The organism is Streptomyces sp. NBC_01077, from assembly GCF_045162855.1.
Lineage (GTDB): Bacteria > Actinomycetota > Actinomycetes > Streptomycetales > Streptomycetaceae > Streptomyces.
In genome coordinates, this window is sequence record NZ_CP108669.1 from 4,497,501 (window position 1) to 4,553,324 (window position 55,824).

Sequence of the window (55,824 nt, forward strand, 5' to 3'; positions counted from 1 at the left end):
GCGAGCTGCGGCGGATGATCCAGTACAAGGAGAAGAGCGTCCAGGCGCGGGCGGCGGGGCAGAGCGTGCGGCTGTCACTGCTGACGTATCCCGTGCTGATGGCGGCGGACATCCTGGCGTACGGGACCGACGAGGTGCCGGTGGGTGCGGACCAGACGCAGCACGTGGAGCTCACCCGGGATCTGGCCTTGCGGTTCAACCAGCGGTACGGCCACACGTTCACCGTGCCGCGGGCTACGCGGCCGGACGTGGCGGCGCGGGTCATGGACCTTCAGGACCCCACCTCGAAGATGGGGAAGTCGCACGCGAACGGGGCCGGGATCGTCTATCTGCTCGACGACGCGGAGACCGTGCGGCGGAAGATCATGCGGGCCGTGACCGACAGCGGGCGGGACGTGGAGTACGACCGGGACGCCAGGCCGGGGGTCGCGAATCTGCTCGATCTGATGGCGGCCGCGACGGGTGGGAACCCCGAGGCGCTGGCCGGTGTATATGAATCGTACGGATCGTTGAAGAAGGACACGGCGGACGCGGTCGTCGAGCTGCTGAGGCCCCTGCGGGAGCGGCATGCCGAGCTCGCGGCGGATCCCGGCTATGTGGATCAGGTGCTACGGGACGGGGCCCGGCGGGCCCGGGAGACGGCGCGGCCCTTGGTGGACCGGGCCTATCAGGCGGTCGGGCTGTTGCCCGCCGGGTGACGGAACGCGTTGCGGTAGTCGCGTGGGCTGGTGGCGAGGTGCGAGGCGAAGTGCTGGCGCATCGTGACCTCGCTGCCGAAGCCCGCGCGGCGGGCCACCTCGGGGAGGGGGTGGTCGGTGAGTTCGAGGAGTTTCTGGGCGGCGGCGACGCGCTGGGTGATGAGCCAGTGCAGGGGGGTGGTTCCGGTGGTGGCCTGGAAGTGGCGGGCGAAGGAGCGGGGGGACATGCCGGCACGGGCGGCCAGGGTCGCGACGGTGTGGGGCTCGTCGAGGTGGGCGAGGGCGTGGGTGCGGACGTCGGCCAGGGCGTCGGCGTCGCGGTCGGCACGGGGGGTGGGGTGTTCGATGAACTGGGCCTGGGTGCCGGTGCGGAAGGGTGCGGTGACCATCGCTCGGGCGATGGCGGCGGCTGCCTCGGCTCCGTGGGCGGTGCGGACGAGGTGGAGGCAGAGGTCGATACCGGCGGCGGTGCCTGCGGAGGTCCAGACGCCGGTGTCCTCGACGAAGAGGGCGTCGGGTTCGACCTGGATCGCGGGGTGGCGGGCGGCCAGGGTCCTGGCCAGGTGCCAGTGGGTGACGGCGCGCCGGCCGTCGAGGAGTCCGGCGCGGGCGAGTACGAAGGCGCCGGCGCAGAGCGAGGCGACCGGGGTGCCCGCGGTGTGGGCGCGGCGGAGGGCGTCGAGTACCTGGGCCGGGATTGCGGCGTCGGGGTCCTCGATGCCGGGGACGAGGACCAGATCGGCGGGGGTGAGGTCGTCGAGCCAGGTGAGCGGGCGGTCGGGGGTGAGGGTGAGACCGCCGCGCAGGGGGACGGGGGTGTCCGGGTCGGCGGCTGCCCTGCGGAGTTCGAAGGGTGGGACGCCGCGGAGGGTGCGGTCGCTGCCCCAGACCTCGGTGATGACGGAGACGTCGAAGGCGCGGATGCCCGGGAAGGCGAGGAGGGCGATGCGCTGGGGGCGGGGCGCGGGTGTCTGCGGCATGGGCGGCATGGCTGGCAGTAAACCATCGATCGCTGTCATTCGACCCTCTGGGAGAGGGGCGCGGCCGGCGGCAGGATCGTGGGCATGGAGATCACCGAGAACGCAGCGCTGGTTGTCATCGACGTACAGAAGGGCTTCGTGGATGGGTTCTGGGGAGAGCGGAACAACCCGGCCGCCGAGGAGAACATCGCGGCTCTGATCGACCTGTGGCAGGAGACGGGGCGGCCGGTCGTCTTCGTGCGGCACGACTCGCCGGAGGGCTCCCGTTCGCCGCTGCGGGTGGGGTACGAGGGGAACGAGTTCAAGGACTTCGTCGAGCAGCGGCGCGGGAAGGGCAGCGGTCCTGAGCTGCTGGTGACGAAGACGGTGAACTCGGCCTTCTACGGAGAGCCGTCGCTGGACGGGTGGCTGTCCGGGCAGGAGATCGCGCAGATCGTGATCGTCGGGATCCAGACGAACATGTGCAACGAGACGACGGCCCGGATGGGCGGGAACCTCGGGTATGAGGTGGTGTTCCCGCTGGACGCGATGCACACGTTCGATCTGGAGGGGCCGTTCGGCTGGTCCCGGAGCGCGGATGAGCTGACGGAGGCGACGGCCGTGTCCCTGCACGGGGGCCGGTTCGCGAAGGTCGTGACGACGGAGGAGGTCGTGAAGGGGGCGGCCGTCGGGGTCCGGTGACCCCTGGGTCAGCTGTTGCCGGAGGCGAGTTCGCGGCTGCGGTCGCGGGCGGCTTCGAGGGCGGCGATGAGGGCGGCGCGGACGCCGTGGTTCTCCAGCTCGCGGATGGCGCTGATGGTGGTGCCGGCCGGGGAGGTGACGGCCTCGCGGAGCTTGACCGGGTGTTCGCCGCTGTCGCGGAGCATCACGGCGGCGCCGATGGCGGCCTGGACGATGAGGTCGTGGGCCTGGGCGCGGGGCAGGCCGAGGAGGATGCCGGCGTCGGTCATGGCCTCGACGAGGAAGTAGAAGTACGCCGGGCCGGAGCCGGAGAGGGCGGTGGCGGCGTCCTGCTGGGACTCGGGGACGCGGAGGGTCTTGCCGACGCCGCCGAAGATCTCCTCGGTGTGGGCGAGGTGCTCGGGGGTGGCGTGGCTGCCGGCCGAGATGACGGACATGCCTTCGTCGACCAGGACGGGGGTGTTGGGCATGACGCGGACGACGGGGGTGCCGGTGGCGAGGCGTTCCTCGATGAAGGAGGTGGGGATACCGGCGGCGGCACTGATGACCAGGCGGTCGGCGGCGACGTGCGGGGCCAGCTCGTCGAGGAGCCGGCCCATGTCCTGGGGCTTGACGGCCAGGATGAGGGTGTCGGCGCGCTTGGCGGCCTCGGCGTTGGTGACGGTCTCGACGCCGTAGCGGGTGCGGAGCTCCTCGGCGCGTTCGGCGCGGCGGGCGGTGACCAGGAGGTTCGCGGGGCGCCAGCCGGCGCGGATCATGCCACTGAGGAGCGCTTCACCGATCTTGCCGGTGCCGAGGACTGCGACGGTCTGGGTCATGGCTCTGTTCACCTCGCCGGAGGGGGGTACGTGTCGTCATCCTCGCACCGGCGGGCCGGGTGGTGTGCGGGTGTCCGAGGGGCGGTCACGCGGTGCGGCGGCGGAGGGTGGCCGCGCCGAGGCCGAGGACGAGGAGCGCGCAGCCCGCGACGACGAGGGCGTCGCGGACGAAGTCGCCGGTGATCTCGGGGTGGCGGAGGACCTGGTTCATGCCGTCTACGGCGTACGACATGGGCAGGACGTCGGAGATCGCTTCGAGTGCGGGGGCCATCCGTTCGCGCGGGGTGAAGAGTCCGCAGAGCAGCAGCTGGGGGAAGATCACGGCCGGCATGAACTGGACGGCCTGGAACTCGGAGGCGGCGAAGGCGGAGACGAAGAGGCCGAGGGCGGTGCCGAGGAGAGCGTCGAGGAGGGCGACCAGGAGGAGGAGCCAGGGGGAGCCGATGACGTCGAGGCCCAGGAACCAGACGGCGAGGCCGGTGGCCAGGGCGGACTGGACGACGGCGAGGAGTCCGAAGGCGAGGGCGTAGCCGGCGATGAGGTCGGCCTTGCCGAGGGGCATGGCGAGGAGGCGTTCCAGGGTGCCGGAGGTGCGTTCGCGGAGGGTCGCGATGGAGGTCACCAGGAACATCGTGATGAGCGGGAAGATGCCGAGGAGCGAGGCGCCGATGTTGTCGAAGGTGCCCGGGCTTCCGTCGAAGACGTACCTCAGCAGGAAGAGCATGACGCAGGGCACGAGGAGCATCAGGGCGATCGAGCGCGGGTCGTGGCGCAGCTGACGCAGGACGCGGGCGGCGGTGGCGAGGGTGCGTGCGGGGCTCATGACCGGGGCTCCTCGTGGGCGGCTCGGGCGGCGGCGGCGTCGACCAGGCGGAGGAAGGCCTCTTCGACGGTGGCGGTGTCGTTGCGGCGGCGGAGGGCCTCGGGGGTGTCGTCGGCGAGGATCTCGCCCTCGCGCATGAGGAGGAGCCGGTGGCAGCGTTCGGCCTCGTCCATCACGTGCGAGGAGACGAGGAGGGTCGTGCCGCGGTCGGCGGCGATCTGGTGGAAGAGGTTCCACAGGTCGCGGCGGAGGACGGGGTCGAGGCCGACGGTGGGTTCGTCGAGGACGAGGAGTTCCGGGGTGCCGAGGAGGGCGACGGCGAGGGAGACCCGGCTGCGCTGTCCGCCGGAGAGCCGGCCGGCGAGCGAGTCGGCGTGCGAGGCGAGGTCGACGTCGTCGATGGCCCGGTCGACGGTGGCGCGGCGTTCCTGACGGTGGGCGCGGCCGAGGAGCAGAACGGCGGCGAAGTAGTCGAGGTTCTGGCGGACGGTGAGGTCGTCGTAGACGGAGGGGGCCTGGGTGACGTACCCGATGCGGGAGCGGAGGGTGGGGTCGCCGGCGGGGTGGCCGAGGACCTGGAGGGTGCCCGCGACCTTGGCCTGGGTGCCCACGATCGCCCGCATCAGGGTGGATTTGCCGCAGCCCGAGGGGCCGAGGAGGCCGGTGATGCGGCCGGCCTGGACCGTGAAGTCGAGGCCGCGCAGGACGGTGCGGTCGCCGCGGACGGTGGTGAGTCCGTGCGCGGCGACCGCTGCGGCGGCCGCGTGGGCCGTGGCCGTCTCGCCGGTGGCGCTGTCGGTGTCGGACCTGGCTGTGGCCGGGACGGCGGCCTCACCCGTCGGGTAATTCATCATGTGATGAATAGTCCTCCCGGCGGTATCGGCCGTCAAGCATCGTGCGGGCCCGGGGCGCTCAGTGGCGGTGGGCTCCGATCGGCGGATGAACCAGGTCGCTCCGCGGACGGGCTCCTCGGCGCGCAGCTCCCGGGCGATCGACCGGGCCGTGTGGATGCCCGTGGGGCGCGCCGTGACGCAGGCGATCCGCAGCTCGCCGCCGGCGTCCGGGGTGGCGGCGGCGGCGCCCGCGGCGCCGGGACGCAGATCTTGGGGTGGGAGACCGAGCCGAGGACGAGAACGCGGTGGGTGGGGCGGCCGGGGCGGTGCTGCGGTGTCGTCTTCATGCACGGGGGGATGACAGCGCCCCCGCGAGAGGGGACCTCGCGGGGGCGGGTTGTTCGCCGCTTACTTGCGCTTGGGCTTCTTGCGGGCGGATGGGTTGCCCGTACGGGTGCCGCGTCGCTTCTCGTACTGGGCGCGGGCCGTGTCGTACTCGGCGCGGCGGAGCTTCTCGCCGGGGGCCTCCACGAAGCAGCGGGCGCAGTAGGCGAGGAGTGAGCCGATGAAGCCGATCGCCTTCAGGCTGCGCAGGGACTCCTCGCGGGCCGGGTCCGCCGGCCTGCGGACGAAGCCCTCCCAGGTCTTACGGAAGGCGATGGCGCTGCAGACCGCGAACATGAGGACGACCAGCATGTTGACGATGCCGCCGACGTCCGCGATCTCCAGGCCCTCGTACGCGAAGCGCAGCACGAAGCAGGCCGCGACGGCGGCGGCGAGCGAGCCGACGGCCAGGCCGATGCGGCGCAGCGTGTAGTTGCCGCTGTGGTCGACCCACGTCGTACCGAAGAAACGAATCTCCTCGGGCTGAGGCCCGGCAGGCGTACCGGTGGGAGTCCCGCCGGTACTGCCGCCGGTCGTGCTGGGGGTCTGCTCGTCGTCGCTCACGAGGTCGATTATCCCCGGGGCGACGGAGGAGGGCCTCAGGCGCAGCGCGGTGCGACGAAGCCGTCGCTGCCCGTGCGCACGTACGCGTCGGAGATGTACTCGCCCGGCGCTATGTTGTCCCAGATCCTGGTGGTGCCGTACGGGCCGCTGATCCACTCGCCGTTCTTCTGGCAGGCGATCGCGACCGTGGCACCGAGCGGCAGCGCCCGGACGATCGGGTACTGGGTGCTCGGGCCCGAGCGCACGTTGACGCGGTGGCCCGGCGCGACCGCGTAGCGGGTCGCGGTGGCGGCCGTCGTCAGCGCGGCCGTCGTCGCCTCGGTCCCCGTCGCCGTTGTCCTGTTCTCGTCCGTACCCATGGTGTCCTCCCCCTTGGCGCAAAAGCGCTCCGCCCAGTTTCACTCTCCGCGACGCGCAGGCTAGCAAGCCCCACCGACATCGCGGGGGCCATGGACTAGGCTCCGTCGGGTCGCGCACGTGCGCGCGAGGTGACGGGCAACCACACGGGGGTGGGCGATGCCGCCGTTGCGCAATACCGGTGCCGACCGGGAAGCGGAGGGGCCCGAGTACGCGGGCGACTACCGTCTCCAGGCATGTCTGGGCGCCGGCGGCATGGGCGTCGTGCACCTCGCCGCCTCCGCCTCGGGCCTGCGGCTCGCCGTCAAGGTCGTGCACGCACGGTACGCGGAAGACCCCGAGTTCAGGGCACGTTTCCGCCAGGAGGTCGCGGCCGCCCGCCGGGTCAGCGGGGCCTTCACCGCGCCGGTCGTCGACGCCGACCCCGATGCCGTACGCCCCTGGATGGCCACCCTCTACGTCCCCGGGCCCACGCTCGCCGACCAGGTCAGACGGAACGGCCCGCTGGCACCGGCCGAACTGCGCCGGCTCACCGCCGGGCTCGCCGAGGCGCTGCGCGACATCCACCGCGCCGGTGTCGTCCACCGTGACCTCAAGCCCAGCAACGTCCTGCTCACCGACACCGGCCCCAAGGTCATCGACTTCGGCATCTCCCGGCCCGTCGACAGCGATCTGCACACGGAGACCGGCAAGCTCATCGGCTCGCCGCCGTTCATGGCGCCCGAGCAGTTCCAGCGGCCGCGCGAGGTCGGGCCCGCCGCGGACGTCTTCGCGCTCGGCTCGGTCCTCGTCCACGCGGCGACCGGGCACGGCCCGTTCGACTCCGACAGCCCGTACATCGTGGCGTACCAGGTCGTCCACGACGAGCCCGATCTGACGGGTGTGCCGGCCGAGCTGGCGCCGCTCGTCGCGCGCTGCCTCGCCAAGGAACCGACCGAGCGGCCGACGCCGGCCCAGATCATGTCCGCGCTGCTGCCTCCCTCGTACGCGGCGGAGGCGTTCATACCGGCGCAGCGGCGCCGGCCCGCCCTGCCGAACGGCGAAGAACGTTCCTACGGCAAGCCCGGCCCCGCGCCCGCGTGGGACGCGGACACGCCGGTACGGGCCACTCCGCCGGCCCCGCCCCGCCGGGGCCCGCGCCTGGGCCGGGTGCGGCTCCGGCCGCGCCTGACGATCGCCGTCGCCGCCGCGCTCGCACTCACCGGGGCCGGTCTGTACGCGGCCATGAGCCCGCCTGCGCGCGGCGGGTCCGAGTCCCCCGCCCGCCCGGACGAAGTGGCCACCGCCTTCGCCGGCTGGCACACCACGCTCCAGATGCACGGCCCCACCGCCGCGCCCGCGTGCACCCACGGCGGGGGCGCGCTGTACTGCGCGGCCCGGGGCGTCGGTCTCGCCCGGCTCGACCCCGTGACCGGGTCGGTCGTCTGGTCGCACACCGCGCCCGTCAAGGCGGAGTCCCCCGTCGCGCCCTTCGTCCTCGCGGACGGGCTGGTCGGCGCGGCCGCCCCGGCGGACCCGTTGCGGGCGTACGCGGGAACCGACGGCTCCCCCGGCTGGACCACCGGCGCGAAGCTCCCCGAGCTGTACGCGCCGGCCGGCTCGGCCGTCGTCCTGTCCGACGGGCGGGGTGGGGTCCGGGCCGTCGACAGCCGCGGCGGGAAGGAACTCTGGCGGCACGGCCTGGCCGGTTTCGAGGTGCCGCGCCCGGGGCCGTACGACGCACCCTCCGGTCTCCTCACCGTCTCGGAGACCTCGGCCGACGGGACGCACACGCGCGTGGGCGAGATCCACCCCCGGACCGGCGAGCAGGCCTGGCAGCGGAACATGAAGGGCGACCTCGACCCGCTGGGCCGCACCGGCGACGGCTCGCTGCTCCTCGCCTCCCGCTACCAGGACTCGCTCTTCGACCACCTGGTCCTGCTCGACCCGGACAGCGGCGCCGCCCGCCGGCTGCCCCTGCCCCACCGGATCGACATCCGGGGCGCCGCCGTGCGCGGCACGGTCGTCCACATCCTCGACGCCAACGGGCACCTCACCGCCTTCGACACCGCGGCGCCCAAGGGGCGGGTGCTGTGGGAGCTGGAGACGGGTGCGGGGAACGTGTCCACGCCGGTCGTGGGTCCCGGCGACCGGCTCTACTTCTCCGTCCAGGACGGGCGGCTGCTCGCCGTCGACACGGTACGCGGGGCGCTGATCGGCCAGACCCGGCCGCGGCTGCTCAACGGCCGGCTCGAGTACGCGCCGCTGGTGCCGGCGCCACTGGTCGCCGGGGACCGGGTGTTCGGGACGGCCCCGGACGGATCGGTCTTCGCCGTGGACGCGCGCGACCCGGCGTCCTGGTGAGATCCGGGTCCACGCGGGCGCGTGGACCCGGCCCGTACACACGGAGGAGGGGGAGCAGGCTCGATGCCTGCTCCCCCTCCTCTTCGAGCACTGTGTGCGCCGGTGTCAGCCCAGCTTCGACACGTCCCGGACCGCGCCCTTGTCGGCGCTCGTCGCCATCGCCGCGTACGCGCGCAGGGCTGCCGACACCTTGCGCTGCCGGTTCTTCGGCTCGTACACGCCGTTCAGCGCCTCCCGGCGGGCGGCCAGGGTGTCCTCGTCGACGAGGAGTTCGATCGAGCGGTTCGGGATGTCGATGCGGATCCGGTCACCGTCCTCGACGAGGGCGATCGTGCCGCCCGAGGCCGCCTCCGGCGACGCGTGGCCGATGGACAGGCCGGACGTACCGCCCGAGAAGCGTCCGTCGGTGACCAGCGCGCAGGTCTTGCCCAGGCCCCGGCCCTTGAGGAAGGAGGTCGGGTAGAGCATCTCCTGCATGCCGGGGCCGCCGCGCGGGCCCTCGTAGCGGATGACCACGACGTCGCCGTGCGTGACCTGCTTGTTCAGGATCTTCTCGACGGCCTCGTCCTGCGACTCGCAGACCACGGCCGGGCCTTCGAAGGTCCAGATCGACTCGTCGACGCCGGCCGTCTTCACGACGCAGCCGTCGGCGGCGAGGTTGCCGTGCAGAACGGCGAGGCCGCCGTCCTTCGAGTACGCGTGGGCCGCGTCGCGGATGCAGCCGCCTGCCGCGTCCACGTCGAGCGCCTCCCAGCGCTCGGACTGCGAGAAGGCGGTCGCCGAGCGGACACAGCCGGGGGCCGCGTGCCACATCTCGACGGCCTCGTCGGTCGGGGAGCCGCCGCGCACGTCCCAGGCGTCCAGCCACTCCTTGATGGAGCGGGAGTGGACGGAGTGGACGTCCTCGTTGAGGAGACCGGCACGGTAGAGCTCGCCGAGGATGGCCGGGATGCCGCCGGCCCGGTGCACGTCCTCCATGTAGTACGTGCGGTCCTTGGCGACGTTCGGGGCGACCTTGGCCAGGCAGGGCACGCGGCGCGAGACCTCGTCCATGTCGGGCAGGCCGTAGTCGAGCTCGGCCTCCTGGGCGGCGGCGAGCAGGTGCAGGATCGTGTTGGTCGAGCCGCCCATGGCGATGTCGAGGGCCATGGCGTTCTCGAAGGCCGCGCGGGTCGCGATCGAGCGCGGCAGGACGGAGTCGTCGTCCTCGTCGTAGTAGCGCCGGGTGATGTCGACGACCGTGCGGGCGGCGTTCTCGTACAGCGCCTTGCGGGCGGTGTGGGTGGCGAGGACCGAGCCGTTGCCGGGGAGGGAGAGGCCGATGGCCTCGGTCAGGCAGTTCATCGAGTTGGCGGTGAACATGCCGGAACAGGACCCGCAGGTCGGGCAGGCGTTCTCCTCGATCCGGAGCATGTCCTCGTCCGAGATCTGCGGGTTCACGGCGTCGGACATCGCGTCGACCAGGTCGAGCGTGCGGACCGTGCCGTCGACCAGGGTCGCGCGGCCGGACTCCATCGGACCGCCCGAGACGAAGACCGTCGGGATGTTGAGGCGCAGGGCGGCCATCAGCATGCCGGGAGTGATCTTGTCGCAGTTGGAGATGCAGATCAGGGCGTCGGCGCAGTGCGCCTCGACCATGTACTCCACACTGTCCGCGATCAGGTCGCGGGAGGGCAGCGAGTACAGCATGCCGCCGTGGCCCATCGCGATGCCGTCGTCGACGGCGATCGTGTTGAACTCGCGCGGGATGGCCCCGGCGGCCGTGATGGCCTCGGAGACGATCCGGCCGACCGGCTGCAGGTGGGTGTGGCCCGGGACGAACTCCGTGAAGGAGTTGGCGACCGCGATGATCGGCTTCCGGCCGATGTCCGCGCCGGGTACACCGGAGGCGCGCATAAGGGCGCGTGCGCCCGCCATGTTGCGGCCGTGGGTGACTGTGCGGGACCTCAGCTCGGGCATCGTCGCTCGCTCCTCGTGACGGGGGTGCTTGTTGTCGAGCGTACGCCGACGGACCAAGATCTGGACAGCGCGTCCGCATGCCGGACCGGCTGTTCAGCTTTCGGGCAGGCTCGGGGCGATCCGGGGGCGGGCGGGCTCAGGCCTCGGTCAGGTACCGCTGGAGGGTCGGGGCCACCATGGCCACGATCTCCTCCGGGTCCACCGAGGCCATCGGCTCGACCTGGATCACGTACCGCAGGATCGCGATCCCGATCATGTGCGAGGCGGCCAGCTCCGCGCGGAACTTCGGGTCCGGTACGTCGAGCTCGTCCGCGATCCGCTCCAGGAGCCGCCGCAGCACGAAGGTCCTGAGCACCTTGGCCGCCGCCTCGTGGGTCAGCGCGGAGCGGACGATCGCGAGGAGCGGGGCGCGGCTGACCGGGTTCTCCCAGACGCCGATGAAGAAACGGGCGAGCCGTTCCCCGATGGTCTCGCGCGGGCCGCCGACGATCGCCGGGACGACGGTCGCGGGCTCGAAGGAGACCTCGATCGCCGCCGCGAAGACCTCGTCCTTCGTACCGAAGTAGTGGTGGACGAGGGCCGCGTCGACGCCGGCCGCCTTGGCGATGCCGCGTACCGAGGTCTTGTCGTAGCCCCGCTCAGCGAACTGGGCGCGGGCCGCCTCCAGGATGCGTTCCCGCGCGCCCGGCCCGCTCTCCTCCTCGGTACGGGACGGGCGGCCGCGCCTGCGTGGGGCCGGTTCGGTCACGGCCGCGGCACCCGGGACGGGCGGGGGGCCGCGGAGGCGAGGTGGAGCCGGGTGAACGCCAGGGCCTCCGCGAGGTCGGCCTCGCGTTCGGCGGCTGACATCGCGCGGCGGGTGTTGACCTCGATGACGACATGGCCGTCGAAGCCGGTGAGCGCGAGGCGCTCCAGAAGCTCGGCGCAGGGCTGCGTGCCGCGGCCCGGGACCAGGTGCTCGTCCTTGGCGGACCCCTTGCCGTCGGCGAGGTGGACGTGGCCGAGCCGGTCGCCCATGCGGTCGATCATCGCGAGGGCATCGGTGCGGGCGGTGGCGGTGTGCGAGAGGTCGACGGTGAAGTGCCGGTAGTCGTCCTTGGTGACGTCCCACTCGGGGGCGTACGCGAGCATCTCGCGGTCCTTGTACCGCCACGGGTACATGTTCTCGACGGCGAACCGGACGTCGGTCTCGTCCGCCATCCGCCAGATGCCGGTGACGAAGTCCTTGGCGTACTGGCGCTGCCAGCGGAACGGCGGGTGCACGACGACCGTCGACGCGCCGAGCCGCTCGGCCGCCGCCTGGGCGCGCTGGAGCTTGACCCACGGGTCGGTGGACCAGACGCGCTGGGTGATGAGGAGGCAGGGGGCGTGCACGGCCAGGATCGGGACCTGGTGGTAGTCGGAGAGCCGGCGCAGTGCCTCGACGTCCTGGCTGACCGGGTCGGTCCACACCATGACCTCGACACCGTCGTAACCGAGGCGCGCGGCGATCTCGAAGGCCGTCGCCGTCGACTCCGGATAGACCGAGGCCGTCGACAGGGCGACCTTCGCATCCGGGATGCGCACCACTGGTTCTGCCACGGAGACAGGGTACGGGGCCCGCCGGGGGGCCGGGGGGTGGTTCCGGTCACGCCGGACGGGTGGGACCCCGGCCGCGCGTCGGGGCCGGGCCGCCGTCACGCGCTCACGGACCCGAACCGCTCCTGGCGCGCGTCGGGGCACGCGCGCGGGCCCGGACCGCTCCACGCGCGCGTGGCCCGGACCGCTTCCACGCGCGCGTGGCCCCGGCCCTCTCCCCGTGTACGGGTCCCCTACTCCTCCGGCAGGTGGTCCAGGCGGCGCAGGATGACGCCCTCGCGCAGGGCCCAGGGGCAGATCTCCAGTTCCTCCACGCCCAGCAGGTCCATCGCGCCCTCCGCGACCAGCGCGCCCGCGAGGAGCTGTCCGGCGCGGCCCTCCGAGACGCCCGGCAGTGCCGCGCGCTCGGGAGTGGTCATGCCGGCGAGCCGCGGGACCCACTCCTCCAGGGACTTGCGGGACAGGATCCGCTCGACGTAGAGGCCCTCTCCCGAGCCGGGGGCGCCTGCGATCCTCGCCAGCTGCTTGAAGGTCTTGGACGTGGCCACGACGTGGTCGGGGCGGCCGAAGCGGCTGAACTCGCCGACCGTACGGGCGATCTGCGCGCGTACGTGGCGGCGCAGCGCCTTCACGTCGGCGGAGTCGGCCGGGTCGCCCGGCAGCCAGCCGGCGGTCAGCCGGCCCGCGCCGAGCGGCAGGGAGACCGCCGTGTCGGGGTCCTCGTCGATGCCGTACGCGACTTCGAGGGAGCCGCCCCCGATGTCGAGGAGGAGCAGCTTGCCCGCGGACCAGCCGAACCAGCGGCGGGCGGCGAGGAAGGTGAGCCGGGCCTCCTCCTCGCCGGTGAGGACCTGGAGGTCGACCCCGGTCTCGTCCTTCACGCGCGCGAGGACGGCGTCCGCGTTGCTGGCCTCGCGGACCGCGGAGGTCGCGAAGGGGAGCACCTCCTCGCAGCCCTTGTCCTCGGCGGCGAGCAGCGCGTCCCGGACGGTCGCGATCAGCCGCTCGACGCCGAAGGGCGCGATCGCGCCCCGTTCGTCGAGAAGCTCGGCGAGCCGGAGCTCCGCCTTGTGGGAGTGGGCGGGCAGCGGCCGGGCACCGGGGTGGGCGTCCACCACCAGGAAGTGCACTGTGTTCGAACCGACGTCGAGGACTCCGAGTCTCATGGACGGAACGCTACTGCGCCCGCCCGCATACGCTTGGACTTGTGCCAAAGACGAAAAAGGCGAAGCCGGGCAAAGACAGTGCAGTCAAGAGCGCCAAGAAGCGGGGCAAGAGCGTGGAGCCGGACGAGAAGGGCCTCGACTTCGCGCGCGCGTGGGTCGAGTTTCCCGACCCGGCCGACGAGGAGCAGGTCTTCCGCTGCGACCTGACCTGGCTGACCTCGCGCTGGACGTGCGTCTTCGGCAGCGGTTGCCAGGGCATCCAGGCGGGCCGGGCCGACGACGGCTGCTGCACGCTGGGCGCGCACTTCTCCGACGAGGAGGACGAGAAGCGGGTCGCGTCGCACGTGGCACGCCTCACGCCGGAGCTGTGGCAGTTCCACGACGTCGGTACGGACTCGGGCTGGACCCAGCTCGACGAGGACGGCGACCGGCAGACCCGCCGCTGGGAGGGTTCCTGCATCTTCCAGAACCGTCCCGGGTTCGCGGGCGGCGCGGGCTGCTCGCTGCACATCCTGGCCCTGAAGGAGGGCAAGGAGCCGCTGGAGACCAAGCCGGACGTCTGCTGGCAGCTGCCGGTGCGGCGCACGTACGACTGGATCGAGCGGCCGGACGACACGAAGGTCCTCCAGGTGTCGATCGGTGAGTACGACCGCCGGGGCTGGGGTCCGGGCGGTCACGACCTGCACTGGTGGTGCACGTCGGCCACGTCGGCGCACGGGGCCGGGGAGCCGGTCTACGTGACGTACCGGCCCGAGCTCACCGAGATGATGGGCACGGAGGCCTACGACGTCCTGGCCGGACTGTGCCGGGCGCGGCTCTCCTCGCAGCTGCCGCTGGTGGCCCCGCACCCGGCGGACCCGAAGGTCTAGGGGGTGCCCGGAAAGTAGCGCCGTCTGCCCGCGGGCCAGGCGGGACTTTCCGGACACGACCTAGAGCCTGTCCGACCCCGAACCGCCGGACAGGCCCTGGCGCGGGGCTCGTCCTCAGGAGGACGACGGCGGGGGCGGTTCCTCCGTCGTCGGCGGCGGCGTGGTCGGCTCCGCCGTGCCCGGGTCCGTCGTGGTCGGAGGCGGCTCCTCCGTGGTCGGGGGAGGTGTGGTCGGCTCCGTGGTCGGCGGGCTCGTCGGCGGGTCGGTCGGCTCGGTCGTCGGGGGGGGTTCCTCCGTCGTCGGCGGCGGCGTGGTCGGCTCCGTCGTGGGCGGGCTCGTCGGCGGAGTCGTGGGCTCGGTCGTCGTCGGCGGGGGTGTCACCGGATCGACGACGGGCGGCGGCGTGGTCTGTCCCCGCCCGGCGATCCTGATCACCGCGCCCGAGGGGTTCACCCCGATCCGGGCGCTCCACGCGCCCCGCGGTTCGCGGCCGTGGTCGACGCGGACGGTGACGGTGACCTTCTCGCCCGGGCGGAGCGTGCCGGAGGCCCGGCTCACGTACAGCCAGGGCGCGTCCGTCCACAGCGACCAGTCGACGGGGGAGCCGCCGGAGGCGGTGAGCGTGAGCAGGGTCAGATCGCCGTGGCCGCGCGCGGCGACCGTGATCCAGCCGGCGGCGGGCTCGCCCGGTGCGGTGGGGGCGGTGGGACCGCCGGGGCTGAGCACCTCGACGGACACGTCGGGGGCGCGGCTGCCCCGGGTGAAGCGGGGCTCGGGGGTGGTGTGGGCGTTGCCCGCGTTCTCGTACCGGTCGTACGGGCGTCCGTCGGAGCCCGTCGGTTCGTCCGCCTCGCGCGCGCTGATCCTGGACCCGTCGCGGGCGCTCGTGTCGGCGACCGGAGTGCCCCGGTAGGAGGTCCACAGGGCGAGGACGGGCGCGGCGACCACGGCGGCGACGACGGTGGTCGTCACCGCGCGGGCCCGCAGCCGGTCGCGGCGGGCCACGTGGTCCTTCGGGTCCATCGGGAAACCGGTCGGCGAGAAGCGCGGGGCGCCGGCACGCGCGCGGGGCACGTGCAGCATCGCCATGTACGCGGCCGCCCTGGGCGCCTCGACGAGCGGCAGCCGGGCCTGCGGCAGGGATCCGGCGCCGGGCCACGGGCCGGTGGCGCCGACGCGCTCGGCGGCCCTTCGGCAGCGGGGGCAGTCGTCGACGTGCCGGACGAGCTCGGCGCGGAGGGTGGCCGAGAGCAGCACCTGGTGGTCGCCGGTGAGCCGGGCGACGGTGGGGCAGCTGCCGGTCTCGACGACGGCGAGGGCGGCGCGGGTGCGCTCGACCTCGCAGCCGGCGGTGGCGAGGAGCTCGCGGGCGGCGAGCGGATCGAGGGAGAGCACGGCGGCGACCTGACGGTGGCTGAGGCCGTGCCGTACGGCCAGCTCCAGGGCCTCGCGCTGCTCGGGTGTGGTGCCGGCGGCCTCGGGCCAGGCGAGCCGGGCGAGTTCGGCGCGGCGCCGCTCGGCGGTCTCCTCGGGGACCCGGGGCGGCTCGGGGGCGGTGACGGCGGGACGCCCCGTGTGGGCGCCCTGGCGCCGGCGGCGCTGCTCGCCGAGGCTGCGCAGACAGGCCCAGCGGGCGAGGGCGTACAGCCAGGCCGCACGGCCGTCCTCGTCCGAGGGGCAGCGGCCGTGGTGCCGCTCGGCGACGGCGAGGACGTCGCCGAGGACGGCGGTGGCCGTGTCGTGGTCGCAGAGCACGGAGAGGCAGTACGTGAAGAGGCCGTCGAGGGCGGCCTCGTAACGGGCGGGGGGCCGTCGGCCGAGCGTCCGCGGCCCCTGGTCCGTGGCGCGGTGCGCCCGGTGTGCGCCGGTGGTGCGTGCGGGGGATTCCAGCCTGCTGCTCGTCACCGGTCGACCGTAGGCAGCGCAGGGGGCGCTTTTCGTACCGGTCGCGTTCTTCTCATTCTTACGGGTGAAGGTATCGCTCGAAAGGGGACAGGAATCCAGCATTCCGGAGGCCCGGGGCGACTCGGCGCCCGCTGTCGGTGGGGGCCGCTACGGTGGGCGACATGGCTGCCCGTACGAAATCGACCAAGGACCGGCCGTCCTACCGCTGCACCGAGTGCGGCTGGCAGACGGCCAAGTGGCTCGGCCGCTGCCCCGAGTGCCAGGCCTGGGGGACCGTCGAGGAGTACGGCGCGCCCGCCGTCCGTACGACCGCGGCGGGCCGGGTCTCCACCGCCGCCGTCCCCATCGGGCAGGTCGACGGCCGGCAGGCGACCGCCCGCTCCACCGGCGTCGACGAGCTGGACAGGGTCCTCGGCGGGGGCCTGGTGCCCGGCGCCGTCGTCCTGCTCGCGGGCGAGCCGGGCGTCGGCAAGTCCACGCTCCTGCTCGACGTGGCGGCCAAGGCGGCCAGCGACGAGCACCGCACGCTGTACGTCACGGGTGAGGAGTCCGCGAGCCAGGTCCGGCTGCGCGCCGACCGGATCAACGCGCTCAGCGACCATCTGTACCTGGCGGCCGAGACCGACCTGTCGGCCGTCCTCGGGCACCTCGACGCCGTGAAGCCCTCGCTGCTGATCATGGACTCGGTGCAGACCGTCGCCTCTCCCGAGATCGACGGCGCGCCCGGCGGCATGGCCCAGGTCCGCGAGGTCGCCGGCGCGCTCATCCGGGCCTCCAAGGAGCGCGGCATGTCCACGCTCCTCGTCGGCCACGTCACCAAGGACGGGGCCATCGCGGGCCCCCGGCTCCTGGAGCACCTGGTCGACGTCGTCCTGAGCTTCGAGGGCGACCGGCACGCGCGCCTCCGGCTGGTCCGGGGGGTGAAGAACCGGTACGGGGCGACCGACGAGGTCGGCTGCTTCGAGCTGCACGACGAGGGCATCACGGGTCTGGCCGACCCCTCCGGGCTCTTCCTGACCCGGCGTGACGTGGCCGTGCCGGGCACCTGTCTGACCGTCACCCTGGAGGGCCGCCGCCCGCTCGTCGCCGAGGTCCAGTCGCTGACGGTGGACTCCCAGATCCCCTCCCCGCGCCGGACCGTCTCCGGTCTGGAGACCTCCCGTGTCTCGATGATGCTGGCGGTCCTGGAGCAGCGAGGGCGGATCAGCGCGCTGGGCAAGCGGGACATCTACAGCGCGACCGTGGGCGGCGTGCGGCTCACCGAGCCCGCAGCCGACCTGGCGATCGCGCTCGCCCTCGCCTCCGCCGCGAGCGACACCCCGCTGCCGAAGAACCTGGTGGCGATCGGCGAGGTCGGCCTCGCGGGCGAGGTCCGCCGGGTGACCGGCGTCCAGCGCCGGCTGGCCGAGGCGCACCGGCTGGGCTTCACGCACGCGCTGGTCCCCTCGGACCCGGGCAAGGTGCCGGCCGGCATGAAGGTGACGGAGGTCGCGGACATGGGCGACGCGCTGCGGGTGCTGCCGCGCAGCCGGCGCGCGAAGGCTCCGGAGGGGGCGGAGAAGTAGCGGGGGGGGGCTGAATCGGCGGGGGAGCTCGCCCCGCCCGGCGGAGGCGGCTCGACTGCCCCGGCGGAGATGGCTCGACCCGCTTCGCGGCTAGCGTCCGCAGCGTCCGCACACCCAGTGCGCCCCGCCGCGGAGGCAATTCGCCCCGCCGCGGGGTGGCTCGGACGGGCTGTGCGACCCGCCGCGGTGGGCCCGGACCGGTGAGCCTGGAGCGGTCGACGCCGAATGTTCACACCGTGAGGACGGTTCGCTCCGTACGCTTCGCAAAGACGCGGAGGGTTAGGTCCGTGTCGGGGCGGGGACCCCTTTCGGACCACCGTGATCGGTCGGGGGCGGAGGGCGGCGGGGTGGTGTCGCTAGACTTTGCCCTGGTCTCGCCCATCCGTACGAGCCGGAGGAGAGCAGTGGCAGCCAAGGACGGGGCAGCAGCTCCTGGAAAGTCCGGCGCGGGCTCCGGCAACGAAGCACTCATGCGCGCCGCCCTGAGCGCGGTCGCGCCGGGCACCGCGCTGCGTGACGGCCTGGAGCGGATCCTCCGCGGCAACACGGGCGGTCTCATCGTGCTCGGCCTGGACAAAACGGTCGATTCGATGTGCACCGGCGGTTTCGTGCTGGACGTCGAGTTCGCCGCCACGCGCCTGCGTGAGCTGTGCAAACTCGACGGCGCGCTCGTCCTCGACAAGGACATCACCAAGATTCACCGCGCGGGCGTGCAGCTCGTTCCGGACGCCTCCATCCCCACGGAGGAGACCGGCACCCGCCACCGCACGGCGGACCGGGTCTCCAAGCAGTGCAACTTCCCGGTCGTCTCCGTCTCCCAGTCGATGCGTCTGATCGCGCTGTACGTGGACGGTGAGCGCCGGGTCCTGGAGGAGTCGGGCACGATCCTGTCCCGCGCCAACCAGGCGCTCGCGACCCTGGAGCGGTACAAGCTCCGGCTCGACGAGGTGGCCGGCACGCTCTCCGCCCTGGAGATCGAGGACCTGGTCACCGTCCGGGACGTCACCGCCGTCGCCCAGCGTCTGGAGATGGTCCGCAGGATCGCCACCGAGATCGCCGAGTACGTGGTCGAGCTCGGCACGGACGGGCGGCTCCTCTCGCTCCAGCTGGACGAGTTGATCGCGGGCGTGGAGCCGGAGCGCGAGCTGGTGATCCGGGACTACGTGCCGGAGCCGACGGCCAAGCGTTCGCGGACGGTGGCGGAGGCGCTCACCGAGCTGGACGCGCTGACCCACACGGAGCTGCTCGAACTTCCGGTCGTGGCACGGGCGCTGGGCTACAGCGGTTCGCCCGAGACCCTCGACTCGGCCGTCTCGCCGCGCGGCTACCGGCTCCTCGCCAAGGTGCCGAGGCTGCCGGGCGCGATCATCGAGCGGCTCGTGGAGCACTTCGGCGGGCTGCAGAAGCTGCTCGCGGCCAGTGTGGACGACCTCCAGACCGTGGACGGCGTCGGCGAGGCCCGCGCCCGCAGCGTGCGCGAGGGCCTCTCCCGGCTGGCGGAGTCCTCGATCCTGGAGCGGTACGTCTAAGGGGCAGTACGGCTGAGGAGCAGTACGCCTGAGGAGCAGCACGTCTGAGGAGCCGTACGGATCGGTACGTCCGGGAAGCGGTTCGTCCAGGACGTACCGCCGCCGGTGCCCCGCCCCCGCCGGTCCCCCGCCGGCGGCTCTGCCCTTCGCCCGGCCGGTCAGTCCTTGGCGAGCGTGAACGAGGCCGGGAGCACCTTCGCGCCCGGCATCGTCGCCTCCACGAGGTAGGTGCCGGGGCCGGCCTGGCCTGCCGGGGCGGTGGCGCACTGCGGGGCGCTGCGCGCGCGGTCCCACGCCACGGTGTGGGTGACGGTGGCACCCGCGGGGACGCGCAGCAGGATCGGGTTTCCGGGGCGCGGGCAGTCGGCGGAGGACCAGATTTCGTCGTCCTGCTTGTCACTGATCGTCAGAACCGCGGTGCGGGGCCCGAAGTCGGCCTTGCAGGCGGCCTTCGAGGTGTTCTTGGCGACGAGGTGGAAGCGGGGCTTCTCCCCCGCCTCATAGCTCACCTTGGCGCTGCGGAGTGTCAACTGCAGCGCTCCGGCGGGGCAGTTCGGGAGCGGGGAATCGGCCGGAACCTGCTGTCCCGCACCGGTGCCCGCGCCTCCGTCGCCGCCCGCGCCGTCGGTGTCGCCGTTCTTGCCGCCGCCGTCGGTCCCGGCTGCCGTACCCGCGTCCGTACCGGCGCCGGTGCCCGATCCCGGGTCCGTACCGGAGCCGCCCGAGCCGCCGTCGCCGCCGGTGGTGGTGTCGCCGGAGTCGTCCGACTCGTCGCGCCCGCCCGGCTGTTGGGTGATCGCCGGGCCGGTGCCGGAGGGGCCGGGGGTGATGGAGGGAGGGGTAGGAGAGGAGCCGTTGGCCCCGCCGTTCGTCTTCTTCCCGCCCCCGTCACCGGAGGTGACGGCCCATACGGCGAGGAGTGCGAGGAGCGCCACCAGGCACGCCGCCACCGCCCTCCGTCGCCAGTAGATGGTGGAGGGAAGCGGCCCGACCGGATTGCGCAAAGATCCCACGACCCGAACCTTACGAGAGATCCGGCCCAACTCCCGCCCCACCCGCCGCCCGAGGCATCAAGTTTTGCCGATGATCACATCCGTTCGTTCCGGGAACTTTTCCCGGGTCCCGGCTCCGGAGCTCTCGCCACTCCATCCGAAACCGGCCGGAACCGGACCGAATCGCGGGAACCCCCACTTTCGTCGGGGGTCGTTCTGGCCGTTGGCCCGGGGCGACGACCTCCGGATTCCGGTTAGCGTCGTTCTCCATGAACACCCTCCTCGACCTCTCCGACCGGCTGTATCTCGATGTCGCCGATTTCGCCCACTCCACCCCCCACTGGTTCCAGTGGCTCGCCGAGGTCTGGACCGAGGCCGGACTGCTTCTCTTCGGCGTGCTGTTCCTGGCCGGCTGGTGGCGTTCCCGCGAGGGATCGAGCCGCGTGATGGCGCTCGCGCTGCTCGCCCCGCTCGCCACCGCCTTCGGGTACGTGGTGAGCGAGGCGGTGAAGTCGCTGTTCGACGAGGAACGCCCGTGCCGCGCGGTGGTCGGGGCGCCCGCCTCGCTCGTCACCTGCCCGCCGCACGGCGACTGGTCCTTCCCCAGCAACCACTCGGCCATCGCGGGAGCCGCCGCGATCGCGCTCGCCCTGTCCTGGCGCGGGATCGTCTGGCTGACCGTGCCGATGGCCCTGCTCATGGCCTTCTCCCGGGTCTTCGTCGGCGTGCACTACCCGCACGACGTGACCGTGGGTCTGCTCGTCGGCGGTCTGATCGCCTTCCTCGTCATGAAGGCGGCGGTCCGGCCGGTAGGCGCCCTGGTGGAGACGGCCCGGTCGAGCCGGAGCTCGGCCGTGGTGTGGTGCGCGGGGCGCGGGCCCCGCGCTCACGCCCCCGCGCGCGCCGAGGACCTCCCGCGCGCCCGCCACGGCGCGTACTGATCGCGTCGCGGACGTGCCAGGATCGGAGGTGCCATGACTTCCATCGACGCTCCCCTCACGCCTGACGCCCCCGAAGCCGCCGCATCGGCCGACCCCGCGGCCTTCGAGACCGCCGAAGCCCTCGCAGCCGCCGCGGTCCTCGAAGCCCCCGCTCTCCCGACGCCCCCCGCCGAGCTGCACGGGCCCGTCCTCGCCTGGTTCGACCGGCACGCCCGCGACCTGCCCTGGCGCCGCCCCGAGGCCGGCGCCTGGGGTGTCATGGTCAGCGAGTTCATGCTCCAGCAGACCCCCGTCGTCCGGGTGCTCCCGGTGTACGAGCAGTGGCTCGCGCGCTGGCCCCGTCCGGCCGATCTGGCCGCCGACGCCCCCGGCGAGGCGGTCCGCGCCTGGGGCAGGCTCGGCTACCCGCGCCGGGCCCTGCGGCTGCACGCGGCGGCCGTGGCCATAAAGGAACGGCACGGCGGCGACGTACCGAGCGACCACGGGCAGCTGCTCTCGCTGCCCGGCATCGGCGAGTACACGGCGGCCGCGGTGGCCTCCTTCGCGTACGGGCAGCGGCACGCCGTCCTGGACACCAATGTGCGCCGGGTCTTCGCCCGGGCGGCGACGGGCGTCCAGTACCCGCCGAACGCGACCACGGCCGCCGAGCGCCGGCTCGCCCGTGCGCTGCTGCCGACGGACGAGGCGACGGCCTCCCGCTGGGCCGCCGCCTCGATGGAGCTGGGCGCGCTCGTCTGCACGGCGAAGAACGAGGACTGCGGGCGCTGCCCCATCTCCGGGCAGTGCGCCTGGCGGCTCTCGGGGAAGCCCGCGCACGACGGCCCGCCGCGGCGCGGCCAGACGTACGCCGGGACCGACCGGCAGGTCCGGGGCCGGCTTCTCGCGGCGCTGCGGGAGTCGAACGACCCGGTGGCGCAAGCGGTACTGGACACGGTCTGGGACGAGCCGGTGCAGCGGGCCAGGGCCCTGGACGGTCTGGTCGCGGACGGTCTGGTCGAGCCGCTGGACGGCGGGTACTACCGGCTGCCCGTGGCCTGAGCCGGCCCCCGCCCGTCCCAAAAGCGCGATCGGCCTGCCCCGAGGCCCGGCGCGGCCCGCCCCGAGGCCGCCTGCGGCGGCCACCACAGAACCGCCTCCGCCCCGCTGTTACACAACCGATGGGTAGCCGTGCGTCCACCGACGGCTGCCCCGCACAACCCCGTGACAAGCGCTCCGTAGCGTCGTCCACGACACGAGGAAAAAGCTGGTCACGGGGTTCGGAGGCGGTTCGGATGAGGCATGGCGAGGTGCTCGATTTCGAGGAGTACGTGCGCACGCGGCAGGACGCACTGCTGCGCAGTGCACGTCGTCTCGTCGCCGACCCCGTCGACGCCCAGGACCTCCTCCAGACGGCCCTCGCCCGTACGTACGGCCGCTGGGACGGCATCGCCGACAAGTCCCTGGCCGACGCCTACCTCCGCCGGGTCATGATCAACACCCGGACCGAGTGGTGGCGCTCCCGCAAGCTCGAAGAGGTGCCCACCGAGCAGCTGCCGGACGCCTGTGTCGACGACCCGACCGAGCAGCACGCCGACCGGGCCCTCCTCATGGACATCCTGAAGGTGCTCGCGCCGAAGCAGCGCAGCGTCGTCGTCCTGCGGCACTGGGAACAGATGAGCACGGAGGAGACGGCGGCGGCGCTCGGCATGTCGACCGGTACGGTGAAGTCGACGCTCCACCGCGCGCTCGCCCGGCTCCGCCAGGAGCTGGAGAGCCGCGACCTTGACGCCCGAGCCCTGGGGCGGACCGGAGAGCGGACGACCGTACGAGGCGACGAGCGGGGGCGGGAGCGGTGCGCGGCCTAGACGGCGAAGCCGACGGCAGAAGACACGACGGCGACGGCGACATCGACAGCGGTGGCGGCCCCGGCGGCGACGACCGGTACGGAACCGGGCGGCGCCGCCGGCGCCGTACCGCCAAGGCGGCGAGCATCACGGCAGCGGCCGGGCTCGTCGCCGTCGGGCTGTCCATGGCCGCCTGCTCCACCGGTGGCACCGGCTCCCGTGACGAGGGCGCAGCGGGCACCCGCGAGGTGGCCTCGGCGGCGCCCACTCCCTCCCCCTCGGCCGGCGACGAGCAGCGGTACGCCTCCGAGCGGGTGGATCCGATCGAGCTGCTCAAGGCCGACCCGAAGATCGGCGAGCGCTTCAAGACCGATCTGAAGCCGTGTGTCGCGGACGCGTACCCGGTGGACGCCTCGTACGGGAATCTCACCGGCGCGCCCGCGCCCGACGTCGTGGTCAATGTGATGACCTGCGGCGATGCCGTCGGCATCGGCACGTACGTCTACCGGAAGCAGAGCGACCGGTACGAGAACGTGTTCATGGCCGAGGACGCCGCGGTGTACGCCACGATCGACCGGGGCGAGCTCGTCGTCACCAAGCAGGTGTACGCGAAGGGCGACCCGGTCGCGTACCCCTCGGGCGAGGACGTGATCACGTACCGCTGGTCGGGGAACAGGTTCACCCAGCACGACTGGGTGCACAACGACTACAGCCGGGCCGTCGGCGACGGTGGCATCGAGGAGCCGGCGCCGTCCGAGCCCGCCGCGAACTGAGCCGAACGTCCCCTCAGCCGTACGCCCCCGGAGCCGTACAGTCCCAGAGCCGTACACCCCCGCAGCCTTACCCGCCCGTAGCCGTACCTCCCACCAGCACAGCAGCAGCGCACAGATCCGAAGGGCACGCACGATGGCCGAAACCCATGTCCTGTTCGTCGAGGACGACGACGTCATCCGTGAGGCCACCCAGCTCGCCCTGGAGCGGGACGGTTTCCGGGTCACGGCCATGCCCGACGGGCTCTCCGGTCTGGACGCCTTCCGGGCGCAGCGGCCGGACATCGCCCTGCTCGACGTGATGCTGCCGGGCATGGACGGGGTCAGCCTCTGCCGCCGGATCCGCGACGAGTCGACCGTGCCGGTGATCATGCTGTCGGCGCGCGCCGACTCGATCGACGTCGTCCTCGGCCTGGAGGCCGGGGCCGACGACTACGTCACCAAGCCCTTCGACGGCTCCGTGCTCATGGCCCGTATCCGGGCCGTGCTGCGCCGCTTCGGGCACGCGGGCGGCCCCGGCGCCGGTGAGCGCGGGGAGGAGGGGCCGGACGGCGGCGGGCTCCTCGCCTTCGGCGATCTGGAGGTCGACACCGACGGCATGGAGGTCCGCAAGGGCGGGACGCAGGTCGCGCTGACGCCGACCGAGATGCGGCTGCTCCTGGAGTTCTCGTCCGCGCCGGGCACCGTGCTGTCCCGGGACAAGCTCCTGGAGCGGGTCTGGGACTACGGCTGGGGCGGTGACACCCGGGTCGTCGACGTCCATGTGCAGCGGCTGCGCGCCAAGATCGGCCAGGACAGGATCGAGACGGTCCGCGGCTTCGGCTACAAGCTCAAGAGCTAGGGCACGTACCGGTGAAGCTGCTCCCCCTCCGGACCGGGGTCCGCTGGAAGATCGCCGTCGCCATCGCGGCGGTCGGCGCGCTGATCGCGGTCACCCTCAGCATCGTCGTGCACAACGCCGCCCGTATCTCGATGCTCGACAACGCGCGCGAGGTGCAGATGGAGCGCCTGCTCTTCGCGCAGCGGATGTACGAGACGTCGAAGCCCAAGGAACCGCGCTTCGGCACGAAGATCAACGACCCGTCGCTGCCCGCCCAGCTCGACCATCTGATGCGGGACAAGCGGCGGGGTACGTACGTGCAGGAGCACCGGCACGGCGGGCCGCCCGACGTATGGGCGGCCGTGCCGCTCGCCAACGGTGACGTGCTCTCGCTGCACATCCCCTTCGCCGACCGCAGCGCGACGATCATGAACGATCTGGACCGGGCCCTCGTCATCGGCTCGGTCTCGGTGGTCTTCGGCGGCTGCGCGCTCGGCGTGCTCATCGGCGGCCAGCTCTCCCGGCGGCTGCGGAAGGCCGCCGTCGCGGCCGGCCGGGTCGCCCAGGGGAACACGGACGTACGGGTCAGGGACGCCGTAGGCGGGGTCGTACGGGACGAGACCGACGACCTCGCGTGGGCGGTCGACGCCCTGACCGACGCCCTGAACGAGCGGATCGAGGCCGAGCGGCGGGTCACCGCGGACATCGCACACGAGCTCCGCACCCCGGTGACCGGGCTGCTCACGGCGGCCGAGCTGCTGCCGCCGGGCCGTCCGACCGAGCTGGTACGGGACCGGGCGCAGGCGATGCGGACGCTGGTCGAGGACGTTCTGGAGGTGGCCCGGCTCGACAGCGCGTCGGAGCGGGCGGAGCTCCAGGAGATCGCGCTCGGCGAGTTCGTGGAGCGACGGGTGCGGGCCCTCGACCCGGAGGTGGTCGTCCGGGTCGTCCACGACTCCTGGGTGAACACCGACCCTCGGCGCCTGGAGCGCGTCCTGGGCAATCTGCTCGCGAACGCCGCCAAGCACGGCAAGCCGCCGGTGGAGGTCACCGTCGAGGGCCGCGTCGTCCGCGTCCGCGACCACGGTCCCGGTTTCCCCGAGGCGCTGCTCAAGGAGGGCCCGAGCCGGTTCCGTACGGGGACGAGCGACCGCGCGGGCCAGGGCCACGGCCTGGGCCTGACGATCGCGGCCGGCCAGGCGCGGGTCCTGGGCGCCCGGCTGACCTTCCGGAACGTGGCCTCCGAGGCGGCACCGAACGGTGTGGGCGGGGCGATCGCGGTGCTGTGGCTGCCGGACCACGCGCCGACGAACACGGGCAGTTTCCCGATCCTGCGGCCGGCCGACTGAGCGTTCCCGGTGGTACGGCGGTGGGGCCGGGTCCTGAAACAGGACCCGGCCCCACCGCCGTACACGCACCTCACGAGATGAGGTGATCAGACCGTCTCGGCGACCTTCACTCCGTCGTCGCCGCGGCGTCCTTCGGGCCCGTCGCAGGACCGGCGCCGCGGAGCGCCACCTCCTTGACGAAGAAGGCGAGGACCAGGCCGAGGACGGAGACCGCGGCGGCGACCACGAAGGCGCCGTGGGTGCCCGTGGAGACCGCGTGCTGGTAGGCCTCACGGAGCGCCGCCGGCAGCTTGGCCAGGCTGGCCGCGTCGAGCTGGGCCGTCCGCTCGGTGAGCCCGGACCCGCCGCGCGACGCCATCTCGTCCTGGACGCGGCTCGTGAACAGCGCGCCCATGATCGCGACGCCGAAGGAGGAGCCGAGCGTCCGGAAGAGGGTGGTGGAGGACGAGGCGACGCCCATGTCCTTCATCTCGACGCTGTTCTGGGCGACCAGCATGGTGATCTGCATGAGGAAGCCCATGCCGGCGCCGAGGATCGCCATGTAGATCCCGGAGGTCAGCCGCGAGGTGTCGGTGTCCATCGTCGAGAGCAGGAAGAGACCGACCGTCATGAGGGCGCCGCCCACGATCGGGAAGATCTTGTACTTGCCGGTGCTGGTGGTGAACCGGCCGACGACCAGCGAGATGACCATCATCGCCAGCAGCATCGGCAGGAGCAGCAGTCCGGAGTTGGTCGCCGAGGCGCCCTGGACGGACTGCTGGAAGATCGGCAGGTAGAGGACCGCGCCGAACATCACGAAGCCGGTGATGAAGCCGATCAGGGACATCACGGTGAAGTTGCGGCTGCGGAAGATGTGCAGCGGCATGATCGGGTCGCTCGCGCGGGTCTCCACCCGGAGGAAGGCGGCGAGCGAGAGGGCTCCGCCGACCGCGAGGCCGACGATGGTGGCCGAACCCCAGGCGTACTCCGTGCCGCCCCAGGTGGTGACCAGGACGATCGCGGTGATGCCGACGGTCAGGAGCGCGGCGCCGAGGAAGTCGATCCGGGTGCCCGTGGCGCGCTGCTTCTTCGGCAGGTGCAGGACGGTGGTGACCATGGCGAGCGCGACGATGCCGAGCGGCAGGTTGATGTAGAAGGACCAGCGCCAGCCCCAGTGGTCGGTGATGGTGCCGCCGACCAGCGGTCCGCCGATCATGGCGAGGGCCATCACGCCGGCCATCATGCCCTGGTACTTGCCGCGCTCGCGGGGCGGGATGAGGTCGCCGATGATCGCCATCACGCCGACCATGAGGCCGCCGGCGCCGAGGCCCTGGATCGTCCGGAAGCCGATGAGCTGGCCCATGTCCTGGGCCATGCCGCTGAGCGCCGAGCCGATCAGGAAGATCACGATCGAGGTGAGGAAGACGCCCTTGCGGCCGAACATGTCGCCGACCTTGCCCCAGAGGGGGGTCGAGGCGGCGGTGGCCAGGGTGTAGGCGGTGACGACCCAGGAGAGGTGCTCGAGGCCGCCGAGCTCGCCGACGATCGTCGGCATCGCGGTGCCGATGATCATGTTGTCCAGCATCGCGAGGAGCATGGCGATCATCAGGGCGAGAAGGACGACGCGAACGCTGCGTGGCTGCGGCTCCGATTCCCCCTGCGTCGGTTTCGCTGTCATTTGTTGCGTCGTCATGTCAGTCCCTTACTTGCCGCCCGGCTAGTTACTACACTGGGGACCGTAGACCCGTAACTTGCCGGTCGTCAAGTAAGTTCTTTGGAAAGTGGAGGGCAGTCATGGCCCGAGGCAACACCCGCCAGCGCATCCAGGACGTGGCCCTGGATCTCTTCGCGGAGCAGGGGTACGAGAAGACCTCCCTGCGCGAGATCGCGGAACGCCTCGACGTCACCAAAGCGGCCCTCTACTACCACTTCAAGACCAAGGAAGACATCCTCGTCGGGATCTTCGAGGACCTGACCCGGCCCATGGACGAGCTGATCGCCTGGGCCCAGGAGCAGCCCCGAACCCTGGAGACCCGGCAGGAGGTGCTGCGCCGCTACCAGGTGGCACTGCGCGCGGCGGCCCCGCTCTTCCGCTTCATGCAGGAGAACCAGGCGACGGTCCGCGAGCTGAGCGTCGGCCTCACCTTCAAGGAACGCATGATGTCGCTGACCGGCCTGATCCGGGAGCCGGACTTCGCGATGGTGGACCAGGTGCGCTGCGTCAGCGCGATCTTCACCCTGCACGCGGGCGCGTTCTTCATGCAGAACATCGAGGGCGACCCCGAGGAGAAGCACAGGGCCACCCTCGAGGTCGCCCTCGATCTGCTCAATCAGGCCCACGGGGCCTCGTAGAGCGTCGTATGCAGTTGGACCCGCCGGCTCAGGCCGCTCAGATGGAGACGCCGTGGGACCGCAGGAAGGCGGCCGGGTTCACGGCGGAGCCGTAGTTCGGGGTCGTACGGATCTCGAAGTGCAGGTGGGGACCGGAGGAGTTGCCGGTGTTGCCCGAGAGGGCGATCTGCTGACCGGCCAGGACCTTCTGACCCGGGTACACCTTGATCTTCGACAGGTGGGCGTACTGCGAGTACGTGCCGTTGGCGTGCTTGACGACGATCGCGTTGCCGTACGCGGGGCCGTCGCCGCCGCCGTTCGGGCCGGCCTTCACGACGGTGCCGGTGCCCGCGGCCTTGACCGGGGTGCCGACCGGGACGGCGAAGTCCTGGCCGGAGTGCTTGTGGGCCCACATGGCGCCGCCCTGGTTGTAGCTGGCGCTCAGCGTGTACGCGGAGACCGGCTTGACCCAGGACGGGGCCTTCTTGGCGGCGACGGGCTTCACAGCGGCGGCCTTCTTGACCGCGGCGGCCTGCTTGGCGGCCGTGACCTTCGCAGCCGTCGCCTTCGCGGCGGCGGCCTTCACCTGGGCGGCGACGTGCGCCTGGGCGTCGGCCTGGGCGGCGACGGCGGCGGACGCGGTGACCGCGACCGGGGCGGTGACGGCCTTGCCCTCGGCGGCGAAGGCGGACCCAGCTCCGGTCACCATCGTCGCTCCCAGGCCGGCGGCGGCAAGAGCGACGACGGTGACACGGGCGGCGGGGTTCATGCGCTTCGACATACGGGGGAAACCTCCGGGAAGTACGGGACCCGACGCGAACGGTGCTCTGCGTCGGGCTTGCTCATCCTTGGTAACCCGGACCCCCATCCAGCCCAAAACACCCCATCTACGACATCAGGTCGTAGCGATCTCCGGGGGAGTTCGGCTCTTGACGGCCCCGGAGGCCGCCTTCGAAATCGGACATACCGGCACAAGAGAACCGGTTTATCCGCATGTCACGGAGAGCCGAACCGTGCAAAACACCGTCTGGCGTCCGGTTCGGGACCCCGCGGGACCAAAGTCCTGGCGGTTCGCTCCTGAACGTCCCGAATCAACACCAAAGGTCGCCACTATTCCGGTTAGTACCCCTCAAAACCCCTGTGCGCCTTGTCACCAGGCACCGGCCGCCAATGGGACCTGGGTCACGCGACCGAGCCGCCCGGAAGGCCGTCCCGCACTACGCCGACGGCTTCGAGGACCCGCAGGGGGACACACCGGGAACCGGCACTCACCGGCGCTGAGAACCTCGCTCCCGCGGTCGAGATCCGCACATGAGCTGACCGCCCTCCCCCTCCCCCGATACGTTCACCGTCATGACCGACATCGAGCTCGCCGACGCCATCGAGTCCGTACGCGACCAGCTCGTCGACGCCGCCACCCGAGCCACCGGAAAGCCCGTCGTCTTCGAGGTGGGCGATATCGCGATGGAGTTCACGATCGAGCTCCGCAAGGAGGTGAAGGGCGGGACCAAGGTCAAGGCCTGGGTCGTCGAGGCCGGCGCCGACGCCGCCCGCACCCGGGGCGAGACCCACCGCGTCAGCTTCACCCTCAAGCCGCGGAACGCCACGACGAACGGACCCTGGCTGGTGGGGAACGAGGATGCCGGGGACACCTCCGGCTTCGGAGACACCTCCGATTTCGGCGGCATCTCCGACTCCACCGGCGGGCCCGCACGTTGACGATCTCGATACCGAGCCCCTCCGTGCGGCTCCCCGTCGTCGTCCACTCCGAGCAGCACGGACAGCAGGGCAGCGGTGTCCTGCTCACCGCGGACACCGTCCTCACCTGCGCCCATGTGCTGGGGACCGCCTACACGGCCTGGGTGTCCGTGCCCGGCCGCGCCGAGCGCGTCCTCTGCCAGGTGATCTGGTCGGACCAGCGGCTCGACGCCGCACTTCTCGAGGCCCCGGAGAGCCTGGTACGCCCCCGTGGCGACCAGTACCGGGCGAAGATCAGTCTGCTCGCCACCGACCGGCCCCTGCCCGACTGCGAGATCCTCGGCTACCCCCGTGTGCAGCGGAACGAGAACGGGCGGCTTGAGAGCGATCAGTACCGGGGCACCGTCCTCCCCCTCGCCGGCCTCGTCCGCCGCACGATGGTCGTCGAGCTCGACGCGCCCCCGGCCACCGAACCCGCCGACGGAAGCTCGCCCCTCGCCGGGCTGTCGGGTGGGCCCGTCGTCGTCGGCGACGGGCTGCTCGGCATCGTCCGGGAGATCCCGCGCGGCCGCGGCCACCGGCGGGTCGAGTGCGTGCCCCTGCGCGCCATCGCCGCCGACGCCGACTTCCTCGTCGCGTTCACCCAGGCCACCGGCCGGGGCTTCCCCTCGCTCACCGCCCTCACCCGCCACAGCTCGGCCGACTCCCCCTACGAGCAGGAGTACGGGGAGGCCGTCGGCGCCGCCTACCGCCGGACGCGGGTCTTCGGCCTCGACGAACTCGGCAGGCGCGCGGCCGAGTGGGACCTGGACACCGCCTACCTCTCGCTGGAGGCCGCGTCGCAGGAGCTCGACACGGCTCCCGTCCCCCAACGCATCGACGAACTCCTCGCCTCCCGCCCCCGCGTCCTCCTCCGGGGCGACGCCGGTGCCGGCAAGACCACCCTGGTCTGGTGGCTCGCCGCCCACGCGGCCGCCGGCACCCTCGGTCCCCAACTCGCCGAGCTCAACGGCCTCGTCCCCTTCGTCGTCCCGCTCCGGACCCTCCGGGCCCACGGCTCGGGCTTCCCCTCACCGGCCGAGCTCCCCGGCATCGCGGGCCTGATGGTCGACTCCCCGCCCGACGGCTGGGCCGGCCGGGTCCTGTCCGGCGGACGGGCGCTGCTCCTCGTCGACGGTCTCGACGAGGTGCCCCAGGAGAACCGGGAGGCCGCGCGCGCCTGGCTCTCGGGGCTCCTCGCCCGTTTCCCCCGGACCCGCTGTGTGGCGACCGTGCGGCCGCTCGCCGTGGAGCCGGAGTGGCTGGCCGCCGAGGGCTTCGAGGAGCTGACGCTCCTGCCCATGCGGGACCAGGACATCCAGGCCTTCGTCACCGCCTGGCACGACGCCGCCCGCCTCGACGGTGAGGATCCGGAGGCCCTGACGAGCCTCGAACAGGACCTGCTCCAGCAGTTCCTGAACAACCCGACGCTCTCCGACCTGGCCCGTACCCCGCTCCTCTGCGCGGTCATCTGCGCGCTCCACCGGTTACGGGAGGGCTTCCTGCCGGAGACCCGCTGGGCGCTGTACGACTCCGCCCTGCAGATGCTCCTCGGCACCCGCGACGACCGGCGCCGGATCGACGCCCCCGACGGCATCCGGATGTCGGTGGAGGAACACCAGCAGCTCCTCCAACGGCTAGCGGCCTGGCTGGTCCGGGGCGGCCAGACGGAATTCACCCGCGAGCAGGCCCTGCACCGGCTGAACCGCACGCTGCCGGGGATGCCACGGGTCGCCGATCAGGGGACGCCCGAAGAGATCCTCACCCACCTCCTCAACCGCAGCGGCCTGCTCCAGGAGCGGACGGACGACGTCTTCCAGTTCGCGCACCGCACGTTCCAGGACTTCCTCGCGGCGAAGGAGTTCGTGGAGGACGACCTCGTACCGGAGCTCCTGCGCCACGCGCGGGAGGAGCAGTGGCACGACGTCCTCCTGCTCGCGGCCGGCCACTGCTCGCGCCGCGAGCTGCCCGTCCTCGTCGAGGGGCTGCTCACGGCGGGCTCGGCCGAGCGGGACTGGGACCTGAAGGCCACCTTGTACGTGCTTGCGACGCTGGGCGCCCAGCACGCGGCGTGGCTGTCCGAGCCCCTGCACCGCCGCATCCGGGATGCCGTGGCATCGGTACTGCCGCCGCGGACCTCCGAGCAGGTGCAGCAGCTGGCCAGGCTCGGCCCGTACGTCCTGCCCCTGCTGCCCGGCCCGCACAAGGACGGACGGTTCGACGAGCACGTGATCGAGGTGATCTGCACGGTCGGCGGTGCGGAAGCCGTCCCGTACGCCCGCGGTTTCGTGGGCTCGCAGTTCGCCTACCGGCTGGCCTTCCGCTGGCGTTCCTTTCCCCTCGCCACCTACGCCCGCGAGATCCTGGCCCGCCTCGACCTCGCCACCACGCCCCTGCCGGTCTCGACCCGGGCGGAACTCGCCCACCTGGACCTGCTCGGCCGCGTCGCGCACGTGGGCTTCTTCGGCGACTTCACCGGCGAGGATCTCGCCCGGGCCATCGCCTGTGCGCGCCCCCACCGGGTCGAGATCTTCAGCAACACCGTTCTGGACGGCGTGGAGTGGCTCCGGGACTGCGCCGTGACGCCCCGGAGTCTGACCCTCAGGGACTGCCCCGGCGTGACCGGTCTGCTCCCGCTCACCGAGCTGGAGGGCCTTGAGGTGATCCAGCTCCAGGATCTGTCCCTGCGGCCCGACGACGTGCGCGCCCTCGCCGCCATGCCGGGGCTGCGGATCCTCAGCCTCCCGAGCGCCCCGGCCGCCCCGGCCGGCCCGGCCGGCCCGGCCGATGTGCTCGACCTGGCGGCCCTGCGGGCGGCGCGGCCCGACCTGGACCTCCGTACCGCCTGAGGCACGCACGGACCTCCGTACCGCCGAGGCACGCACAAAGGGGCGGCCCCGGAACCGATCAGGTTCCGGGGCCGCCCCTTGTGCTCAGGCGCTACGCCTTACGCGTCCTTCGACAGGTTCGGGCCCGTGCCGCCCGTCGCCTCGATCGGCGGGGCGTCCGGCAGAGCCGTCTTCTCCTCGCCGCGGAAGGTGAAGGTGCGCTCGTCACCCTCGCCCTCCGTGTCCACGACCACGATGTGACCGGGGCGCAGCTCGCCGAAGAGGATCTTCTCCGACAGCGAGTCCTCGATCTCGCGCTGGATCGTCCGGCGCAGCGGCCGGGCGCCCATCACGGGGTCGTAGCCCTTCTTGGCGAGCAGTTCCTTCGCGGCCTGGGAGAGCTCGATGCCCATGTCCCGGTCCTTGAGGCGCTCGTCGACGCGGCCGATCATCAGGTCGACGATCTGGAGGATGTCGTCCTGGGTCAGCTGCGGGAAGACGATGATGTCGTCCACACGGTTGAGGAACTCCGGACGGAAGTGCTGCTTCAGCTCGTCGCTGACCTTCGCCTTCATCCGCTCGTAGTTGGACTTCGTGTCGCCCTGGGCGGCGAAGCCCAGGTTGAAGCCCTTCGAGATGTCCCTGGTCCCGAGGTTGGTGGTCATGATGATGACCGTGTTCTTGAAGTCCACGACCCGGCCCTGGGAGTCGGTCAGGCGACCGTCCTCCAGGATCTGGAGAAGGGAATTGAAGATATCGGGGTGGGCCTTCTCGACCTCGTCGAAGAGGACGACGGAGAACGGCTTGCGGCGCACCTTCTCGGTGAGCTGGCCGCCCTCTTCGTAGCCGACGTATCCGGGCGGCGAACCGAAGAGGCGGGAAACCGTGTGCTTCTCGCTGAACTCCGACATGTCGAGGGAGATCATCGCGTCCTCGTCGCCGAAGAGGAATTCGGCGAGCGCCTTCGAAAGCTCGGTCTTACCGACACCGGACGGACCGGCGAAGATGAACGAGCCACCGGGGCGCTTCGGGTCCTTCAGACCGGCACGCGTACGGCGGATGGCCCGCGAGAGGCCGATGACGGCGTCCTTCTGCCCGATGACGCGCTTGTGGAGCTCGTCCTCCATGCGGAGCAGGCGGCTGGACTCCTCCTCGGTCAGCTTGAAGACCGGGATGCCGGTGGCCGTCGCGAGGACCTCGGCGATCAGATCGCCGTCGACCTCGGCCACGACGTCCATGTCGCCGGCCTTCCACTCCTTCTCGCGCTTGGCCTTCGCGGCGAGGAGCTGCTTCTCCTTGTCGCGGAGCGAGGCGGCCTTCTCGAAGTCCTGCGAGTCGATCGCGGACTCCTTGTCGCGGCGGACGCCGGCGATCTTCTCGTCGAACTCGCGGAGGTCCGGCGGCGCGGTCATCCGGCGGATGCGCATCCGGGAGCCGGCCTCGTCGATCAGGTCGATCGCCTTGTCCGGGAGGAAGCGGTCCGAGATGTACCGGTCGGCCAGGGTCGCGGCCTGGACGAGGGCCTCGTCGGTGATGGAGACCCGGTGGTGGGCCTCGTACCGGTCGCGCAGACCCTTGAGGATCTCGATGGTGTGCGGCAGCGACGGCTCGGCGACCTGGATGGGCTGGAAGCGGCGCTCGAGGGCCGCGTCCTTCTCCAGGTACTTCCGGTACTCGTCCAGCGTGGTCGCACCGATGGTCTGGAGCTCACCACGGGCCAGCATCGGCTTGAGGATGCTGGCGGCGTCGATCGCGCCCTCGGCGGCACCCGCACCCACGAGGGTGTGGAGCTCGTCGATGAACAGGATGATGTCGCCGCGGGTGCGGATCTCCTTGAGGACCTTCTTCAGGCGCTCCTCGAAGTCACCGCGGTAGCGGGAGCCGGCGACCAGCGCGCCGAGGTCGAGGGTGTAGAGGTGCTTGTCCTTGAGGGTCTCGGGCACCTCGCCCTTGACGATGGCCTGCGCCAGGCCCTCGACGACGGCGGTCTTGCCGACGCCGGGCTCGCCGATGAGGACCGGGTTGTTCTTGGTGCGGCGGGACAGCACCTGCATGACCCGCTCGATCTCCTTCTCGCGCCCGATGACCGGGTCGAGCTTGGACTCGCGGGCCGCCTGGGTGAGGTTGCGACCGAACTGGTCCAGGACCAGGGACGTCGAGGGGGTGCCCTCGGCAGGACCGCCGGCGGTGGCGGCTTCCTTGCCCTGGTAGCCGGAGAGCAGCTGGATGACCTGCTGCCGCACCCGGTTGAGGTCGGCGCCCAGCTTCACGAGGACCTGGGCGGCGACGCCCTCGCCCTCGCGGATCAGGCCGAGCAGGATGTGCTCGGTGCCGATGTAGTTGTGGCCGAGCTGGAGGGCCTCACGGAGCGAGAGCTCCAGGACCTTCTTGGCGCGAGGAGTGAAGGGGATGTGCCCGGACGGGGCCTGCTGCCCCTGCCCGATGATCTCCTCCACCTGCTGGCGGACCGCCTCGAGCGAAATCCCGAGGCTCTCCAGGGCCTTAGCGGCGACACCCTCACCCTCGTGGATAAGGCCCAGAAGGATGTGCTCGGTGCCGATGTAGTTGTGGTTGAGCATCCGGGCTTCTTCCTGAGCCAGGACGACAACCCGCCGCGCGCGGTCGGTGAACCTCTCGAACATCGTTAATCGCTCCTCAGAGCGGTCAGTCAGTTAGGGGTCGATCCCCTCCCTGTCCTTCCGCAGCTTAGTCCCGCAAGCGGGGACCGCTCATTCCAACTGCCGACATCCGTCCGGATCACCCCCTTGTCCGTGGGGAGACCTGCTGCCGAACAGCCGACAAATGCTCCAACCCGATGGTGCGAGACGATGTTCCCGCAGGCCAAGTAGTTACCCGCGCCATCAGTACGCCGATGGCGAACGTGAGACGCCGAAGCCCGCGAGTCGCCCCTCTCCACTAGGAATGTCTTACCCGTAAGGACTGACACTCCATGCGGAGTACCCCGGTTCCCTCCGCTACCAGCGAACACCCTTGCGCTGCCGAATGCACTCGTAGGCCCCATCACGGACACCTTGCGCGTCCGGAGGGGGACCGTGCGTCACCGGAGAGTGGCCGACGCGCCCTCTCGGGCGTAACCAACGTGCCCCTCCGGGAGTTCCCCGGGCATGGCCTTCACCGTCCCGCTTCCCCGTACGCCGATCGACGGCGGCCTCGCGCGGTGGTACGAGCACGAGCTCGGCTGGGCGACGGTGGCCGGCCCGCCGGTGCAGCTGGTCACGGGGCTGCGTTTCGACGTCCTGGAGCTGCCCGCGGCGGCCGGCCGCGGTGTGCTGCGCAGGATGGGCCCGGCGACGGGTCCGGTGGCCCTGGTGGGGCGCCGGATGCGGTTGCTCGTGGCCGCGGGGAGCGCGGAGGAGCTACCGGGCCTGCTCGACTGGCTCGAGTGGGGCGGGATCTCGCTGGATCTCGCCGTGCTGGGCGCCGACGGCCGGATGACCGCGCCCCTTCCCCCGGGGCGGGGCGGATCCGGCACGCCGGGTGCCGCCGAGTGGCTGCGGGCCCCGGCACCGGGCCGCGAGGTCGAGTCCTCGCTGCCGGCACTGCGGTCCGCGCCGTGGGGCGATGGGACCGCCCCGTGCTTGGTGCGTCTCGTGGCCGCCGCCGCCGCGGAGTGCCACCGGGTGCGGCTGCTGAGTGCCCGGGCCCGGGGGCCGGCGGCTCAGCAGCTGTCGCCTCAGCGGTTCGCGTCCTCGTAGGCAGCCTTGATGTCGGCGGGAACGCGACCGCGGTCGTTCACGTTCATGCCGTTCTCCTTGGCCCACGCACGAATCTTCGCGGTGTCCTGGCTGCCCGTCGCCACGGCGCGGCCCTTGCCGCGTCCACCGGTGGTGCGGCCACCGGTACGACGGCCACTCGTGGTGTACGGCTCGAGCAGGCCACGGAGCTTTTCCGCGTTGGCGGTGGTGAGGTCGATCTCGTAGGTCTTGCCGTCCAGCGCGAACGTCACGGTCTCGTCCGCCTCGACGCCGTCGAGGTCGTCGACAAGAAGGACCTGAACCTTCTGTGCCACCGGATTTCCTTTCATCGAAAATGCAGTACGCGGAAAGGAAACCGCTTTTCCCGGAAAAACACAAACCCCTGGCAGAGGTTCAGAAGCCCGGCAACGCGGGAAACGTGCGCGATTCGGACATAGGGTTCCGTGTTGGTTCCGTGTTGGTTCCGTACGGCTTCCCTGTGGGTTCCCCGTACGGTTCCGCCCGGCGTTCAGCGGGGTTCCGCCTCACAGGTGCAGAAGCATCCGGCTGTTGCCCAAGGTGTTCGGCTTCACTCGTTCGAGACCGAGGAACTCGGCGACTCCCTCGTCATAGGAACGCAGGAGCTCGCTGTAGACATCTCCGTCGACCGGGGTCTCGCCGATCTCGACGAAGCCGCGCTTCGCGAAGAAGTCGACTTCGAAGGTCAGGCAGAATACGCGGCGCACCCCGAGCCATCGGGCGGTGTGCAACAACTTGTCCAGCACCTGATGTCCGATGCCGGCGCCCTTGAAGTCGGGATCGACGGCGAGAGTACGGACTTCCGCGAGGTCTTCCCACATGACGTGGAGAGCGCCGCAGCCGACGACGGTCGCGTCCTCGTCGCGTTCCGCGACCCAGAACTCCTGGATGGACTCGTAAAGGGTGACGGTCGCCTTGTCGAGCAGGATCCCGCGCTGAACGAACGGGTCGACGAGTCGGCGGACCGCGGCGACATCTTCGGTGCGGGCCCTGCGTACGGTGACGGCTTTGGCGGAGGCCGCGGAGGCGGCCGGGGAAGCGGACGGCGACATGGGGGGACGCTATCGCTCCTGGGGCCCGGTTCCTTCGGCGCCCTCCTCGGGCGGCGCGGGAAGCGGGTTGTCGCGCTGGACGATACGGATGGCGTCGTTCAGGGCCTCGCGCTGGTCCTGCGACATCATGCCGAAGAAGGCGACGAGGGCGGCGGCCGGGTTGTCGCTCTGGGCCCATGCCTCGTTCATCAGCGCGGCCGCGTATGCGGCGCGGGTGGAGACCGCCGTATATCGATAGGCGCGGCCTTCGACTTCCCTGCGGACCCAGCCCTTCTGATGGAGATTGTCCATGACGGTCATGACGGTGGTGTAGGCGATGGACCGTTCCTGCTGAAGGTCCTCGAGAACTTCCCGGACGGTCACCGGACGGTTCCATTGCCAGACGCGCGTCATGACGGCGTCTTCGAGCTCTCCCAAAGGACGGGGCACAACGCCACTTTAGTGCGCAAACCACCAATAACGGGCCATTGACGGAAGGAAACGCAACAAAAAGGACGTGCAACCTCGAAGGGTCGCACGTCCCGGGTGATGCGGCAGCCCGTGAGGGCTTCAGTGGGCGGCGGTGCCGTCCGCCTGGCGCGCGGCCTCCGCGCGGGCGAGTGCGGCGTCCACGATCGCGTCTTCCTTGGCCTTGTTCGGGCCGCCCTGGGTCTTGATGATGATGGCGACGATGCCGGAGAAGAACACGGCCATCACGACGGGGGGCAGGAGCGCGGATACGTAGTCCATGGCGACCAGACTAGCTATCCGGCGACGCGCTCTTCCGGCGGGGGCGGGGGTACGGGCCTCCGGCGTGGCGGGAAGACCTCGGACGGCTTGGGCACCGGGCGCTCGGCCGGGGCGGGCGGCGTCGGCTTGGGCTCGTCGGCCGCCGCACGCCCGCCGGGGAGGGCGAGCAGCCGGACCCTGGGGGTGGCGGCCGCGGGGGTGGTGGTGGCCTGGGAGACGCGGGCCAGGCGCGCGCGTACGGAGCGTTCGGCGAGGATCCGGCAGCGGGCGAGCAGCGCGGCGGCCGCGGGGTTGCGGCGCAGCGCGCGCAGGGCGGCGAGGTCGTCGGCCGCGGGATCGTACCCGGCGGCGAGCGCGTCCTTGAGGAGCTCCAGGTAGCCGCTGAGCGACCCGGGCAGTGCCTCGCGGTAGCGGGCCAGGTCGTCGAGGAGGAAGGCGCGCAGCCGGCCTGCCTCGCGCACGGCCTCGTCCACGGATTCGGCCAGGCGCAGCGCGTCCTGGACGTCCTCGTCCTGGAGGGGGGCGGGGTGGAGGGCGACGGCGAGGGCACGGCGGAGCACACGCAGCTCGTCCGCGCTGAACGCCATGCCGCCGCGGGATCCGTATGGCGTGGGCATGGGCCGACGATACGCGCTAATCGGACAATTTTCTCTTAGCGATCATTCCGGCGCGCCGACGGCCGTAGCCGCACGCGGCCGCCCTCACATGCGGGAGACGTTCCGCTCGTACACCAGGCGCAGGCCGATCAGGGTCAGCCAGGGCTCGTGCTCGTCGATCTCCTTGGAGTCGGCGAGGACCATCGGCGCCAGGCCGCCGGTCGCGATCACCGTCACGTCCGACGGGTCGCCGTTCGCGCCGACGAGCTCCCGCTTCATGCGGGCGACGACGCCGTCGACCTGGCCTGCGTAGCCGTAGACGATGCCGGACTGCATCGCCTCGACCGTGTTCTTGCCGATGACACTGCGCGGCCGGGCCAGCTCGATCTTGCGGAGCATGGCGCCCTTGACCCCGAGCGCCTCGACCGAGATCTCGATGCCCGGCGCGATCGCCCCGCCCGCGTACTCGCCGCGCGCGGTGATCGCGTCGTACGTCGTCGCCGTCCCGAAGTCGACGACGATCGCCGGGCCGCCGTAGAGCTCGACGGCCGCGACCGCGTTGATCACGCGGTCCGCACCGACCTCCTTGGGGTTGTCCGTGAGGACCGGGACGCCCGTCTTGACGCCCGGCTCCACCAGGACCGCCGGAACGTCCCCGTAGTACCGCCGCGTCACCTCACGCAGCTCGTGCAGCACCGAGGGGACCGTCGCGCAGATGGCGATCCCCTCGATGCCGTCGCTCAGCTCGACGCCGAGCAGCGGGTGCATACCCATGAGGCCCTGGAGGAGGACCGCCATCTCGTCGGCGGTGCGGCTCGGATCGGTGGAGATCCGCCAGTGCTCGACGATCTCGTCACCGTCGAAGAGACCGAGGACCGTGTGCGTGTTGCCGACGTCGATGGTGAGCAGCATCAGGCCCGCACCTCGCGCAGGTCGAGGCCGATGTCGAGGATCGGGGAGGAGTGGGTGAGGCCGCCGACCGCCAGGTAGTCCACGCCGGTCGCGGCGTACGCGGCCGCGTTCTCCAGGGTCAGCCGGCCCGAGGACTCCAGGGCGGCGCGGCCGGCGACGAGGGCGACGGCCTCCTCGGTCTGCGCCGGAGTGAAGTTGTCGAGCAGGATCAGGTCGGCGCCCGCGTCCAGGACCTCGCGGACCTGGGGCATCGTGTCGACCTCGACCTCGATGGGCAGCTCGGGGAACAGCTCGCGCACGGCCTTGAAGGCCTCGGCCACGCCACCGGCCGCCACCACGTGGTTGTCCTTCACCAGGGCCGCGTCGGAGAGCGACATGCGGTGGTTGACGCCGCCGCCGCAGCGGACCGCGTACTTCTCCAGGGCGCGCAGGCCCGGCGTCGTCTTGCGGGTGTCACGGACCTTGGCCTTCGTGCCCTCCAGGACGTCCGCCCACGCGCGCGTGGCGGTCGCGATGCCGGAGAGGCGGCACAGGATGTTGAGCGCGCTGCGCTCGCCGGTGAGCAGGTCGCGGGTGCGGGCGGTGACGCTGAGGAGCACGTCCCCGGCCTCGACGCGCTCGCCGTCCTCGACGTGCCGCTCGACCTCGAACTCGTCGTCGCACACGATCGAGAGCACGGCCTCGGCGACGCGCAGACCGGCCACGACACCGGCCTCGCGGGCGGTGAAGTCGGCGGTGGCGACGGCGTCCTCGGGGACGGTCGCCATGGTCGTCACGTCGACACCGCCGTCGAGGTCCTCGGCGATCGCGAGGTGGGCGATGTCCTCGACCTGTACGGGGTCGAGACCGGCGTCCGCGAGCAGCTCGGCGAGCGCCGGGTCGAGCCCGCACTCGAACTCCTCGGCGCCGCCGCAGCCACAGCCGTCGCCGCAGCCACCGGCGTCCCCCTCGGGAGACGCGGAGGTCGCCGACGCGGCGCTGATCTGGATCAGAGGGACGTCCACGGGCTGGGGACGGGCTTCCTCGGGCGTGGTCACTTACGGCTCCCTGGGGGCATCGGAGGTGGAGGGAAAGTCATGCGTGCCGGTCGTCCGGACGTCGAGGGTCCGCTCCGGGGTGAGACGTACGACGAGATGCCGGCGCCAGTCCGCGTCGTCGCGGTCCGGGTGGTCCTCGCGCCAGTGGCAGCCGCGGGTCTCCTCGCGGCGACGGGCGGCGGCGACCAGGACCCGGGAGACGCACAGCAGGTTGGTGGTCTCCCAGGAGTCCACGCCCGGCTCGCCGGCCTTGGTGTCGTCCGTGCCGCCCGCGAGGGCGTCGCTGTGCAGGGCGTCGAGGGCCTCGGCGGCCTCCCGCAGGCTGGCCTCGGAGCGCAGCACCCCGGCACCGGCCGTCATGATCCGCTGGATACGCGTCCGGGCACCGGCCACGGGCAGCGGCAGGGTCACCGGGGCCGCGGGCGGCACCGGGGCGCCCGGCACGCGCGGGGCGGCGGCGATGACGTCGTCGGCGATCCGCTCGGCGAAGACCAGGCCCTCGAGGAGCGAGTTCGAGGCGAGCCGGTTGGCGCCGTGGACGCCCGTACAGGCGACCTCACCGCACGCGTACAGGCCCGGGACGGTCGTCCGGCCCCGCAGGTCCGTCCGGACGCCGCCGGACGCGTAGTGGGCGGCAGGGGCGACCGGGATCGGCTCCGTCACCGGGTCGATGCCGTGCGAGCGGCAGGCCGCGAGGATCGTCGGGAAACGCTCCTCCCACATCTCTGCGCCGAAGTGGCGGGCGTCGAGGTACATGTTCTCGGTGCCGTGCTCCTGCATGCGGCGCGTGATCGCCTTGGCGACGATGTCCCGGGGCGCCAGCTCGGCCAGCTCGTGCTGCCCCGTCATGAAGCGGACGCCGTCGGCGTCGACCAGGTGGGCGCCCTCGCCCCGTACCGCCTCGGAGACCAGCGGCTGCTGGCCCTCGGAGCCTGCGCCGAGGAAGAGCACCGTGGGGTGGAACTGGACGAACTCCAGGTCGGAGACCTCGGCCCCGGCGCGCAGCGCCAGCGCGACGCCGTCGCCGGTGGAGACCGCCGGGTTGGTGGTGGCGGAGAAGACCTGGCCCATGCCGCCGGTGGCGAGGACCACCGCGGGCGCGTGGACGGCGCCGACGCCGTCGTGCTGGCCCTCGCCCATGACGTGCAGGGTCACGCCCGCCGTACGGCCCTCGGCGTCCGTCAGGAGGTCCAGGACGAGGGCGTGCTCGATGGTGCGCACGCCCCGGTCCCGTATCGCCTCGACCAGGGCACGGGAGATCTCGGCGCCGGTCGCGTCCCCGCCCGCGTGCGCGATGCGGCGGCGGTGGTGGCCGCCCTCGCGGGTCAGCGCGATCTCGCCGTCGGCGGTCTTGTCGAAGTCCGCGCCGGTCGCGATCAGCCGGCGGACGGCGTCGGGGCCCTCGGTGACGAGGGCCCGCACGGCCCGCTCGTCGCAGAGCCCGGCACCGGCGACGAGCGTGTCGTCCAGGTGCTGCTCGGGGGTGTCGCCGTCGCCGAGCGCGGCGGCGATGCCGCCCTGGGCCCAGCGGGTGGAGCCGTCGTCGAGCCGGGCCTTGGTGACCACGACCGTACGGAGCCCGGCGGCGGTGCAGCGCAGGGCGGCGGTGAGACCCGCGACGCCGGAGCCGACCACGACGACGTCGGCGTCGATGTCCCAGCCGGGCGCGGGGGCGTGCAGCCGTATTCCGGTCACTGGGTGGCTCCGAACATGGTGGACATGGTGGCTCCGAGGAGGAGGGGGATGTTGTCGATCAGCCGCGTCGCGCCCACGCGCGCGGCGACGGCGAGGATCGCGTCCCCGTCGTGGTCGTCGGCGACCTCGGTGAAGTCGGCGGGGTCGACGAGGGCGAGGTAGTCCAGGACGAGCGGCGGCTCGGCCCGTGACGCGTCGTCGAGCACCCCGCGGGCCGCGGCCCGTACGGCCTCGGCGCCGCAGCCCTCGGCGGCCTGCGCGACCGCGTGGGCGTCGGCGGCGGCCCGCGCCTCGCCGAGCCGGGAGAGGGCCTCGGCACGGTTCTCGCCCCGGTTCTGGGCACCTGGCAGGGCCGCGGCACGCGCGCGCAGCGCCTCCTGGGCGGCGAGCCGGTCACGGGCGGCGAACAGCGCGCCGGAGAGCGCGAGCGCGGTACGACGCTCGTCCGACGACAGGTAGCGGTTGCGGCTGGAGAGGGCGAGGCCGTCGGTCTCGCGGACCGTCGGCACGCCGACGATCTCGACCGGGAAGTTCAGGTCGCGGGCCATGCGGCGGATCAGGGCCAGCTGCTGGGCGTCCTTCTGGCCGAAGAAGGCCAGGTCGGGGGCGGTGAGGTGGAGCAGCTTGGCGACGACGGTCAGCATGCCGTCGAAGTGACCGGGCCGGGAGGCGCCTTCGAGACGCTCGCCCATGGGGCCCGCGGTGATCCGGACCTGGGGTTCTCCGCCCGGGTAGACCTCGTCGGCGGAGGGCGCGAACACGGCGCTCGCGCCCGCGTCGAAGGCGACCTTCAGGTCGGCGTCGAGGGTGCGGGGGTAGCGGTCGAGGTCCTCGCCGGCGCCGAACTGGAGCGGGTTGACGAAGACGGTGACGACGACGGTGCCGTCGGCCCCGACCCGCTCGCGGGCGGTACGGATCAGGGTGGCGTGGCCCTCGTGCAGGGCGCCCATGGTCATGACGACGGCCCGCGGGACGTCGCTCCCGACGTCCAGGGCACGCAGCTCCCGCGCCGTGCGGACCGGCGCGAAGGGGGTGGCGGGCGAGGTGTTCATCGGGGCTCCCCCTCGGCGAGTACGCCCAGCAGGTCCTCGGCCAGCTCGGGCTTGAGCAGGCCGTGCGCGAGCGCGCGGTCGGCGGTCGTGCGGGCCATCGCCAGATAGCCGGCGACCGTGCCGGGCGCGTGCTTGCGCAGTTCGGCGACATGCGCGGCGACCGTGCCGGCGTCACCGCGCGCGACCGGGCCCGTGAGGGCCCCGTCCCCGGACCGCAGCGCGTTGTCCAGGGCGGCGCCCAGGAGCGGGCCCAGCATCCGGTCCGGGGCGGCGACCCCGGCCTTGTCCAGCAGCTCCATCGACTGGGCCACCAACGTGACCAGGTGGTTCGCGCCGAGCGCCAGTGCCGCGTGGTAGAGCGGGCGGGAGTCCTCGGCGATCCACTCGGGCTCGCCGCCCATCTCGATCACCAGGGCCTCGGCCGCGAGCCGCAGCTCCTCGGGCGCGGTCACCCCGAAGGAGCAGCCGGCCAGCCGCTGGACGTCGACCGGGGTGCCCGTGAAGGTCATCGCCGGGTGCAGGGCGAGCGGCAGGGCACCCGCACGCCGGACGGGGTCCAGGACCCGTGCCCCGTACCGCCCGGAGGTGTGCACGATCAGCTGTCCCGGCCGTACGGCCCCGGTGTCGGCGAGGCCCTCGACCAGACCGGTCAGGGCGTCGTCCGGCACGGTCAGCAGGACCAGGTCGGCGAGGGCGAGGACGCGTGCGGGCTCGACGACCGGCACGTCGGGCAGGAGCTCCGCGGCGCGCCGCCGGGAGGCGTCGGAGACCGCGGAGACGGCGACGGGGCGGTGCCCGGCGAGCCGGAGGGCGGCGGCGAGGGCGGGGCCCACGCGGCCTGCGCCGACGACTCCGACGGTGAGCCGGGCGGGTCGGTCCTCGGCTCGGGGCTCTGGCGCTGCTGGTGCGTTCACGGTGGGGACGGCCTTCCGTTCCAGTCCTCGGCGGGTACCGGACGATTTCTGGTCATGCTACGCCAGCGTTTCGCGGTGCTCCGTGGCTGTCCACAGGGTGTGGGTGGTGGTGTGATGATCAGTCCATGGAACCTGTGGATGCGATGGACTCTGCTGTGGAATCTGTGGACGAGGAAGCGGCCCGGCTGTACCGGGCGAAGGTCTGGGGCGGTGCCGACCGCAAGCTGTGGGACACCCCGGTGGACGGCACGGTCGGGCGACGGATGCGCGAACTGACCGACTGGGCGGAGGCCGCCGGACACGGCGAGGCGCCGCTCGACACGTACGGGGACGGGCTCGTCGAGGAACTCGAACGGCGCGTCGCCGAGGAGCTCGGCTTCCCCGCCGCCGTCTTCTTCCCCACCGGCACGATGGCCCAGCAGGTGGCGCTGCGCTGCTGGGCCGGGCGGACCGGCAGCCCCGTCGTCGCCCTCCACCCGCTCGCCCACCCCGAGGTCCACGAGGACGGCGCGTTCGCGGCCGTCTCAGGGCTCCGTACCGTCCACCCGACGGACGCGCCCCGGCTGCCGACGGCCGAGGAGGTACGGGACCATCCGGAGCCCTTCGGGACGCTGATGCTGGAGCTGCCGCTGCGGGACGCCGGCTTCGTCCTGCCGTCCTGGGAGGAGCTGACCGAGGTGGTGGAGGCGGCCCGGGAACGGGACGCCGTGGTCCACTTCGACGGGGCGCGGCTCTGGGAGTGCCCGACGCATTTCGGCCGTCCGCTCGCGGAGATCGCGGGGCTCGCCGACAGCGTCTACGTCTCGTTCTACAAGTCGCTCGGCGGGCTGTCCGGCGCCGTGCTCGCCGGCCCCGAGGACGTCATGGCGGAGGCCAGGGTGTGGCGGCACCGGTACGGGGGGCTGGTCTTCCAGCAGTACCCGGCGGCGCTCTCCGCGCTCCGGGGCCTGGACGTCGAGCTGCCCCGGCTGCCGTCGTACGTGGCCCACGCGCGCGTGGTGGCCGACGCGGTACGGGAGGCGCTCGCGGAGGCGGGGTCGGGGTGGTTCCGGGTCCACCCGGAGGCCCCGCACACCCACCAGTTCCAGGTCTGGCTGCCGTACGCCGCCGAGACCCTGACGGCGGCGGCCCTCGCCCAGACCGAGGCCACCGGCACGGTCCTCTTCCGCCGCTGGTTCACCCCGGGCGCGGGCGGCCCGCCGGGGGTCGCCGTGACGGAGCTGATGGTGGCGGGACCGGGTCTGGAGTGGACGGCGGAGGACGTGAAGGCGGCGGTACGGGACTTCGTGGCACGGATCGGGTGAGACCTCGGCCGGCAGGCGCACGGATCGGGTGAGACCCCGGTCGGCAGGCGTACGCATCGGATGAGACCCCGGCCGGCACCCGCGCGGATCGGGTGAGGCCCCGCACGGCACCCGCGCGGACCGGGTGAGACCTCGGCCGGCAGGCGCACGGATCGGGTGAGACCCGCTCAGCAGGCGTGCGGACGCAGCCGGCGGCGCAGGGCGGCCCGGAGGCGGCCCCGCGCCGGGCGGCCCGCCATCACCCGCTCGAAGCGGCGCCGGTCGCGGACCGACCGCAGGACGGCGACGTCGTGGGTGCCGGGTGCCGGGGGTGTCGGCTCACCCAGCTGGGCGGCGCGGTACGTGTCGAACTGGTACTGCTGGAGCGCGTTCATGTCCTCACCGTGCGCTGTGCCCCGGCCCCTGGGCCCGCCGATTGACGGCGCTCGTCAAACGGCGCGACACCGCCCCCTCCGGGCCCTGCACCATAGGGGCGTGAGCGTGACCATCGACATCACCGGACTGCCGCACGAGCGGATCACCTTCTGCCCCTCGCCGCTGGCGGAGCTCGGCAACGCCCTGCACGCCCTCGCCGAGCCCGCCCATCACGCCCGGCTGCACGCCTGGACGACCGCCACCTCCGCCGCGATGAAACCCGAACTCGCGGACCGGCTGCACGAGGCCGACTTCATGTGGCGGTCCACCCGCTCCGACTTCCTGCTGCCCGCGCGGCCGCGCGAGACGCTCGCCGAGGAGCTGGACGACCTCGACCGCATGGACGACGAGAAGTACGTCGGCGCGGCCCTGGAGATCTCCTGCAGCAGCCGCTACTCCGAGGGCATCCCCTCCCCGCTGGTCGACGAGCAGTCCCGCCGCCGCGCCCTCGACCTGGCCACCGCACGCGGGCCGCGCCAGGCCGCGTTCGTGGAGCGGATGCTGGCCGAGCCGACCACCACGCGCGCGTGGGTCCGCCGGCTCCTGGAGGACTGCGACGACGCGTTCTTCGCCGACACCTGGCGCCGGGTCCGCGTCCAGCTCGCCGCCGACGCCCGCCACAAGACCGAGCTGCTGCGCCGCAAGGGTCTTGCCGAGGCCCTGACGGCCGCGTCGCCCGCGCTCGCCCTGGAGGAAGGGCCGCACGGCAGCCGGATCGTCGTCGACAAGCTGGTGCACGGCCGGACCGAGGCGCAGGGCTCCGCCGTGACGCTGGTACCGACCGCGTTCGGCTGGCCCCACCTCTTCGCCACCAGCGCCCCCGGCTGGCAGCCGGTGATCCAGTACCCGGCCGCCACCCGTGAGGTCGGCGGCGTCGAGCCCGTCGAGACGGTCAAACTGCGCCTGGAGGCCATCGCCCACCCGATGCGGATGCGGCTGTGCCGCAACCTGGCGCGCGGCTCGTACTCCACGAGCGAGCTGGCCGACGCGTACGGCATCACCGCACCCGAGGTCTCCCGCCATCTCTCCGTCCTGAAGAAGGCGGGCCTGCTCACCACGCAGCGCCGTGGCCGCTACGTGCTGCACCAGCTCGACTTCTCCGTCGTCGCCCGCCTCGGCAGCGACTTCCTGGAGAGCGTGCTGCGGTAGCCGACGCCGACGTCCAGCCGGCGTCTAGTCGAAGCGGAGGTGGGCGAGCCCCACCCGGACCCGGCGCAGGCGGTGCCGCAGCCGTCCGTCCCTGTTCGGTTCGATCCGGAGGCCCGCCGTGCGAGCCACCTCGTCGGCGACCTGCGGGACCGTCAGCCGGTCGGTACGGATGTGGTGGGCGAACTCGGGCCCGTTCAGCCGCTCCAGGCAGAGGTCCAGCTTGCTCACCGCGAAGCTCTCGCGCTTCAGGCCACGCCCGAGGCCCCGCTCCGCCAGCCGCTTCAGAACCGTCTCGCGCGGCGCGAGCAGCGCGAAGTGGTGCACCCGGTCCACGCCGTGCACCGTACGCAGCCGGCCGACGAGCTCCTCGAAGTACGCCGGTTCCACCAGCGTCATCGGCACGATCACCGGACCGGGCAGGTCGACGGCCCGCCGCAGCGTCAGGTCGAGCACCTCGTACACGCCCTGCCGCCAGGCCCGCAGGTCCTGGAAGTCGCCTCTCAGGGCGGGCGGCAGGGTGCGGTGGAGACCGAAGCCGACGTGTTCCGGGTCGCACACCACGCTGCCGGGCAGTCGGCGCCGGAGCTCGTACGCGGTCTGGGTCTTGCCCCCGCCGAAGGGGCCGTTGATCCACAGCAGCATCGGGCCGCCCTCCGGAATCAGCCGTCCCCCGCTCAGCCCGCCGCGCCGCCGCCCGCGCGGACCAGGCCCGTCTCGTACGCGAGGACGACGACCTGGACCCGGTCGCGCAGGCCCAGCTTGGTCAGGATGCGGCCCACATGGGTCTTCACCGTCGCCTCGGAGAGGACGAGCCGGGCGGCGATCTCGCCGTTCGACAGGCCCTGCGCGACCAGCATCATCACCTCGCGCTCCCGCTCCGTGAGCCGCCCCAGCTCCTTGCGCTCGGGCTCCCGGCCCGTCGACGGCAGCATCGGCGAGAACCGGTCGAGCAGCCGGCGGGTGGTCGAGGGGGCCACGACCGCGTCGCCGCTGTGCACCGAACGGATCGCGCCGAGCAGCTCCGCCGGGGGGACGTCCTTCAGCATGAAGCCGCTCGCGCCCGCCTTCAGCCCCGAGAACGCGTACTCGTCGAGGTCGAAGGTGGTCAGGATCAGCACCTTCGGGGCGTCCGGCTGCGAGCAGATCCGCCGCGTCGCCTCCACCCCGTCGAGCTTGGGCATGCGCACGTCCATCAGCACGACGTCGACCGCCGTCGAACGGAGCACCTCCAGCGCCTCGACCCCGTCGCCCGCCTCCGCCACGACCTCCATGTCCGGCTGGGCGGCGAGCACCATACGGAAACCGGTGCGCAGCAGCACCTGGTCGTCGACAAGCATCACGCGGATGGACATCAGATTCCTTCGGGTCGTCAGGGAGGGGGCTCGACGTCGGTGAGCGGGCTTCGTCGTCAGTGAGCGGGCTTGAGAGGGAGCAGGGCGCTGATCCGGAAGCCTCCGCCGGGACGCGGGCCCGCGTCCAGCGTGCCGCCGACCATGCCGACCCGCTCCCGCATGCCGATCAGACCGTGGCCCCGGCCGTCGGCGCCCCCGTCCTCGTACATCTCCTGCGGCGCTCCCCGGCCGTCGTCCTCGACGAGCAGTCCGAGGCCGTCGTCGAAGTACACCAGCCGGACGCTGGCCCCGACGTCAGGACCGCCGTGCTTGCGCGTGTTGGTGAGGGCTTCCTGCACGATCCGGTACGCGGTGAGCTCGACGCCGCTGGGCAGCGGCCGCGGGCTCCCCTCGATCGCGAAGTCCACGGTGAGACCGGCGCTCCGCACCTGCTCGACGAGGTCCTCGATCTGCTTCACGTCGGGCTGCGGCACGTACTCCCCGGCCTCCTGGTGCTCCCCCGTACGCAGGATGCCGAGCAGCCTGCGCATCTCGGCGAGCGCCTGTCGGCCGGTGGTGGAGATGGTGTCGAGGGCCTGCTTGGCGGTCTCCGGAGAGGAGTCCATGACGTACGCGGCGCCGTCGGCCTGCACCACCATCACCGACACGTTGTGCGCGACGACGTCGTGCAGCTCGCGGGCGATCCGGGCCCGCTCGGCGGCGACCGCGACCTTGGCCTGGGCCTCGCGCTCCTGCTCCAGCCGGGAGGCCCGCTCCTCCAGCTGCGCGAAGTAGGCGCGGCGGGTGCGGAGCGAGTCGCCGAGCACCCAGGCGAGCGCGAACGGCACGGTCATGATGATCGTGAAGAAGACCCTGGCCGCGTCGGACCCGGGGCCCTCCATGGGCCATCTCAGCTGGGAGAGCGTGGCGGCCGAGAGTCCGCCGGCGAGCGCGAGCCGGGACGCCCAGCGGGGTCCGTCGTGCGCCGCGACGGTGTAGATGATCACGAGCATCGCGAAGTCGGCCATGAACGGCACCAGGCCGAAGCCGAGCTGGGCGAGCCCGAGGCCGACCGCGAGCACCAGCATCTTCTCCGGTGCGCGTCGCCGCAGGGCCACGACCAGGGAGAAGAGCACGGCGACGAGAACGTACCCGAGGGGGTGGCCCTGCACCGTGCCCGCTGACGCCACCCACAGCATGGAGAACCCCAGGAGGACGACGGCCCAGAAGGTGTCGACGCCCGTCGGGTGTCTGCGGAGGAAGTCGTAGAGGCGCTGCACGTCACCCAGAGTAGGGAAGGGAGATAGGTGCAGGGATCAACCGTGGGGTCGATCCTTGGCGCGGGACCCGTACTCCCCGAGGTGGAGACTGGGGCGCGTGACGGATGAGACGTGTCAGTGGCAGGGGTGGCGGCAGGCCACGGAACGGGCGCTGTACGGCCCCGGGGGCTTCTATCTGCGGCCCGAGGGGCCGGCGGGGCACTTCCGCACCTCGGTGCACGCCTCCCCGCTCTTCGCGGCGGCGGTGGCCCGGCTGCTCGCCGAGGTCGCGGAGGAGCTGGGAACGGCCGAGGTCGATCTCGTGGACGTGGGCGCGGGGCGGGGGGAGCTGCTGACGGGGGTGCTCGCGGCGATCGGGGGCGGCGACGGCTCCACGAGCGGCCTCACGCGCGGCCTCACCGTCCGGGCGTACGCCGTCGAGCGCGCCGCCCGCCCCGCGGGGCTCGACCCCCGGATCGAGTGGACCGACCGGCTGCCCAGGGGCGTGCGGGGGCTGGTCTTCGCGAACGAGTGGCTCGACAACGTGCCGGTGGACGTGGCCGAGGCGGACGCGGAGGGCACGGCCCGGTACGTGGAGGTCCGCGCGGACGGCACGGAACGGCTCGGCGGTCCCGTCTCCGGCCCGGACGCGGAGTGGCTGGCCCGCTGGTGGCCGCTGCGGGAGCCGGGCGCGCGGGCCGAGATCGGCCGACCGCGCGACGAGGCGTGGGCGTCGGCCGTGGCCTCGCTGACGGCGGGCCGCGCGGTGGCCGTGGACTACGCGCACGTACGGGACGCCCGGCCGCCCTTCGGCTCCCTGACGGGCTTCCGTGGGGGCCGCGAGGTCCCGCCGGTCCCGGACGGCAGCTGCGACCTGACCGCCCATGTGGCGCTGGACGCGTGCGCGGCGGCGGTCGGGGCGGCCTCGGAGAGGTCACCCGTGGCCGAGCTGGTCTCACAGCGGGAGGCCCTCCGTGGGCTCGGGGTGTCCGGTGGACGCCCCCCGCTCTCGCTCGCCTCGACCGATCCCGCCGCGTACGTCCGCGCCCTGTCCTCCGCCGGGGAGGCCGCCGAGCTCACCGCCCGCGGCGGTCTCGGCGACTTCCTGTGGCTGACCCGGCGGGTCCCGGGCGGGGCGACGAAGCCGCCGGGGCAGGGGGGATACTGACCGCATGACGGAGACGACGGTCGGCATCGGCGGCGCGGCGGAGAGCACCGACATGGTGCTGAACATCGGGCCGCAGCATCCCTCGACCCATGGTGTGCTCCGGCTCCGGCTCGTGCTCGACGGCGAGGTCGTACGGCAGGCCGAGCCGGTGATCGGCTATATGCACCGCGGTGCCGAGAAGCTCTTCGAGGCGCGGGACTACCGGCAGATCATCATGCTGGCCAACCGTCACGACTGGCTCTCCGCCTTCTCCAACGAGCTCGGCGTGGTCATGGCCGTCGAGCGGATGCTGGGCATGGAGGTCCCCGAGCGCGCGGTGTGGACCCGTACGCTGCTCGCCGAGCTGAACCGGGTCCTCAACCATTTGATGTTCCTCGGCTCGTACCCCCTCGAACTGGGCGGTATCACCCCGGTCTTCCACGCCTTCCGGGAGCGCGAGGAGCTCCAGGCGGTGATGGAGGAGGTCTCCGGCGGCCGGATGCACTACATGTTCAACCGGGTCGGCGGCCTCAAGGAGGACCTGCCCGCCGGCTGGCTGGGCCGGGCCCGTCAGGCCGTCGCCGACGTGCGCTCGCGGATGGACGTGTACGACCGGCTCGTCCTCGGCAACGAGATCTTCCGGGGCCGTACGCGCGGGGTCGGCGTCCTGTCCCCGGCCGCGGTCCACGCGTACGGGGTGTCGGGGCCCATCGCCCGCGCCTCGGGCGTCGACTTCGACCTGCGCCGCGACGAGCCGTACCTGGCCTACGGGGAGCTGCGGGACACCCTGCGGGTCGCCGTGCGCCAGGAGGGCGACTGCCTGGCCCGGTTCGAGTGCCTGCTGGAGCAGACGCACAACTCCCTGGACCTCGCGGACGCGTGCCTCGACCGGATGGCGGAGCTGCCGCCGGGGCCGATCAACCAGCGGCTGCCGAAGGTGCTCAAGGCGCCGGAGGGCCACACGTACGCGTGGACCGAGAATCCGCTCGGCGTCAACGGCTACTACCTGGTGTCCAAGGGCGAGAAGACCCCGTACCGGCTGAAGCTGCGCTCGGCCTCGTTCAACAACATCCAGGCGCTCGTCGAGCTGCTGCCGGGGACGCTCGTCGCCGACATGGTGGCGATCCTGGGCTCGCTGTTCTTCGTCGTCGGCGACATCGACAAGTAGCCGGGCCCCTGGCCGGGGGTCAGCGCCCGCAGCTCATCACGACGTACTCCCGCTCCTCCTTGCCGGGGCGGCGCCGGTCGACCACGGTCCAGCCCCAGTGCTCGTACCGGTCCGTCAGTTCCGGTACGTCGAGGGTCATGAGGAGGGCCCGGCCCGGCGCCCCGACCACGAGCAGGGCGTCGTGGAGCGCGCGGCCGATGCCGCGCCCCTGGTGGCCGGGGGCGACGACGAGTTCGGCGAGTTCGAAGGCGGGCTCCCCGCCGGTCAGGGCGGTGTCGGTCCAGCCGGCCGCGAACCCGAGCAGGGCACCGTCGGTGTCGAGCGCGACCACGGCGTTGAAGCCGTCCTTCCGCGCGGCCGAGTCGAGCAGCCGGTCCACGGTGCGTACGGCGCCGAGCGGCGGTTCGTGCCAGGGGGCGCCGCAGAAGGCCTGGGCGCACAGGGCGAGCAGTTCGTCGCGGTGCCGGGCGGCCTCACCTGCCGGGAGGTAGGCGAGGCGGTACGTCACGAGTTCACCGCTCCGCGCAGCTCGGCCACGTCCAGCTGCTCGGTCTCGTCGTGCGCGGTCAGGTCGATGACCTGGCCGATCGCCTGGGCCGGCGCCGGGGCACGGGGGGCGAGCGGGTTGACCGGGGTGCCGGTGGGGCTGATCGGGGTGAGGAGCGGGGCGCCGAGCGCGGCCTGGGCGGCGAGGGCCTCTTCGAGGACCTCTTCGCCCACGACGTCGGCGAGGTCGGTGTTCTGCACGGCCTCGATGGCGGCGGCCGCCTTCTGCGTCCCGAAGAAGTCGAATCCGCCCTCTGGGCGCAGGACGGGCCTGCGAGCCGCGTACGGGACGATCGCGGACGCGGTCGGCACCGCCGGGACCATCGTGGAGGCGGGCGGGACCGGCGCGGCCGGCGGGAGCGCGAGGGCGGGGGCGGCCGGGCGGCTGTGCTCGGATCCGGCGGCCGCCGCGTGCTTCCCCTGCGGCTCCTCCGTCTCACGGGCCCGCTCGGCGAGGTCACGCGCACGGGCGGCCTCAAGGGTGTGGCGGGCCTGCTGGGCCGCGGCGTTGCGCGGGAGGTCACGCAGCGCCTGGGCGGCGCGGCGGAAGGCCTCGGGGGTGAGCGGGGAGCCGGCGGGCAGCGCCTTGGCGGCACCGGAGGCCGTACCGGACGCCGATTCCAGGGCCAGGACCCGGGCGCCCTCCAGAGCGCTGGCCCGCTCGGTCTCGGCCGTGGCGTACCGGCGGAGGAGATCGGCGTGCTCGCCGCGCAGCCCGGCCAGCTCCACGCGCTTGGCGCGGAGCTTGGCGTCGAGCCGGGAGCGGAGCGCGCGGGCCTCCTCCACGTCGGACTCCAGCTCGGCGACCCGCTCCTCGGCCTTCCACTGGTCGGCGGTGCGGGCCCGGTCGAGCTCGGCGACCCGCAGGCCGGCGCTCCGGTCCCAACTGCGCATGAGGACGGCACCGGTGACGGCGGCGGCCGCCGCGGCGGCCGCGAGCAGCCGTACGACGATCAGGTCACCGGGCAGCCAGGCGGCCGCGGCACACACGACCGCGGCGCCGGCGACCGCGGAAGGCGGCAGCAGCTTGTGCAGAGGCGGGGAATGGCGGTGGCGTCCACGTGGCATGGCCTGAAATTTACCGTGCGTAGGCGCCGTGTGGGGTGTCGGCCCGGCAATCTCTTGGCCACTTCTCGTCACCAGAAGTGGATATCCACCGTTCCGGTTCCGTTTCGGGCCGACGCCCCTCACCTGATGCCTACTTGTTGAGCAGCCCCTTCGTCTCCAGATACTCCTTGGCGACGTCCGCAGGCTTCGCCCGCTCGGCGTCGACCTTGCGGTTGAGTTCGGCGAGATCCGCTGTGGTCAGCACCTTGGTGATCTTGTCCAGGGCGGCGGCTATCTCCGGGGAACCGGCGTCCTTCGCGTTGACCACGGGCAGCACGTTGTCGGCGTTCTGCAGCTTCTTGTCGTCCTCCAGGAAGACAAGGCCGTAGCTGTCGACGGTGGCGTCCGTGGTGGTCGTCAGGACCAGCTGGTCCACCCCGTCCTTCACCGCCTGCTTGGACTGCGGGGTGCCGACGCCCTTGGGGTCGATCCCGGTCAGGTCGATCCCGTACGTCTTCTTCAGACCGGGCGCGCAGAACGGCCGTACCGCGCATTCGTCACCGGCGGCGATCTTCACCTTCAGCTTCGAGGCACCGAGATCGGAAAGCGTCTTCAGCTTGTTCTTCTCGGCGAATTCCTTCGTCACCGCGAACGCGTTCTGATCGACCGCCGCACCGACCGCGAGCACCTTCAGACCACGCGGTTCGGCGAGCTTCCGGAGCGCCTCGACCGTGGCCTTCGCGTCACCGGAGGCGACCGGCTTCTCGTCGGGCGCCTTCGACCCGTTCACCTTCGCGTTGAGGAATTCCGCGATCGTCGCCGCGTATTCGGGGACGACGTCGATCTCGCCCTTCTCCAGCGAGGGCTCGTACAGCTCGCGATTCTTCACGGTGGTGATGGACACGGAGTATCCGGCGTCCCGCAGCGCCTGGGCGTACAGCTCGGCCAGCACCTTGGCCTCGGTGAAGGCCGCCGCGCCGACGACCAGCGAGCCCTTCTCCGCGCCGCCCGAGTTCCCGGCGTCCCCGGCGCTTCCCGAGTCCTTCTTCTTGCCCTGCTCCAGGCTGTCACCGCCGCACGCGGCGAGCACGACGGTCAGCGCCGCCGTCCCCAGCACCGCGCCCGCGATACGCGAGACCCTGTTCACGAGATCACCCATCCCCAGTCAGCGTTTGCTCAGTTGATCGAATCGTCGGTCGAAGCGTGGCGAGAACAGCCGGTCCACTCCCACCAGTACGCCCTCCACCAGAAGGGCGAGCAGGGCCACGAGCACCGCGCCCGCGACGACCTGCGCCGTGTCGTACGTGGCGAAGCCGGCCGTGATGATCCGGCCCAGGCCGCCCTGGCCGACCATCGCCGCGACCGTCGCCGTGGCCACCACCTGCACCGCGGCCGAGCGGACCCCGGTCATCACCACCGGCCGGGCCAGCGGGAGTTCTACCTTCCGGAAGAGCTGCCCGCCGGTCATCCCCATGCCGCGCGCGGCCCGTACCGCGGCCCGGTCCACCTCCCGCACCCCCACGTACGCATTGGTGAGGAGCGGCGGTATCGCGAACAGCACGAGGGCCACGACGGTCGGCACGTATCCCGCGTTCCGCAGGGGGGACACCATGAACAGGGCGAGCACCGCGAAGACGGGGACCGCCCGCCCCACGTTCGACACGTTCACCGCGAGCGCCCCGCCCCGGCCCAGGTGACCGAGCCAGAGCCCCAGCGGCAGCGCGAGCGCCCCGGCGATCAGCAACGCCGCCCCGCTCACGTACACATGCTCGGCGAGCCGCTGCCCGATGCCCTCCTCGCCCGTCCAGTGCGCGCCGGTGGTGAGCCAGCCCCAGGCGTCCGTCACTACGCCCATCTCACCCACCTCCCGGCGCGGTCCGTATCCGGGTCCACGGCGTGAGCAGCCGCTGGAGTCCCAGGAGCAACAGGTCGGCGGCGACGGCGAGCAGCACGCAGAGCACCGAGGCGGCGAGCATCTGCGCCTTGAAGAAGGTGGGCAGCGCGTCCTCGATGAGATTGCCGAGGCCACCGCGGCCGACGACCGAGCCGACCGTCGTCAGCGCGATCGTGGAGACCGTCGCCATCCGTATCCCCGCCATCAGCACCGGGAGCGCCA

54 protein-coding genes (2 of these 54 running past the window's edge) are annotated in these 55,824 nt (G+C 72.4%); 20 read left to right on the plus strand and 34 right to left on the minus strand.

All coding sequences use genetic code 11. From position 1 onward, the window contains the following. Nucleotides 1–698, plus strand: partial view of a tryptophan--tRNA ligase gene (gene trpS / locus OG462_RS20045; protein WP_406059390.1) — the 3' portion only. 301 nt of this gene lie to the left of the window's left edge; the window shows 698 of its 999 coding nt (coding positions 302–999); its start codon lies off the left edge, out of view; its stop codon occupies nucleotides 696–698. Here trpS and OG462_RS20050 read toward each other — a convergent pair. Then, a complete protein-coding gene (locus OG462_RS20050; protein ID WP_406059392.1) occupies nucleotides 668–1,678 on the minus strand; it encodes a GlxA family transcriptional regulator in 1,011 nt (336 codons plus the stop codon). The two genes, trpS and OG462_RS20050, sit on opposite strands and share 31 nt — an antisense overlap. 84 nt (nucleotides 1,679–1,762) lie before the next feature. On the opposite strand from OG462_RS20050, the gene OG462_RS20055 reads away from it, so the two are divergent. Then, on the plus strand, nucleotides 1,763–2,359 hold the full coding sequence (locus OG462_RS20055; protein ID WP_406059394.1) for a cysteine hydrolase family protein: 597 nt from the start codon (nucleotides 1,763–1,765) through the stop codon (nucleotides 2,357–2,359). A gap of 8 nt (nucleotides 2,360–2,367) precedes the next feature. Here the strand turns inward: OG462_RS20055 and proC are convergent, their stop codons facing one another. The 5 genes from proC to OG462_RS20080 all read right to left on the minus strand — a co-directional run bounded on the left by proC (nucleotide 2,368) and on the right by OG462_RS20080 (nucleotide 6,140). Beyond that, the gene (gene proC, locus OG462_RS20060; RefSeq protein ID WP_384108226.1) at nucleotides 2,368–3,177 is read right to left on the minus strand and encodes a pyrroline-5-carboxylate reductase; all 810 of its coding nucleotides are present in this window, start codon (nucleotides 3,175–3,177) and stop codon (nucleotides 2,368–2,370) included. Nucleotides 3,178–3,262: 85 nt separating this feature from the next. Further along, nucleotides 3,263–4,000: an ABC transporter permease gene (locus OG462_RS20065; protein ID WP_406059396.1), complete on the minus strand. Its 738-nt coding sequence runs from the start codon at nucleotides 3,998–4,000 to the stop codon at nucleotides 3,263–3,265. Continuing rightward, entirely contained in the window at nucleotides 3,997–4,854 is an 858-nt protein-coding gene (locus OG462_RS20070; RefSeq protein WP_406059398.1) for an ABC transporter ATP-binding protein, read from the minus strand. Before OG462_RS20070 ends, OG462_RS20065 begins: the two co-directional genes overlap by 4 nt. 387 nt (nucleotides 4,855–5,241) lie before the next feature. Beyond that, a complete protein-coding gene (locus OG462_RS20075; protein WP_406059400.1) occupies nucleotides 5,242–5,781 on the minus strand; it encodes a hypothetical protein in 540 nt (179 codons plus the stop codon). A 35-nt stretch (nucleotides 5,782–5,816) separates the two neighbouring features. Next, a complete protein-coding gene (locus OG462_RS20080) occupies nucleotides 5,817–6,140 on the minus strand; it encodes an SH3 domain-containing protein (protein WP_406059402.1) in 324 nt (107 codons plus the stop codon). 157 nt (nucleotides 6,141–6,297) lie between these two features. On the opposite strand from OG462_RS20080, the gene OG462_RS20085 reads away from it, so the two are divergent. Beyond that, nucleotides 6,298–8,481: a protein kinase domain-containing protein gene (locus tag OG462_RS20085; protein ID WP_406059404.1), complete on the plus strand. Its 2,184-nt coding sequence runs from the start codon at nucleotides 6,298–6,300 to the stop codon at nucleotides 8,479–8,481. A gap of 105 nt (nucleotides 8,482–8,586) precedes the next feature. Here the strand turns inward: OG462_RS20085 and ilvD are convergent, their stop codons facing one another. The 4 genes from ilvD to OG462_RS20105 form a co-directional block, all read right to left on the minus strand. Next, entirely contained in the window at nucleotides 8,587–10,440 is a 1,854-nt protein-coding gene (gene ilvD, locus OG462_RS20090; protein ID WP_406059406.1) for a dihydroxy-acid dehydratase, read from the minus strand. Nucleotides 10,441–10,576: 136 nt separating this feature from the next. Further along, on the minus strand, nucleotides 10,577–11,188 hold the full coding sequence (locus OG462_RS20095; RefSeq protein WP_406059408.1) for a TetR family transcriptional regulator: 612 nt from the start codon (nucleotides 11,186–11,188) through the stop codon (nucleotides 10,577–10,579). After that, a complete protein-coding gene (locus OG462_RS20100; RefSeq protein ID WP_406059410.1) occupies nucleotides 11,185–12,021 on the minus strand; it encodes a sugar phosphate isomerase/epimerase family protein in 837 nt (278 codons plus the stop codon). The genes OG462_RS20095 and OG462_RS20100 overlap by 4 nt, the downstream gene beginning before the upstream one ends. A 230-nt stretch (nucleotides 12,022–12,251) precedes the next feature. Beyond that, nucleotides 12,252–13,184, minus strand: coding sequence for a Ppx/GppA family phosphatase (locus tag OG462_RS20105; RefSeq protein WP_406059412.1), 933 nt, complete (start codon nucleotides 13,182–13,184; stop codon nucleotides 12,252–12,254). 41 nt (nucleotides 13,185–13,225) lie between these two features. Between OG462_RS20105 and OG462_RS20110 the strand changes: the two genes are divergently transcribed. Then, a complete protein-coding gene (locus OG462_RS20110) occupies nucleotides 13,226–14,053 on the plus strand; it encodes a hypothetical protein (RefSeq protein WP_406059414.1) in 828 nt (275 codons plus the stop codon). A gap of 114 nt (nucleotides 14,054–14,167) precedes the next feature. Here the strand turns inward: OG462_RS20110 and OG462_RS20115 are convergent, their stop codons facing one another. After that, entirely contained in the window at nucleotides 14,168–15,958 is a 1,791-nt protein-coding gene (locus OG462_RS20115) for a BACON domain-containing protein (protein ID WP_406059416.1), read from the minus strand. A gap of 161 nt (nucleotides 15,959–16,119) precedes the next feature. Here OG462_RS20115 and radA point away from each other — a divergent pair, with 161 nt between their 5' ends. Together radA and disA are read left to right on the plus strand one after the other, a co-directional pair. After that, entirely contained in the window at nucleotides 16,120–17,523 is a 1,404-nt protein-coding gene (gene radA, locus OG462_RS20120; RefSeq protein ID WP_406059418.1) for a DNA repair protein RadA, read from the plus strand. A 404-nt stretch (nucleotides 17,524–17,927) separates the two neighbouring features. Further along, entirely contained in the window at nucleotides 17,928–19,052 is a 1,125-nt protein-coding gene (disA, locus tag OG462_RS20125) for a DNA integrity scanning diadenylate cyclase DisA (RefSeq protein ID WP_056569600.1), read from the plus strand. 158 nt (nucleotides 19,053–19,210) lie between these two features. Here the strand turns inward: disA and OG462_RS20130 are convergent, their stop codons facing one another. Then, entirely contained in the window at nucleotides 19,211–20,065 is an 855-nt protein-coding gene (locus OG462_RS20130; protein ID WP_406059420.1) for a hypothetical protein, read from the minus strand. Nucleotides 20,066–20,313: 248 nt separating this feature from the next. On the opposite strand from OG462_RS20130, the gene OG462_RS20135 reads away from it, so the two are divergent. The 6 genes from OG462_RS20135 (at nucleotide 20,314) to cseC (ending at nucleotide 25,747) form a co-directional block, all read left to right on the plus strand. After that, a complete protein-coding gene (locus OG462_RS20135; protein WP_406059422.1) occupies nucleotides 20,314–20,985 on the plus strand; it encodes a phosphatase PAP2 family protein in 672 nt (223 codons plus the stop codon). Between the two features lie 33 nt (nucleotides 20,986–21,018). After that, complete coding sequence (locus tag OG462_RS20140; RefSeq protein WP_406059424.1) at nucleotides 21,019–22,023, plus strand: A/G-specific adenine glycosylase; 1,005 nt, start codon at nucleotides 21,019–21,021, stop codon at nucleotides 22,021–22,023. Nucleotides 22,024–22,256: 233 nt separating this feature from the next. Next, the gene (locus OG462_RS20145) at nucleotides 22,257–22,829 is read left to right on the plus strand and encodes a SigE family RNA polymerase sigma factor (RefSeq protein ID WP_055599255.1); all 573 of its coding nucleotides are present in this window, start codon (nucleotides 22,257–22,259) and stop codon (nucleotides 22,827–22,829) included. Beyond that, a complete protein-coding gene (locus tag OG462_RS20150; RefSeq protein ID WP_406059426.1) occupies nucleotides 22,817–23,581 on the plus strand; it encodes a hypothetical protein in 765 nt (254 codons plus the stop codon). The genes OG462_RS20145 and OG462_RS20150 overlap by 13 nt, the downstream gene beginning before the upstream one ends. Before the next feature lie 133 nt (nucleotides 23,582–23,714). Continuing rightward, a complete protein-coding gene (gene cseB, locus OG462_RS20155) occupies nucleotides 23,715–24,419 on the plus strand; it encodes a two-component system response regulator CseB (protein ID WP_406059428.1) in 705 nt (234 codons plus the stop codon). Between the two features lie 11 nt (nucleotides 24,420–24,430). Next, nucleotides 24,431–25,747 (plus strand): two-component system sensor histidine kinase CseC, encoded by a 1,317-nt coding sequence (gene cseC, locus OG462_RS20160; RefSeq protein ID WP_406059430.1) that lies wholly within the window; start codon nucleotides 24,431–24,433, stop codon nucleotides 25,745–25,747. A 106-nt stretch (nucleotides 25,748–25,853) separates the two neighbouring features. Here the strand turns inward: cseC and OG462_RS20165 are convergent, their stop codons facing one another. Beyond that, the gene (locus OG462_RS20165; protein ID WP_406059432.1) at nucleotides 25,854–27,404 is read right to left on the minus strand and encodes an MDR family MFS transporter; all 1,551 of its coding nucleotides are present in this window, start codon (nucleotides 27,402–27,404) and stop codon (nucleotides 25,854–25,856) included. A gap of 116 nt (nucleotides 27,405–27,520) precedes the next feature. Between OG462_RS20165 and OG462_RS20170 the strand changes: the two genes are divergently transcribed. Further along, nucleotides 27,521–28,078, plus strand: a complete 558-nt coding sequence (locus OG462_RS20170; protein WP_406059434.1) for a TetR/AcrR family transcriptional regulator — start codon at nucleotides 27,521–27,523, stop codon at nucleotides 28,076–28,078. A gap of 37 nt (nucleotides 28,079–28,115) precedes the next feature. Here the strand turns inward: OG462_RS20170 and OG462_RS20175 are convergent, their stop codons facing one another. Next, nucleotides 28,116–28,838, minus strand: a complete 723-nt coding sequence (locus OG462_RS20175) for a M23 family metallopeptidase (protein ID WP_406059435.1) — start codon at nucleotides 28,836–28,838, stop codon at nucleotides 28,116–28,118. 572 nt (nucleotides 28,839–29,410) lie between these two features. Here OG462_RS20175 and OG462_RS20180 point away from each other — a divergent pair. Together OG462_RS20180 and OG462_RS20185 are read left to right on the plus strand one after the other, a co-directional pair. Continuing rightward, the gene (locus tag OG462_RS20180) at nucleotides 29,411–29,776 is read left to right on the plus strand and encodes a trypco2 family protein (RefSeq protein ID WP_406059437.1); all 366 of its coding nucleotides are present in this window, start codon (nucleotides 29,411–29,413) and stop codon (nucleotides 29,774–29,776) included. Nucleotides 29,777–29,799: 23 nt separating this feature from the next. Next, a complete protein-coding gene (locus OG462_RS20185; RefSeq protein WP_406059439.1) occupies nucleotides 29,800–32,643 on the plus strand; it encodes an NACHT domain-containing protein in 2,844 nt (947 codons plus the stop codon). A gap of 98 nt (nucleotides 32,644–32,741) precedes the next feature. On the opposite strand, the gene OG462_RS20190 is transcribed toward OG462_RS20185, so the two are convergent. After that, nucleotides 32,742–35,264 (minus strand): ATP-dependent Clp protease ATP-binding subunit, encoded by a 2,523-nt coding sequence (locus tag OG462_RS20190; protein WP_328944046.1) that lies wholly within the window; start codon nucleotides 35,262–35,264, stop codon nucleotides 32,742–32,744. A 483-nt stretch (nucleotides 35,265–35,747) separates the two neighbouring features. Here OG462_RS20190 and OG462_RS20195 point away from each other — a divergent pair, with 483 nt between their 5' ends. Continuing rightward, on the plus strand, nucleotides 35,748–36,338 hold the full coding sequence (locus tag OG462_RS20195) for an SCO3374 family protein (protein WP_406059442.1): 591 nt from the start codon (nucleotides 35,748–35,750) through the stop codon (nucleotides 36,336–36,338). Here the strand turns inward: OG462_RS20195 and OG462_RS20200 are convergent. The 10 genes from OG462_RS20200 to OG462_RS20245 form a co-directional block, all read right to left on the minus strand. After that, complete coding sequence (locus OG462_RS20200; protein ID WP_030324199.1) at nucleotides 36,317–36,652, minus strand: Lsr2 family protein; 336 nt, start codon at nucleotides 36,650–36,652, stop codon at nucleotides 36,317–36,319. The genes OG462_RS20195 and OG462_RS20200 overlap by 22 nt on opposite strands. Nucleotides 36,653–36,862: 210 nt before the next feature. Continuing rightward, nucleotides 36,863–37,408: an amino-acid N-acetyltransferase gene (locus tag OG462_RS20205; RefSeq protein ID WP_406059443.1), complete on the minus strand. Its 546-nt coding sequence runs from the start codon at nucleotides 37,406–37,408 to the stop codon at nucleotides 36,863–36,865. Nucleotides 37,409–37,417: 9 nt separating this feature from the next. Then, nucleotides 37,418–37,837 carry a BlaI/MecI/CopY family transcriptional regulator gene (locus OG462_RS20210; RefSeq protein ID WP_406059445.1) on the minus strand — a complete coding sequence of 140 codons (420 nt, stop codon included), beginning with the start codon at nucleotides 37,835–37,837 and terminating at the stop codon, nucleotides 37,418–37,420. Nucleotides 37,838–37,957: 120 nt separating this feature from the next. Continuing rightward, complete coding sequence (locus OG462_RS20215; RefSeq protein WP_406059447.1) at nucleotides 37,958–38,137, minus strand: hypothetical protein; 180 nt, start codon at nucleotides 38,135–38,137, stop codon at nucleotides 37,958–37,960. Nucleotides 38,138–38,151: 14 nt separating this feature from the next. Continuing rightward, nucleotides 38,152–38,724, minus strand: a complete 573-nt coding sequence (locus tag OG462_RS20220; protein ID WP_406066625.1) for a hypothetical protein — start codon at nucleotides 38,722–38,724, stop codon at nucleotides 38,152–38,154. Between the two features lie 114 nt (nucleotides 38,725–38,838). After that, nucleotides 38,839–39,645 carry a type III pantothenate kinase gene (locus tag OG462_RS20225; RefSeq protein ID WP_389680552.1) on the minus strand — a complete coding sequence of 269 codons (807 nt, stop codon included), beginning with the start codon at nucleotides 39,643–39,645 and terminating at the stop codon, nucleotides 38,839–38,841. Next, nucleotides 39,645–40,682: a carboxylating nicotinate-nucleotide diphosphorylase gene (nadC, locus tag OG462_RS20230; RefSeq protein ID WP_406059448.1), complete on the minus strand. Its 1,038-nt coding sequence runs from the start codon at nucleotides 40,680–40,682 to the stop codon at nucleotides 39,645–39,647. The genes OG462_RS20225 and nadC overlap by 1 nt, the downstream gene beginning before the upstream one ends. Then, nucleotides 40,683–42,377: an L-aspartate oxidase gene (locus OG462_RS20235; RefSeq protein WP_406059449.1), complete on the minus strand. Its 1,695-nt coding sequence runs from the start codon at nucleotides 42,375–42,377 to the stop codon at nucleotides 40,683–40,685. Next, nucleotides 42,374–43,429, minus strand: a complete 1,056-nt coding sequence (panC, locus tag OG462_RS20240; RefSeq protein WP_406059450.1) for a pantoate--beta-alanine ligase — start codon at nucleotides 43,427–43,429, stop codon at nucleotides 42,374–42,376. Before panC ends, OG462_RS20235 begins: the two co-directional genes overlap by 4 nt. Continuing rightward, nucleotides 43,426–44,343, minus strand: coding sequence for a Rossmann-like and DUF2520 domain-containing protein (locus OG462_RS20245; protein ID WP_406059452.1), 918 nt, complete (start codon nucleotides 44,341–44,343; stop codon nucleotides 43,426–43,428). Before OG462_RS20245 ends, panC begins: the two co-directional genes overlap by 4 nt. Before the next feature lie 125 nt (nucleotides 44,344–44,468). On the opposite strand from OG462_RS20245, the gene OG462_RS20250 reads away from it, so the two are divergent. Next, the gene (locus OG462_RS20250; RefSeq protein ID WP_406059454.1) at nucleotides 44,469–45,647 is read left to right on the plus strand and encodes a threonine aldolase family protein; all 1,179 of its coding nucleotides are present in this window, start codon (nucleotides 44,469–44,471) and stop codon (nucleotides 45,645–45,647) included. A 167-nt stretch (nucleotides 45,648–45,814) separates the two neighbouring features. Here OG462_RS20250 and OG462_RS20255 read toward each other — a convergent pair whose 3' ends face one another. Continuing rightward, nucleotides 45,815–46,021, minus strand: a complete 207-nt coding sequence (locus OG462_RS20255) for a hypothetical protein (RefSeq protein ID WP_406059456.1) — start codon at nucleotides 46,019–46,021, stop codon at nucleotides 45,815–45,817. A 100-nt stretch (nucleotides 46,022–46,121) separates the two neighbouring features. On the opposite strand from OG462_RS20255, the gene OG462_RS20260 reads away from it, so the two are divergent. Further along, on the plus strand, nucleotides 46,122–47,210 hold the full coding sequence (locus OG462_RS20260) for a DUF5937 family protein (protein WP_406059458.1): 1,089 nt from the start codon (nucleotides 46,122–46,124) through the stop codon (nucleotides 47,208–47,210). A gap of 24 nt (nucleotides 47,211–47,234) precedes the next feature. Here OG462_RS20260 and OG462_RS20265 read toward each other — a convergent pair whose 3' ends face one another. From OG462_RS20265 to OG462_RS20275, 3 genes are read right to left on the minus strand one after another with little or no spacing between them, the layout of a single operon-like run. Continuing rightward, nucleotides 47,235–47,852, minus strand: coding sequence for an AAA family ATPase (locus OG462_RS20265; RefSeq protein WP_406059460.1), 618 nt, complete (start codon nucleotides 47,850–47,852; stop codon nucleotides 47,235–47,237). A gap of 32 nt (nucleotides 47,853–47,884) precedes the next feature. Then, nucleotides 47,885–48,562, minus strand: a complete 678-nt coding sequence (locus tag OG462_RS20270) for a response regulator (protein WP_406059461.1) — start codon at nucleotides 48,560–48,562, stop codon at nucleotides 47,885–47,887. Between the two features lie 56 nt (nucleotides 48,563–48,618). After that, on the minus strand, nucleotides 48,619–49,821 hold the full coding sequence (locus OG462_RS20275; RefSeq protein WP_406059463.1) for a sensor histidine kinase: 1,203 nt from the start codon (nucleotides 49,819–49,821) through the stop codon (nucleotides 48,619–48,621). Between the two features lie 97 nt (nucleotides 49,822–49,918). On the opposite strand from OG462_RS20275, the gene OG462_RS20280 reads away from it, so the two are divergent. Then, nucleotides 49,919–50,968 carry an SAM-dependent methyltransferase gene (locus OG462_RS20280; protein ID WP_406059465.1) on the plus strand — a complete coding sequence of 350 codons (1,050 nt, stop codon included), beginning with the start codon at nucleotides 49,919–49,921 and terminating at the stop codon, nucleotides 50,966–50,968. Nucleotides 50,969–50,972: 4 nt separating this feature from the next. Beyond that, a complete protein-coding gene (locus tag OG462_RS20285; protein WP_406059466.1) occupies nucleotides 50,973–52,115 on the plus strand; it encodes an NADH-quinone oxidoreductase subunit D in 1,143 nt (380 codons plus the stop codon). Between the two features lie 19 nt (nucleotides 52,116–52,134). Here OG462_RS20285 and OG462_RS20290 read toward each other — a convergent pair whose 3' ends face one another. From OG462_RS20290 to OG462_RS20310, 5 genes are all read right to left on the minus strand, one after another. Continuing rightward, on the minus strand, nucleotides 52,135–52,623 hold the full coding sequence (locus tag OG462_RS20290; RefSeq protein WP_406059468.1) for a GNAT family N-acetyltransferase: 489 nt from the start codon (nucleotides 52,621–52,623) through the stop codon (nucleotides 52,135–52,137). Beyond that, nucleotides 52,620–53,729 (minus strand): hypothetical protein, encoded by a 1,110-nt coding sequence (locus tag OG462_RS20295; protein ID WP_406059469.1) that lies wholly within the window; start codon nucleotides 53,727–53,729, stop codon nucleotides 52,620–52,622. The genes OG462_RS20290 and OG462_RS20295 overlap by 4 nt, the downstream gene beginning before the upstream one ends. Nucleotides 53,730–53,859: 130 nt before the next feature. Then, nucleotides 53,860–54,867: a glycine betaine ABC transporter substrate-binding protein gene (locus OG462_RS20300; protein ID WP_406059472.1), complete on the minus strand. Its 1,008-nt coding sequence runs from the start codon at nucleotides 54,865–54,867 to the stop codon at nucleotides 53,860–53,862. Nucleotides 54,868–54,873: 6 nt separating this feature from the next. Continuing rightward, nucleotides 54,874–55,563: an ABC transporter permease gene (locus tag OG462_RS20305; RefSeq protein ID WP_406059474.1), complete on the minus strand. Its 690-nt coding sequence runs from the start codon at nucleotides 55,561–55,563 to the stop codon at nucleotides 54,874–54,876. A gap of 1 nt (nucleotide 55,564) precedes the next feature. After that, on the minus strand, nucleotides 55,565–55,824 hold the end of the coding sequence (locus tag OG462_RS20310; RefSeq protein ID WP_406059476.1) for an ABC transporter permease. 427 nt of this gene lie beyond the right edge of the window; the window shows 260 of its 687 coding nt (coding positions 428–687); the start codon falls outside the window, past its right edge — the gene reads right to left on this strand; the stop codon is at nucleotides 55,565–55,567.

Excerpts from the sequence above, each read along its gene's own strand:
- OG462_RS20050 (WP_406059392.1), bottom strand. The coding sequence starts at position 1,678 with ATGCCGCAGACACCCGCGCCCCGCCCCCAGCGCATCGCCCTCCTCGCC.
- OG462_RS20055 (WP_406059394.1), top strand. The coding sequence starts at position 1,763 with ATGGAGATCACCGAGAACGCAGCGCTGGTTGTCATCGACGTACAGAAG.
- proC (WP_384108226.1), bottom strand. The coding sequence starts at position 3,177 with ATGACCCAGACCGTCGCAGTCCTCGGCACCGGCAAGATCGGTGAAGCG.
- OG462_RS20065 (WP_406059396.1), bottom strand. The coding sequence starts at position 4,000 with ATGAGCCCCGCACGCACCCTCGCCACCGCCGCCCGCGTCCTGCGTCAG.
- OG462_RS20070 (WP_406059398.1), bottom strand. The coding sequence starts at position 4,854 with ATGATGAATTACCCGACGGGTGAGGCCGCCGTCCCGGCCACAGCCAGG.
- OG462_RS20080 (WP_406059402.1), bottom strand. The coding sequence starts at position 6,140 with ATGGGTACGGACGAGAACAGGACAACGGCGACGGGGACCGAGGCGACG.
- OG462_RS20085 (WP_406059404.1), top strand. The coding sequence starts at position 6,298 with ATGCCGCCGTTGCGCAATACCGGTGCCGACCGGGAAGCGGAGGGGCCC.
- ilvD (WP_406059406.1), bottom strand. The coding sequence starts at position 10,440 with ATGCCCGAGCTGAGGTCCCGCACAGTCACCCACGGCCGCAACATGGCG.
- OG462_RS20105 (WP_406059412.1), bottom strand. The coding sequence starts at position 13,184 with ATGAGACTCGGAGTCCTCGACGTCGGTTCGAACACAGTGCACTTCCTG.
- radA (WP_406059418.1), top strand. The coding sequence starts at position 16,120 with ATGGCTGCCCGTACGAAATCGACCAAGGACCGGCCGTCCTACCGCTGC.
- OG462_RS20135 (WP_406059422.1), top strand. The coding sequence starts at position 20,314 with ATGAACACCCTCCTCGACCTCTCCGACCGGCTGTATCTCGATGTCGCC.
- OG462_RS20140 (WP_406059424.1), top strand. The coding sequence starts at position 21,019 with ATGACTTCCATCGACGCTCCCCTCACGCCTGACGCCCCCGAAGCCGCC.
- OG462_RS20145 (WP_055599255.1), top strand. The coding sequence starts at position 22,257 with ATGAGGCATGGCGAGGTGCTCGATTTCGAGGAGTACGTGCGCACGCGG.
- cseB (WP_406059428.1), top strand. The coding sequence starts at position 23,715 with ATGGCCGAAACCCATGTCCTGTTCGTCGAGGACGACGACGTCATCCGT.
- OG462_RS20165 (WP_406059432.1), bottom strand. The coding sequence starts at position 27,404 with ATGACAGCGAAACCGACGCAGGGGGAATCGGAGCCGCAGCCACGCAGC.
- OG462_RS20170 (WP_406059434.1), top strand. The coding sequence starts at position 27,521 with ATGGCCCGAGGCAACACCCGCCAGCGCATCCAGGACGTGGCCCTGGAT.
- OG462_RS20175 (WP_406059435.1), bottom strand. The coding sequence starts at position 28,838 with ATGTCGAAGCGCATGAACCCCGCCGCCCGTGTCACCGTCGTCGCTCTT.
- OG462_RS20180 (WP_406059437.1), top strand. The coding sequence starts at position 29,411 with ATGACCGACATCGAGCTCGCCGACGCCATCGAGTCCGTACGCGACCAG.
- OG462_RS20190 (WP_328944046.1), bottom strand. The coding sequence starts at position 35,264 with ATGTTCGAGAGGTTCACCGACCGCGCGCGGCGGGTTGTCGTCCTGGCT.
- OG462_RS20195 (WP_406059442.1), top strand. The coding sequence starts at position 35,748 with ATGGCCTTCACCGTCCCGCTTCCCCGTACGCCGATCGACGGCGGCCTC.
- OG462_RS20205 (WP_406059443.1), bottom strand. The coding sequence starts at position 37,408 with ATGTCGCCGTCCGCTTCCCCGGCCGCCTCCGCGGCCTCCGCCAAAGCC.
- OG462_RS20215 (WP_406059447.1), bottom strand. The coding sequence starts at position 38,137 with ATGGACTACGTATCCGCGCTCCTGCCCCCCGTCGTGATGGCCGTGTTC.
- OG462_RS20220 (WP_406066625.1), bottom strand. The coding sequence starts at position 38,724 with ATGGCGTTCAGCGCGGACGAGCTGCGTGTGCTCCGCCGTGCCCTCGCC.
- OG462_RS20225 (WP_389680552.1), bottom strand. The coding sequence starts at position 39,645 with ATGCTGCTCACCATCGACGTCGGCAACACGCACACGGTCCTCGGTCTC.
- panC (WP_406059450.1), bottom strand. The coding sequence starts at position 43,429 with ATGAACACCTCGCCCGCCACCCCCTTCGCGCCGGTCCGCACGGCGCGG.
- OG462_RS20250 (WP_406059454.1), top strand. The coding sequence starts at position 44,469 with ATGGAACCTGTGGATGCGATGGACTCTGCTGTGGAATCTGTGGACGAG.
- OG462_RS20255 (WP_406059456.1), bottom strand. The coding sequence starts at position 46,021 with ATGAACGCGCTCCAGCAGTACCAGTTCGACACGTACCGCGCCGCCCAG.
- OG462_RS20265 (WP_406059460.1), bottom strand. The coding sequence starts at position 47,852 with ATGCTGCTGTGGATCAACGGCCCCTTCGGCGGGGGCAAGACCCAGACC.
- OG462_RS20270 (WP_406059461.1), bottom strand. The coding sequence starts at position 48,562 with ATGTCCATCCGCGTGATGCTTGTCGACGACCAGGTGCTGCTGCGCACC.
- OG462_RS20285 (WP_406059466.1), top strand. The coding sequence starts at position 50,973 with ATGACGGAGACGACGGTCGGCATCGGCGGCGCGGCGGAGAGCACCGAC.
- OG462_RS20295 (WP_406059469.1), bottom strand. The coding sequence starts at position 53,729 with ATGCCACGTGGACGCCACCGCCATTCCCCGCCTCTGCACAAGCTGCTG.
- OG462_RS20300 (WP_406059472.1), bottom strand. The coding sequence starts at position 54,867 with ATGGGTGATCTCGTGAACAGGGTCTCGCGTATCGCGGGCGCGGTGCTG.
- OG462_RS20305 (WP_406059474.1), bottom strand. The coding sequence starts at position 55,563 with ATGGGCGTAGTGACGGACGCCTGGGGCTGGCTCACCACCGGCGCGCAC.